General features: G+C 68.6%; 49 protein-coding genes and 3 tRNA genes (1 of these 52 only partly in view). 22 read left to right on the forward strand and 30 right to left on the reverse strand.

Going from position 1 to position 56,596, the window contains the following annotated elements; genetic code table 11:
* Window positions 1-94: 94 nt before the first annotated feature.
* The gene (locus tag ACFYPG_RS25465; protein ID WP_387354108.1) at window positions 95-1,378 is read right to left on the reverse strand and encodes a glycosyltransferase 87 family protein; all 1,284 of its coding nucleotides are present in this window, start codon (window positions 1,376-1,378) and stop codon (window positions 95-97) included.
* A 72-nt stretch (window positions 1,379-1,450) separates the two neighbouring features.
* Between ACFYPG_RS25465 and orn the strand changes: the two genes are divergently transcribed.
* Both orn and ACFYPG_RS25475 read left to right on the forward strand, forming a co-directional pair.
* Window positions 1,451-2,041, forward strand: a complete 591-nt coding sequence (gene orn / locus ACFYPG_RS25470; protein WP_355005407.1) for an oligoribonuclease — start codon at window positions 1,451-1,453, stop codon at window positions 2,039-2,041.
* Between the two features lie 104 nt (window positions 2,042-2,145).
* A tRNA-His gene (locus tag ACFYPG_RS25475) sits at window positions 2,146-2,218 on the forward strand.
* 113 nt (window positions 2,219-2,331) lie between these two features.
* Here ACFYPG_RS25475 and ACFYPG_RS25480 read toward each other — a convergent pair.
* Together ACFYPG_RS25480 and ACFYPG_RS25485 are read right to left on the reverse strand one after the other, a co-directional pair.
* Window positions 2,332-3,624 carry an Ig-like domain-containing protein gene (locus ACFYPG_RS25480; protein WP_355005406.1) on the reverse strand — a complete coding sequence of 431 codons (1,293 nt, stop codon included), beginning with the start codon at window positions 3,622-3,624 and terminating at the stop codon, window positions 2,332-2,334.
* A 249-nt stretch (window positions 3,625-3,873) separates the two neighbouring features.
* The gene (locus tag ACFYPG_RS25485; RefSeq protein WP_355005405.1) at window positions 3,874-5,136 is read right to left on the reverse strand and encodes an Ig-like domain-containing protein; all 1,263 of its coding nucleotides are present in this window, start codon (window positions 5,134-5,136) and stop codon (window positions 3,874-3,876) included.
* Between the two features lie 187 nt (window positions 5,137-5,323).
* Here ACFYPG_RS25485 and ACFYPG_RS25490 point away from each other — a divergent pair.
* A tRNA-Lys gene (locus ACFYPG_RS25490) sits at window positions 5,324-5,399 on the forward strand.
* 85 nt (window positions 5,400-5,484) lie between these two features.
* Here ACFYPG_RS25490 and ACFYPG_RS25495 read toward each other — a convergent pair.
* Window positions 5,485-6,333, reverse strand: coding sequence for a LysR family transcriptional regulator (locus tag ACFYPG_RS25495; RefSeq protein WP_355005404.1), 849 nt, complete (start codon window positions 6,331-6,333; stop codon window positions 5,485-5,487).
* Between the two features lie 105 nt (window positions 6,334-6,438).
* Between ACFYPG_RS25495 and ACFYPG_RS25500 the strand changes: the two genes are divergently transcribed.
* Entirely contained in the window at window positions 6,439-7,170 is a 732-nt protein-coding gene (locus tag ACFYPG_RS25500; protein WP_355005403.1) for an SDR family oxidoreductase, read from the forward strand.
* 12 nt (window positions 7,171-7,182) lie between these two features.
* Here ACFYPG_RS25500 and ACFYPG_RS25505 read toward each other — a convergent pair whose 3' ends face one another.
* Window positions 7,183-7,653, reverse strand: coding sequence for a TspO/MBR family protein (locus ACFYPG_RS25505; protein ID WP_355005402.1), 471 nt, complete (start codon window positions 7,651-7,653; stop codon window positions 7,183-7,185).
* On the opposite strand from ACFYPG_RS25505, the gene ACFYPG_RS25510 reads away from it, so the two are divergent.
* Window positions 7,613-8,242, forward strand: coding sequence for a hypothetical protein (locus ACFYPG_RS25510; protein ID WP_387354109.1), 630 nt, complete (start codon window positions 7,613-7,615; stop codon window positions 8,240-8,242). The genes ACFYPG_RS25505 and ACFYPG_RS25510 overlap by 41 nt on opposite strands.
* On the opposite strand, the gene ACFYPG_RS25515 is transcribed toward ACFYPG_RS25510, so the two are convergent.
* Window positions 8,216-9,880, reverse strand: coding sequence for a Na+/H+ antiporter (locus tag ACFYPG_RS25515; RefSeq protein WP_387354243.1), 1,665 nt, complete (start codon window positions 9,878-9,880; stop codon window positions 8,216-8,218). The genes ACFYPG_RS25510 and ACFYPG_RS25515 overlap by 27 nt on opposite strands.
* Window positions 9,881-10,233: 353 nt before the next feature.
* On the opposite strand from ACFYPG_RS25515, the gene ACFYPG_RS25520 reads away from it, so the two are divergent.
* Window positions 10,234-10,306: transfer RNA gene (locus ACFYPG_RS25520), tRNA-Lys, on the forward strand.
* A 202-nt stretch (window positions 10,307-10,508) separates the two neighbouring features.
* Window positions 10,509-10,781: a DUF4326 domain-containing protein gene (locus tag ACFYPG_RS25525; protein WP_355005670.1), complete on the forward strand. Its 273-nt coding sequence runs from the start codon at window positions 10,509-10,511 to the stop codon at window positions 10,779-10,781.
* Here ACFYPG_RS25525 and ACFYPG_RS25530 read toward each other — a convergent pair.
* Complete coding sequence (locus ACFYPG_RS25530) at window positions 10,771-11,661, reverse strand: hypothetical protein (protein ID WP_387354244.1); 891 nt, start codon at window positions 11,659-11,661, stop codon at window positions 10,771-10,773. The two genes, ACFYPG_RS25525 and ACFYPG_RS25530, sit on opposite strands and share 11 nt — an antisense overlap.
* A 314-nt stretch (window positions 11,662-11,975) precedes the next feature.
* On the opposite strand from ACFYPG_RS25530, the gene ACFYPG_RS25535 reads away from it, so the two are divergent.
* Both ACFYPG_RS25535 and ACFYPG_RS25540 read left to right on the forward strand, forming a co-directional pair.
* A complete protein-coding gene (locus tag ACFYPG_RS25535) occupies window positions 11,976-12,638 on the forward strand; it encodes a pentapeptide repeat-containing protein (RefSeq protein WP_355005400.1) in 663 nt (220 codons plus the stop codon).
* A gap of 15 nt (window positions 12,639-12,653) precedes the next feature.
* Complete coding sequence (locus tag ACFYPG_RS25540; protein WP_355005399.1) at window positions 12,654-13,223, forward strand: kinase; 570 nt, start codon at window positions 12,654-12,656, stop codon at window positions 13,221-13,223.
* Between the two features lie 173 nt (window positions 13,224-13,396).
* Here the strand turns inward: ACFYPG_RS25540 and ACFYPG_RS25545 are convergent, their stop codons facing one another.
* The 10 genes from ACFYPG_RS25545 to ACFYPG_RS25590 all read right to left on the reverse strand — a co-directional run bounded on the left by ACFYPG_RS25545 (window position 13,397) and on the right by ACFYPG_RS25590 (window position 25,734).
* Window positions 13,397-14,155: a hypothetical protein gene (locus tag ACFYPG_RS25545; RefSeq protein ID WP_355005398.1), complete on the reverse strand. Its 759-nt coding sequence runs from the start codon at window positions 14,153-14,155 to the stop codon at window positions 13,397-13,399.
* Window positions 14,156-14,334: 179 nt separating this feature from the next.
* On the reverse strand, window positions 14,335-14,751 hold the full coding sequence (locus ACFYPG_RS25550) for a hypothetical protein (RefSeq protein ID WP_355005397.1): 417 nt from the start codon (window positions 14,749-14,751) through the stop codon (window positions 14,335-14,337).
* A gap of 183 nt (window positions 14,752-14,934) precedes the next feature.
* The gene (locus tag ACFYPG_RS25555) at window positions 14,935-15,279 is read right to left on the reverse strand and encodes a YnfA family protein (protein WP_355005396.1); all 345 of its coding nucleotides are present in this window, start codon (window positions 15,277-15,279) and stop codon (window positions 14,935-14,937) included.
* Entirely contained in the window at window positions 15,276-15,704 is a 429-nt protein-coding gene (locus tag ACFYPG_RS25560) for a MerR family transcriptional regulator (protein ID WP_355005395.1), read from the reverse strand. The genes ACFYPG_RS25555 and ACFYPG_RS25560 overlap by 4 nt, the downstream gene beginning before the upstream one ends.
* Entirely contained in the window at window positions 15,701-16,033 is a 333-nt protein-coding gene (locus ACFYPG_RS25565) for a hypothetical protein (RefSeq protein ID WP_387354110.1), read from the reverse strand. Before ACFYPG_RS25565 ends, ACFYPG_RS25560 begins: the two co-directional genes overlap by 4 nt.
* 97 nt (window positions 16,034-16,130) lie before the next feature.
* Window positions 16,131-19,250, reverse strand: coding sequence for a hypothetical protein (locus tag ACFYPG_RS25570; protein ID WP_387354111.1), 3,120 nt, complete (start codon window positions 19,248-19,250; stop codon window positions 16,131-16,133).
* 96 nt (window positions 19,251-19,346) lie between these two features.
* Window positions 19,347-20,150, reverse strand: coding sequence for a DISARM system phospholipase D-like protein DrmC (drmC, locus tag ACFYPG_RS25575; RefSeq protein WP_387354112.1), 804 nt, complete (start codon window positions 20,148-20,150; stop codon window positions 19,347-19,349).
* Window positions 20,147-21,985: a DrmB family protein gene (gene drmB, locus ACFYPG_RS25580; protein ID WP_387354113.1), complete on the reverse strand. Its 1,839-nt coding sequence runs from the start codon at window positions 21,983-21,985 to the stop codon at window positions 20,147-20,149. The genes drmC and drmB overlap by 4 nt, the downstream gene beginning before the upstream one ends.
* Entirely contained in the window at window positions 21,982-25,485 is a 3,504-nt protein-coding gene (gene drmA / locus ACFYPG_RS25585) for a DISARM system helicase DrmA (RefSeq protein WP_387354114.1), read from the reverse strand. Before drmA ends, drmB begins: the two co-directional genes overlap by 4 nt.
* A gap of 81 nt (window positions 25,486-25,566) precedes the next feature.
* The gene (locus tag ACFYPG_RS25590; protein ID WP_387354115.1) at window positions 25,567-25,734 is read right to left on the reverse strand and encodes a hypothetical protein; all 168 of its coding nucleotides are present in this window, start codon (window positions 25,732-25,734) and stop codon (window positions 25,567-25,569) included.
* A 27-nt stretch (window positions 25,735-25,761) separates the two neighbouring features.
* Between ACFYPG_RS25590 and ACFYPG_RS25595 the strand changes: the two genes are divergently transcribed.
* The 3 genes from ACFYPG_RS25595 to ACFYPG_RS25605 are packed head-to-tail and all read left to right on the forward strand — an operon-like array spanning window position 25,762 to window position 28,884.
* Window positions 25,762-26,802, forward strand: a complete 1,041-nt coding sequence (locus tag ACFYPG_RS25595; RefSeq protein ID WP_387354116.1) for a DUF262 domain-containing protein — start codon at window positions 25,762-25,764, stop codon at window positions 26,800-26,802.
* A 14-nt stretch (window positions 26,803-26,816) separates the two neighbouring features.
* Window positions 26,817-27,950 (forward strand): DUF3696 domain-containing protein, encoded by a 1,134-nt coding sequence (locus ACFYPG_RS25600; protein WP_387354117.1) that lies wholly within the window; start codon window positions 26,817-26,819, stop codon window positions 27,948-27,950.
* 13 nt (window positions 27,951-27,963) lie between these two features.
* Window positions 27,964-28,884: a hypothetical protein gene (locus ACFYPG_RS25605; RefSeq protein ID WP_387354118.1), complete on the forward strand. Its 921-nt coding sequence runs from the start codon at window positions 27,964-27,966 to the stop codon at window positions 28,882-28,884.
* On the opposite strand, the gene ACFYPG_RS25610 is transcribed toward ACFYPG_RS25605, so the two are convergent.
* Complete coding sequence (locus ACFYPG_RS25610; protein WP_387354119.1) at window positions 28,860-29,240, reverse strand: hypothetical protein; 381 nt, start codon at window positions 29,238-29,240, stop codon at window positions 28,860-28,862. The genes ACFYPG_RS25605 and ACFYPG_RS25610 overlap by 25 nt on opposite strands.
* Window positions 29,241-29,441: 201 nt before the next feature.
* Here ACFYPG_RS25610 and ACFYPG_RS25615 point away from each other — a divergent pair, with 201 nt between their 5' ends.
* Window positions 29,442-30,266 carry a DUF5753 domain-containing protein gene (locus tag ACFYPG_RS25615; RefSeq protein WP_387354120.1) on the forward strand — a complete coding sequence of 275 codons (825 nt, stop codon included), beginning with the start codon at window positions 29,442-29,444 and terminating at the stop codon, window positions 30,264-30,266.
* Window positions 30,263-30,466: a DUF397 domain-containing protein gene (locus ACFYPG_RS25620; protein ID WP_387354121.1), complete on the forward strand. Its 204-nt coding sequence runs from the start codon at window positions 30,263-30,265 to the stop codon at window positions 30,464-30,466. Before ACFYPG_RS25615 ends, ACFYPG_RS25620 begins: the two co-directional genes overlap by 4 nt.
* A 39-nt stretch (window positions 30,467-30,505) precedes the next feature.
* Here ACFYPG_RS25620 and ACFYPG_RS25625 read toward each other — a convergent pair whose 3' ends face one another.
* From ACFYPG_RS25625 to ACFYPG_RS25650, 6 genes are all read right to left on the reverse strand, one after another.
* Entirely contained in the window at window positions 30,506-31,510 is a 1,005-nt protein-coding gene (locus ACFYPG_RS25625) for an ImmA/IrrE family metallo-endopeptidase (RefSeq protein WP_387354122.1), read from the reverse strand.
* Window positions 31,511-31,524: 14 nt separating this feature from the next.
* Window positions 31,525-31,890, reverse strand: coding sequence for a hypothetical protein (locus ACFYPG_RS25630; protein ID WP_387354123.1), 366 nt, complete (start codon window positions 31,888-31,890; stop codon window positions 31,525-31,527).
* Window positions 31,883-32,113: a colicin E3/pyocin S6 family cytotoxin gene (locus ACFYPG_RS25635; RefSeq protein ID WP_387354124.1), complete on the reverse strand. Its 231-nt coding sequence runs from the start codon at window positions 32,111-32,113 to the stop codon at window positions 31,883-31,885. Before ACFYPG_RS25635 ends, ACFYPG_RS25630 begins: the two co-directional genes overlap by 8 nt.
* 142 nt (window positions 32,114-32,255) lie before the next feature.
* The gene (locus tag ACFYPG_RS25640; RefSeq protein WP_387354125.1) at window positions 32,256-36,401 is read right to left on the reverse strand and encodes an Eco57I restriction-modification methylase domain-containing protein; all 4,146 of its coding nucleotides are present in this window, start codon (window positions 36,399-36,401) and stop codon (window positions 32,256-32,258) included.
* Window positions 36,401-39,589 (reverse strand): DISARM system SNF2-like helicase DrmD, encoded by a 3,189-nt coding sequence (gene drmD / locus ACFYPG_RS25645; protein WP_387354126.1) that lies wholly within the window; start codon window positions 39,587-39,589, stop codon window positions 36,401-36,403. The genes ACFYPG_RS25640 and drmD overlap by 1 nt, the downstream gene beginning before the upstream one ends.
* Before the next feature lie 307 nt (window positions 39,590-39,896).
* Window positions 39,897-40,022, reverse strand: a complete 126-nt coding sequence (locus tag ACFYPG_RS25650) for a hypothetical protein (RefSeq protein ID WP_387354127.1) — start codon at window positions 40,020-40,022, stop codon at window positions 39,897-39,899.
* Between the two features lie 12 nt (window positions 40,023-40,034).
* Between ACFYPG_RS25650 and ACFYPG_RS25655 the strand changes: the two genes are divergently transcribed.
* Window positions 40,035-43,019: a glycoside hydrolase family 3 C-terminal domain-containing protein gene (locus ACFYPG_RS25655; RefSeq protein WP_387354128.1), complete on the forward strand. Its 2,985-nt coding sequence runs from the start codon at window positions 40,035-40,037 to the stop codon at window positions 43,017-43,019.
* 393 nt (window positions 43,020-43,412) lie between these two features.
* On the forward strand, window positions 43,413-46,082 hold the full coding sequence (locus ACFYPG_RS25660) for an RICIN domain-containing protein (protein ID WP_387354129.1): 2,670 nt from the start codon (window positions 43,413-43,415) through the stop codon (window positions 46,080-46,082).
* Between the two features lie 45 nt (window positions 46,083-46,127).
* Here ACFYPG_RS25660 and ACFYPG_RS25665 read toward each other — a convergent pair whose 3' ends face one another.
* On the reverse strand, window positions 46,128-47,339 hold the full coding sequence (locus ACFYPG_RS25665; RefSeq protein ID WP_387354130.1) for a DUF1996 domain-containing protein: 1,212 nt from the start codon (window positions 47,337-47,339) through the stop codon (window positions 46,128-46,130).
* 281 nt (window positions 47,340-47,620) lie between these two features.
* Between ACFYPG_RS25665 and ACFYPG_RS25670 the strand changes: the two genes are divergently transcribed.
* Window positions 47,621-47,917: a DUF6582 domain-containing protein gene (locus ACFYPG_RS25670; protein WP_355005386.1), complete on the forward strand. Its 297-nt coding sequence runs from the start codon at window positions 47,621-47,623 to the stop codon at window positions 47,915-47,917.
* Window positions 47,918-47,974: 57 nt separating this feature from the next.
* Window positions 47,975-49,189 (forward strand): aromatic acid exporter family protein, encoded by a 1,215-nt coding sequence (locus tag ACFYPG_RS25675; RefSeq protein WP_387354131.1) that lies wholly within the window; start codon window positions 47,975-47,977, stop codon window positions 49,187-49,189.
* 10 nt (window positions 49,190-49,199) lie between these two features.
* On the opposite strand, the gene ACFYPG_RS25680 is transcribed toward ACFYPG_RS25675, so the two are convergent.
* Window positions 49,200-49,625 carry a VOC family protein gene (locus ACFYPG_RS25680; RefSeq protein ID WP_387354132.1) on the reverse strand — a complete coding sequence of 142 codons (426 nt, stop codon included), beginning with the start codon at window positions 49,623-49,625 and terminating at the stop codon, window positions 49,200-49,202.
* A 165-nt stretch (window positions 49,626-49,790) separates the two neighbouring features.
* Between ACFYPG_RS25680 and ACFYPG_RS25685 the strand changes: the two genes are divergently transcribed.
* Complete coding sequence (locus tag ACFYPG_RS25685) at window positions 49,791-51,623, forward strand: glycoside hydrolase family 15 protein (RefSeq protein ID WP_355005668.1); 1,833 nt, start codon at window positions 49,791-49,793, stop codon at window positions 51,621-51,623.
* Window positions 51,624-51,632: 9 nt separating this feature from the next.
* On the opposite strand, the gene ACFYPG_RS25690 is transcribed toward ACFYPG_RS25685, so the two are convergent.
* The gene (locus ACFYPG_RS25690) at window positions 51,633-52,448 is read right to left on the reverse strand and encodes a DUF72 domain-containing protein (protein ID WP_387354245.1); all 816 of its coding nucleotides are present in this window, start codon (window positions 52,446-52,448) and stop codon (window positions 51,633-51,635) included.
* A gap of 111 nt (window positions 52,449-52,559) precedes the next feature.
* Here ACFYPG_RS25690 and ACFYPG_RS25695 point away from each other — a divergent pair, with 111 nt between their 5' ends.
* Both ACFYPG_RS25695 and ACFYPG_RS25700 read left to right on the forward strand, forming a co-directional pair.
* A complete protein-coding gene (locus ACFYPG_RS25695; protein WP_387354133.1) occupies window positions 52,560-53,558 on the forward strand; it encodes a glycosyltransferase in 999 nt (332 codons plus the stop codon).
* 60 nt (window positions 53,559-53,618) lie between these two features.
* Window positions 53,619-54,347, forward strand: a complete 729-nt coding sequence (locus tag ACFYPG_RS25700; protein WP_387354134.1) for a Clp protease N-terminal domain-containing protein — start codon at window positions 53,619-53,621, stop codon at window positions 54,345-54,347.
* A gap of 10 nt (window positions 54,348-54,357) precedes the next feature.
* Here ACFYPG_RS25700 and ACFYPG_RS25705 read toward each other — a convergent pair whose 3' ends face one another.
* Together ACFYPG_RS25705 and ACFYPG_RS25710 are read right to left on the reverse strand one after the other, a co-directional pair.
* The gene (locus ACFYPG_RS25705; protein WP_387354135.1) at window positions 54,358-54,876 is read right to left on the reverse strand and encodes a hypothetical protein; all 519 of its coding nucleotides are present in this window, start codon (window positions 54,874-54,876) and stop codon (window positions 54,358-54,360) included.
* Between the two features lie 138 nt (window positions 54,877-55,014).
* The gene (locus ACFYPG_RS25710; RefSeq protein ID WP_355005380.1) at window positions 55,015-55,209 is read right to left on the reverse strand and encodes a DNA repair protein; all 195 of its coding nucleotides are present in this window, start codon (window positions 55,207-55,209) and stop codon (window positions 55,015-55,017) included.
* Window positions 55,210-55,379: 170 nt separating this feature from the next.
* Between ACFYPG_RS25710 and ACFYPG_RS25715 the strand changes: the two genes are divergently transcribed.
* Entirely contained in the window at window positions 55,380-56,042 is a 663-nt protein-coding gene (locus ACFYPG_RS25715) for a GNAT family N-acetyltransferase (RefSeq protein ID WP_387354136.1), read from the forward strand.
* A gap of 310 nt (window positions 56,043-56,352) precedes the next feature.
* Here the strand turns inward: ACFYPG_RS25715 and ACFYPG_RS25720 are convergent, their stop codons facing one another.
* Window positions 56,353-56,596, reverse strand: partial view of a TetR family transcriptional regulator gene (locus tag ACFYPG_RS25720; RefSeq protein WP_387354137.1) — the end only. The gene runs 455 nt beyond the window's last position; the window shows 244 of its 699 coding nt (coding positions 456-699); its start codon lies off the right edge, out of view; it ends in the stop codon at window positions 56,353-56,355.

The following is a 56,596-nucleotide window of genomic DNA, read 5'->3' on the forward strand; positions in this document are numbered from 1 at the left end:
ACGGCGAGTGGCCCGCCGCGCTGCCGACGCGGCGGGCCACCCTCACCGGGGGAGCGGTGCTACCCGAGCGACGCTTGAGGTAGATGAGGACAGATTAGCGGCGAACATGGCTACTCGGGAGGTCTGTCCATTTGGTGCGATTTTCCGCATCGAGCCCCGAGCGCACCGGCAACGCCGCCAGCAGCAGCAGGCTGAGCAGCACGTAGGTGTTCTGCACGACGAAGTCCACCGGATCGTGGGTGCGGACCGGTCCCGCGCCCCAGGCCTGGAACGTCACCACGCCGTAGATCGTCACGGCGGTGATGCCCAGCGCGAGCCCGGCCAGCCACCGACGCCGGCGTGACTCGTCCGGGCGGTCCGCGCTCAACGCCGCGTCGGCGAGCAGCACCACCGCCGGCACGAACCAGTAGATGTGGTGGGTCCAGGTGATTGGGCTGGCCAGGGAACCGACCAACCCGGTCAACGTCAGGCCGGTCAACGCGTCACCGGCCCGCGCCGCGCGGGCGGCCCGCCACAGCCCGTAGCCGGCGACCGCGGCCACCAGCAGCAACCAGAGCAGCCGGTCCGGCTTATCCGGCTCGGTGAACCGGCTGAGCAGGCCGAAAAGCGACTGGTTGCCGACGATGTCGGTGCGTCCCACCCGCTCGGTGGTCCACAGCTCGTGCGTCCAGAACCGCCACGAGTCACGAGGCGCGATCGCCGCCGCGAGCACTGTCGCCGCCGCCGCGGTCGCGATCGCCACCGCCGCGGCCCGCCACCGCCGCGTGGCCAGCAGATAGACGATGAAGATGCCGGGAAAGAGCTTGAGGGCCGTCGCCAGCCCCACACCCACCCCGGCCCAGCGTCGCGCCTGCGGCACCGCGAACAGCAGATCGGCCAGGATCAGCACGACCAGCAGCATGTTGATCTGGCCGAAGGTGATCGTCTCGCGGATGCTCTCCACCGCCAGCACCAGCAGGACGGCGACGATCAGGGTGAACCTGCGGGGCAGGGCGTGTCGGGCGATCACCGGCGTCACCAGCCACCGGGTGGTCAGCACCACGGCCAGCACTGTGAGCGCCGTGAAGATCGCCACGGTGGCACCGAGCCGTAACAGACCGAACGGCCACAGCAGCAGCGCGCTGAAGGGTGGGTAGGTGAAGTACAACTCGCCCTGCACCCGGTCGGGCTGGACGTAGTCGTAGAGCGGGTGGCCGACGCGCCACCAGTCCATCGCGGACATGTAAATCTTGAGATCGAAGAAGTTGTGCACGAGGCCGGGCAGGTACAGCGCTGGCAGCACAGCGCCGAGGGCCACCACCGCGACCAGGCGACGGACCGTACGGCCGCCGGGATCGTCTTCGGTGACGGCGGGCGGTGCGACGGGTTCTGCTGGCACCCCGAAACCCTAGCGGTCCGGTCCGCCGAGAGCGCGCAGCCGCGAGGCGTGGGCTGCGCGTAGGCTGTCCCGGTGGCTGATCTCCTCGTCTGGATCGACTGTGAGATGACTGGGTTGGACCTCGGCAGGGACAAACTGATCGAGGTTGCGGCACTGGTCACCGATCCCGACCTCAACGTGCTGGGTGACGGTGTCGACGTGGTCATCCACGCCGACGAGGCGGCGCTGGAGGGGATGCCGGAGGTCGTGCAGACGATGCACGCCAGGTCCGGCCTCACCGAGGAGGTCCGTCGTTCGGCGGTCACCCTCGCCGAGGCCGAGGACCTGGTGCTGGAGTACGTCCGCACCTTCGTCAAGGATCCGCGTACGGCTCCGCTCTGCGGCAACTCGATCGCCACCGACCGGGGTTTCATCGCCCGGGACATGCCCCGCCTGGACGCCCACCTGCACTACCGGATGATCGACGTGTCGTCGATCAAGGAACTCTGCCGCCGCTGGTACCCCCGCGTGTACTTCGGCCAGCCGCAGAAGGGTCTCGCGCACCGGGCGCTGGCCGACATCCGGGAGAGCATCCGGGAGTTGGAGTACTACCGGCGTACCGTCTTCGTTCCGCTGCCCGGCCCGGACGTCGAGACCGCCAAGGCCATCGCCGCCGAACTCTGACCGCGGCCGCGCTGACCGGCAACCCGCTGGACGTGCCTGGCTGTGGTGTGGCTATTATTGGTCCGCACCCCGCCCGGAGCGTTCGACCGGGCGACGGCGGCATGGTGGCTGTAGCTCAGTTGGCAGAGCACCGGGTTGTGGTCCCGGTTGTCGGGGGTTCAATTCCCCTCAGTCACCCAGTTGGTTTCACTGCTCAGGCCCCCTCCTCGGAGGGGGCCTGAGTCGTTGTGGGGGCCAGACAGGGGACGACGCGAAAGCCCCCTCCGAGGAGGGGGCTTCCGTGTGCTGGCTCAGGCGGTCGGTGTGGGGGACGGGGTGACCGCCCCGTCCGGGGCCGGGGTGGCGGCGTCCGGGTCGGCCGGAGGCTCGTACGGGAGGGCGCTGCCCTTGACGTACTCGTCCCAGCTCATGTTCCAGTCGGTCCAGCCGTTGCCGTTCTGCAGCTTGCGCTCGGTGCCCTTGACGGTGATCGGGTCGCCGATCTGGGTGTTCTTGAAGAGCCAGTCGCCGTTGGCCATCGACACGTTGACGCAGCCGTGCGACACGTTCGTGGTGCCCTGCTGGCCCTCGGACCAGGGTGCCGCGTGGATGAACTCCCCGCCCCAGGTGAGGCGCTGCGCAAAGTCAATCTTGGTGCGGTAGCCCTCCTCCGGGCCCAGCTCCTCGAACGTGTCGAAGACCGTCTTGCGCAGCTTCTCGATGACGACCATGGTGCCGCTGGACGACGGGGTGCTCTTCTTGCCCAGGCTGACCGGGATGGTCTTGATCACAGAGCCGTTGCGGGTCACCGTCATCCGCTTGGTCTTGTTGTCGACGGTCATGACCACCGCAGCGCCGATCTTGACGTCCACCGAGAGGTCTGCGCGGCCGTACCAACCCGCACCCATCGGCAGGCCGCCGGCCTGCACGCGGTAGGAGACCTTGCTGTTGGGCTTCCAGAACTCCTTCGGCCGGTACCGGATCTCGGTGGGGCTGACCCAGTGCCAGATCCCCTCCTGCGCCGGCGTCGAGGTGACTGTCATCCGGCGCTGCACGTCGTCGCGGTAGTCCTCCGGGATGTCCCGGCTGAACTTCACGATCAGCGGCATGCCCACCCCGACCACCTGGTTGTCACCGAGGAAGCTGCTCACCCGCACCTGGTTGCCGGGCTTGGCCATGGTGGTGAAGGTGCTCGTCGCGGTGGCCGGAAGCCCGTCGTCGCCCTTGGCGGTGACGGTGGCCGTGTAGCTCGTGCCGTAGGCCAGCGCGCCAGCCGGAAGCCACGACTTGCCGTCCTTGGCGAGGGCGCCCTCGACCGCTTTGCCGGCGGGGTCCTTCAGCTCGACCGCGGTTTCCACGGCGTCTTTCGTGGTGAAGGTGATGCCGGTGGACGCCGCCACGTCCTTGGCGTCTGCCGCCGGCTCACTGATCGTCGCCGCGGCCTTCGGTGCCGGGTTCTCGCCGCCCCCGTGCCACGAGGACGACTTGCCGCCGTCGCCGTCGGTGCAGGCCGAGGTGAAGGCCAGCGCCACGGCGAGGAGCCCTGCCGCGAACACGCGGCGTCGCCCACCGGGCCTGATCAGCTGGTCCTGGCTAGCTCGCATGAAGTCCCTCACAGTTGTGGTCGCTGCCCCATCGTCTCTTACTGACGCGCCAGAGCCGGCCCCGGTTGCCGAGGGTGAACCGAAACACGCCGTCAATAGTGCCCGAATACTGCTACTATCCGGCGTTTCATGAGCCTGGCTCGTCTCCGTGCCGGGAGTGCGGGGGTCGCCGCGTCGTCATCGACCGGCGGGAGTGCAAGAGTACGCCGGCCCGGCCAACGGCCGAGCCGGCGCAACGAGGCCGACGGCTCAGACCGCCGGGCCGGCCCCGCCACTGGGCACCGGCAACGCGCTGCCCTTGATGAACTCCGACCAGCTCAGGCTCCACGCCGTCCAACCGTTACCGGCGGTGATCCTGCGCTCGGTGCCCTTGATCGTGATCGGGTCACCGATCCGGGTCTTGTCGAACAACCACCTGGCGTTCGCCATCGACACGTTCACGCAGCCGTGCGAGACGTTCTGCCGCCCCTGCACGTGCTCCGACCAGGGCGCGGCGTGGATGTACTCGCCGCCCCAGGTGAGCCGCTGGGCGAACTGGATGTCGGTCACGTAGCGGTTGGCCGGATCCGGGTCGTCGCGGGTGTCGAAGACAGTGGCTTCCTTCTTCTCCATCACCACCATCGTGCCGCTCGACGACGGGGTGCTCTTCTTGCCCAGGCTCACCGGAATGGTGCGTACCGGCGTGCCGTTCTCGAACACCGTCATCTTCTTGTTGGCGTTGTCGACCTTCATCTCGAACGAGCGGCCGATCTTGGCGGTGGCCTTGCGGTCGATGTCGCCGTACTTGCCGTTGCTCAAGGGCATCCCCGCCAGGGCGATCCGCACGGTGATGGTGGTGCCCGGCTTCCAGTACTCCGGAGCCCGGTAGTAGGCCTGCGTGCCGTTGCTGACCCAGTGCCACGCGCCCGGCTGCGGCGGGTCGGTCTTGACGAACATCCGCTTCTGCACCGCCGCCCGGTCCTTCTTCGGGATACCCGGGTGGAACTCGGTGACCACCGGCATGGCCACCCCGTAACTCTTGTCATCGAAGAGGTACAGGCCCGACCCGATCGTCGACTTCGGCTTGGCCATCGTGGTGAAGCTGCTGGTGCCCTGGCTGCTCGTACCGTCCGACGCGCTGGCCGTCACCGTGGCGGTGTAGCGGGTGCCCCACTTCAGCGGAGCGGACGGCACCCAGGACGAACCATCGCTACGCAGCTTGCCCTCGATCGAGCCGCCGCCGTCCGCCGTCAGCGTGACAGCTGACACCTTCCCGCCGTCCGGGAGTTTCGCGCTGATCTCCGTACTCACCGGCCTGTTCTTCGTGCCGTTCGCCGGGCTCAGCGTGAGCGCCGGCCCACTCGGTGTGCTCGGTGTCGAAGGTGCGGCTGAGCCGGGGGTGGCGCTCACGTCCGGGGACGCACCGCCAACGAATTCCGGCTTCTTTCCGTCGCCGCCGCATCCGGTCAGTGCCAGCGCCGCCGCCAGAGTCAGGGCGCCCACCACCGCCCCGGCTCGCGTGAACCGTGCCATGCCCACCTCTGTTCTCGCGTACCTGGCGGACATCGTGCCGCATCGACGCCGCAACCCACGTCCCGATCTTGACGGTGGTGCCCGGTTCGGGGCTTTTGCCGGCAAAGCTCGACCGAAGGGGGGACCCGGGGAACCGAATTGGAGGCCGCTCGGGAGGGGTGCTAATGTTCTCTCCGTTGCCGAACGAGCGCCGCTAGCTCAACTGGCAGAGCAGCGGACTCTTAATCCGCGGGTTCGGGGTTCGAGTCCCTGGCGGCGCACCAACGATGAAGGCCTTGACCTGGCAGATCCTTGCCAGTTCAGGGCCTTTTTCGCGTACGCCGGTGCGACGAGGTGCGGTGCCAGCGGCTAGAGGCGGACTGCGGCTCGTACCAGATCAGCGACGGCTCGGGAACGGCTGTGCGGGGGCCAGGCGATGACAGTGGTGACTTCCGGCGCGTCCACGATCGGCACGGCGACGAGATCATCGTTCAACTGGGATCGGGCGGAGTCAGGCACGACCAGCAAGGTCCGGCCAAGGGCGATCAGCTGGAAAAGTTGTGAGTGGCTCTGCGCCTCAGGACCTGGGCCGTCGGGATAGGTGCCGTCATTCCCGGGCCAGCGCGGTAGAGGCAGGTCGGGCAGCTTGGTCACCTCGCTCAGCTGCAAACTCCTGCGAGTGGTGAGGGGATGGCCGGCCGGGAGGATGGCGACCTGGCCCTCGGTGTGCAGTTCCTCTGTGTCGAACCCTGTCAGGTCGTCGAACGGGTGGTGAAGGATCGCGACATCGGCACGGCCGGTCCGCAACAGCCGTTCCTGTTCGCCGGGGCCACACAGCATCACGTCGACGTCGACCGATCCCGGTTCGGTGGCGTAGGCGTGCAGCAGCTTCGCGAGCAACTCGCTGGTCGCTCCCGCCTTGGTCGCCAGGACGACGCTGGCGCGACCAGTGACGGCGAGGGCTGCGCGGCGGGTGCGATGTTCGGCAGCTTCCACAGCGTCCAGCGCTGCTCGTCCTTCGTGCAGCAGGACCGCACCGGCCTCGGTCAGCGTCACCGACCGGCTGTCACGCTTCAGCAAGGTGACGCCCAGGCGGCGTTCGAGCTGACTGATCGCCCGCGACAGTGGCGGCTGGGCTATGCCCAGGCGTTGCGCCGCTCGGCCGAAGTGCAGCTCCTCGGCCACGGCGACGAAGTACCGCAGCTCCCGTGTCTCCACGTGTCGAGCCTAGCCGGGAACGGAGGCGCGACGATACCTTCAGGGTATCGCCCATGACTCAGGTGGTCTTGGACGGCTTGCCGGCCATGACCCACAGTCGAAGACATGAGTGACACGAAGATCGCCCTGGTAACCGGGGCCAACAAGGGCATCGGGTACGAGATCGCGGCAGGCCTGGGTGCGCTGGGCTGGAGTGTGGGTGTCGGGGCCCGCGAGCAGACCCGGCGGGACGCGGCGGTGGCACGGCTGCGGGACGCCGGCGTCGACGCCTTCGGTGTCCCGTTGGATGTCACCGACGACAGCAGTGTCGCCGCCGCGGCCGATCTGATCGCCGAACGCGCCGGACGCCTCGATGCCCTGGTCAACAACGCCGGAATCACCGGCGGCGGGCCGCAGCAGCCGAGCAGCGTCGATCCGGCCGTCATCCGCACGGTGGTGGAGACCAACGTCATCGGCGTCATCCGGGTGACCAACGCCATGCTGCCGTTGCTCGGCAGGTCGGCCTCGCCGCGCATCGTGAACATGTCCAGCAGCGTCGGTTCTCTGGCCCGCCAGTCCGGCCCCGGTGGTGAGACCTCCACAGGTCCGGTCGCTGTGGCCTACGCGCCCTCCAAGTCATTCCTGAACGCGGTGACCCTTCAGTACGTCCGGGAACTGGCAGACACGAACATCCTCATCAACTGCGCCTGCCCGGGCTTCGTCGCCACCGACCTCAACGGCTTCCGTGGCGTGCGTACTCCCCAGGAGGGCGCAGCGACCGCCATCCGCCTGGCCACACTGCCCGACGGGGGCCCCACCGGCGGATTTTTCGAGGACGCCGGTGTGGTGCCCTGGTGACGGCTCGCAGGCTCACCTGTTGCTGTTGAGGCGGACGATGGTGCCGTTGAGGGCGGTCGCGAAGAGCGTCCACGCGACGTACGGGGCCAGTGCGACGGCCGCGACGCTGTCGGCCTGTGAGGCTCGGCGGAGCAGCACGAGGTTGGAAGCGTTGAGCGCGGCGATCTCGGCTAGCGCGATGGCGGGTCTGTGGGCCTTGAAGAACAGCGCGCTCCAACCGAAGTTGAGGGCCAGGTTGAGCCCGTAGGCACGGGTGAACGCGGCGCGGTCGGTTTCGCTGGTGCGGTCCAGCACGCGGGCGCCGGCCACCGCGATCAGGGCGTACAGCGGCGTCCATACCAGCGGGAACGCCACGGGCGGGGGTTGCCAGGTCGGCTTGCGTAGCCGTTGGTACCAGCGTGAGGAAGCGTCGGTGACCGTCGCCCCGGCGGCGGCTGTCACGGTGACCGCTGCCGCGGTCCTGGCCAGGGTTGGTAGTCGCATGCTGTTCAGCTACCCGGCCTACGACGGATCAATCGCGCCCCGTTCAGCGGCTGAACGGCGGTGGAACGAGAGCGAAACGCTGTCGGAGTGCTCAGTTAACCTCTGCGCCCTGCCGATGATCACCATCGCCGATGAAGTGACCGGAGCGCCGAATGGTCCTGAGTGGACCATGGACGTCTTCGAGGAGGAGGTACGCCTCGACGAGTTGATTCGGCGGCGGGTCTTTCTGGAGGTCGCCGAGTCCGGCGCGCAGGTCGATCCGGAGGAGCGGACCCGGACGACGCTCGAGGCGTTCAGCCGCAGCGGCTTCGTGGTGCTGGTCGACGACCGGCAGGTGACGGCCCTGGACGACAAGGTCCACCTGCACGCGGGGTCCCGGATCACGTTCCTCAAGCTCGTGCCGCTGATGGACACGTTCGACCCGGAGCAGGCGCTGCGCGACGTGGTCACCGCCTTCAGAAGGCGGTCCGAGCGCTGGGAAAACGCTCTCAACGACACTGATCAGTGGGACTTCGTCGATCAGGTGGCCGTAGTGTGCGGCTGGGCGCCGTCACCCTGCAGGTCAGCTGGAAGCCCGCCTCGGGAGTAGCAGCTCCTCGTGATCGAGTTCACGTTCCAGAACGCGGAGTTCCTCGTCCGGCAGTCGGCCGGAGTCGCGCCAGCGCACGAGTTCCTCGCGCTGCGCGGCGATGGCTGTCCGGCGGACCCGAAGCGCCCTCTCGTACTCCGGTGAGGTGGGCAGTTCCGATGAGTCGCTCTGCTCCAGAAGGTCCAGCCGCCCGCGGTAGCGCGCCAGTCGAGCCAGCAGCTGCGTACGCGTGGTGTTGACGGCCACCGTGCTGTCCGGCTCCGCCGCCGCAACCTCGTCGAGGCGGGCCAGGGCGGCCTCGACCGCCGCCGAGCGGGCCTCGTTGCGTACGCGGGCCTGGTCGGTTTCGTTGGCGCGCAGGCCCAGCATCCGCACGAGCGGCGCGAACGTCAGGCCCTGCCCGACGAGTGTCACCAGGACGACCACGAAGGTGCAGAACAGCAGGAGGTCACGGTCGGGAAAGGGTGCGCCGCTGTTGGTGGTCAGCGGCAGGGTGAAGATCGCGGCCAGGCTGATCACGCCACGGGTGCCGGACCAGCTCAGTGCCACCACTTCACGGGAGGTGAGCCGGCGGGCGTTGCGGTCAGCGCGCTCGATCTGCCGGGCGCTCCCGGGTTCGTCGGGGTCGTCCTGCTCGGAAATGCCGCCCAGCCGGGTGTGCAACGACCGGGGGAGGGACTGGGTCAGCACCAGCCACGCGGGGCGCAGCAGGAGCACCACGCCGACCGATATGGCGACAGCGATGACGATTGTCGACGTGTCGTACTGACGCAGGCCCTTGACGACTTCGGGAAGCTGCTGGCCGATGAGCAGGAAGACGAAGCCTTCGAGGAGGAAGTCGACCAGCCGCCACACCGCGCTGGTCTGCAGCCGGGCGGCCCCCGAGGTGAGCTGCGGCGTCTTGTGACCAACGATCAGCCCGGCGATCACCACGGCGAGCACCCCGGAGACGTGCAGTTCCTCGCCCAACAGGTAGGCCACGAACGGTGTCGCGAGCGAGATGGCGTTCGACAACAGTGGGTCCGCGGTGAACGGTCGGGCCAGACGTACCAGCCAGGCCACTGCCGCTCCCACGGCGACCCCGCCGACCGCCGCCAGCACGAACTGGGCAACGGCGGACGGGAAGGAAAATTCACCACCCACCGCGGCGGCCACCGCGACGCTGAGCATCGTCAGCGCGGTGGCGTCGTTGAGCAGCCCCTCGCCCTGGATGATCGTGACCAGCTTCGGTGGCAGGTTCACCCGGCGGCCCACTGCCAGGGCGGCCACCGGGTCGGGCGGCGCGATGGCGGCGCCGACCGCGATCCCGGCAGCGAGCGTCGCCCCGGCGACGAACAGGTGGAACCCGATGCCGACCAGTACCCCGGTGAGGAGCACCAGCAGCACGGACAAGCTGACCACGATGCGGAGGTTCCGGCGGATGTCCAACAGCGAGGAGTCCAGTGCGGCGCTGTAGAGCAACGGCGGCAGCACGACCATGAGCACAAGGTCGGGGTCAAGGCCGACGTTGGGGCCGGGGAGCAGCGCGTACACGATGCCGATGAGCGGCAGAAGCGCCGCAGCCGGCAGCCCGGTGCGGGCCGCCACCCACCGCACGACGACGATGACCGCGACAGCGGCGAGCACGAACAACAACATCGAATGGGTGCTCACCTGGTTGATATTCCCCTGGATCGGCGCGAGGTTGCTCGGAGCCACCGCGGGTTCGCGGCCGAGCCGGCCGATGGCACCGTCGGCGCAGCATGCAGCAGTGACGAGCGTACCCGCCTGATCACCGGACCTGACCGACCGCTGAACACGGCCACCGCGCCCGACACCGGCGACGACCACCGGTACGTCAAGGTCACGGCCGGGACCGGTCCCCGGCAGAGCGTGCGAAGGCCGGCCGTCCGGAGTCGCAACCGGGCAGGTCACGCTGACACTGCGGTGAGGCGAACCCCCTCCTGTTTGGGTGACGTCCGCGTGCTAGCGTCTCGTCCCGTTGTCGGTGAGCGCCGCTAGCTCAACTGGCAGAGCAGTGGACTCTTAATCCGCGGGTTCGGGGTTCGAGTCCCTGGCGGCGCACTAACGATCAAGGTCCTGACCTGGTGGTTCACACCGGGTCAGGGCCTTCTTCGCGTAGGGCGGCGGTGGGTGGTCGCGCTGCGGGTGCTCGGGAGCCCGGTGGGCCGGGCGTATTCGACCGCGGAGGCGTCCGCCGCGCTTCTGCGAGCATCCAGTCGGTGGCGATTACGCTGGCGGCGTGGGGGGACAGCTCCGGGTTCGCATGCAGGGGGATCTCTATCACCCGGTAGTGCCGCCGGGAGCCGTGTATGTGGGTCGGCAGGGGTTCGGGTTACGGCGTTCTCCCTGGGCCAACCCGTTCAGCCTGCGAAAGCATGATCGGGCGGAGGCGTTACGCCTTTATCGGCAGTGGCTGCTGGGGCAGCCGGCCCTTGTTGACCGGGCCCGGCGGGAGTTAACGGGGAAGCAGTTGGCGTGCTGGTGCCGCGTCGAGGATGCGTGCCATGCCGACGTGCTGACCGACGTCATCGGTTGACGTGGAATCGGTATCGCGAGGTGGGCCGTCTCGGTGCGTAGACACCGCCAATGCTGAAGGACTGCGGTCTTGCCGCTTGGTTGCCTACATAGAAGGCGACGTCGCGGTCGGCGGCGCAGAGCTGGGTGAGGAATCTGTTTTTCAGATGTTCCGCAGCCTCCGCGTCGGTGAGCTGGCCCAGGCGGCGTTGTAGGGCGACGAACTCCCAGTCCCAGAGTGTCTGTTGGTGACCGCGGCACTGACGGTCTGCGCAGCGATAGCGGTAGGCACCGCTGAAGCGTGGTGCGTGAAGCGGGCTGCGCTTGGTTGGTTCCAGTAGGTCGAGCTGGTTGAGGTAGCCAGCGATCTTCTTGCGGTCCTCCGCCGACCAGCCGGGATGTCGCTTGACCTGAAGAGACGAGATGTCGGCCACGCGAATCAGCGCGATCGATCGTGCGCTCCGGTCGTCGCGGGCCTGTTTGTTGAGTCGGCACATGGAGTCTTCGACGAGGGGATCGAGGAGGTTTCGACGCGACTGTCGGCTGGCGATGTGCCGCTCGGTGGTGATGGTGTCCATGATCGGCTTCCAGCTCTCGCGCCGCGGGTCCTGACTGGCTGGCAGTGCGTCGACGTGGATGATGTCGTACTTGTGGAACTTGCCTTCGTCGTCGAGGTCTCGATAGTGAACCGGGTAGAGGCGAATCCAACCCGTCCAGGGCGGGTCCATGCCCAGTGCCCCGACGCAGACCGTCTCGCCGTACCGCGCGGAGGGGTTGGGTGCCGCCTTCACTGTGATCAGGAGGCGGAGTGTCGTTGGTCGTGCCAGGACGGGCTTCGGTCTCGGATCTTCGTCGGTGCTCGATCCCCACAACGGAAGTTGTTCCAACGGAACCACCCATATCGCTAAACGCAGCCGCCCAGGCACCTCCAGTTACATAGACGGTCTCACATTTGAATGGATCCGGCACTAGCCGTGAGGGGTGAGGGTTGGCCTCTCGGCCAAACGAGGCGTGGTGCTGGAGTCAGCGGCGTCGCGCTGCCCAGATGGCCCTACGCTGGCGGCATGAGGGAACCAGCGCGCACCGGAATTGGTAGGTGATGTTGACGGCGCGGGTTCGCGATCCCGCAGGAGATCCCGGACGAGGTGCGGACGGCGTTCGAGCGCCTGGTCGCGGCCGGCTCTACGAGCCGGCTAGTTTGAGCGGTTGAGGACACATGCGCACCTCCACGATCGGCGACGTGAAGGTCCTGCTGCCGGACCTCGAACACGACGACCTCGACAGCACGACGGAGCTTGTCGACCGCCTCACCGAGGCCCTCGTCGAGGGCGCAGGGTGGCGCGGCTCGCACCTTGAGGACGTCAGCATCCGCAGCAGCCTGATCACCGGTGTGGACTTGAGCGAGAGCACCTGGGAGGCGGGCAGCCTCTTCGGTTGCGAGATCGTCCGCACCGACTTCTCCGGCGCGGCCCTGACCGGTACCGCCATCGAACGCTGCGCCATTACCGGCTCCCGATTTACCGGCACCAGGCTCAGCGACGTACGCCTCAAGGACGTCCTGTTCGACGGCTGCCGCTTCGACTACGCCACCTTCCAACGCGTCGCCGCCGCCGGTTCGGTCGCGTTCACCGACTGCACTTTCACCAACGGGGCGTGGTCTTCCTGCCGACTACGGAGCATCGCGCTGCGGTCGTGTGACCTTGCTGGACTGGAGTTGGACTCCTGCCACCTCGACGGCACCGATCTGCGCGGCAGCCGGCTCCAGGGCCTCAAGACGCCGCTGGACAACCTGCGCGGCGTCACCCTCGGCGAGGACCAACTTCCTGACCTCACCCAGCTGGCCGTCGCCGCCCTCAAACTCACTGTGCGCAACGACTGACGCCGAGGAGGCATCGTGCTCGCTGAACCCACCGGCAGCCCGGACACGGTCCTCGTCTGCGTCCGAGGCAACTCCGGCTCGGGCAAGAGCAGCATCGCCCGGGAGCTACGACGCCGGCACGGCCGGGGCTGCGCCCTGGTCGAGCAGGACTACCTGCGCCGCATCGTGCTGCGCGAGCGCGACAAGCCCGGCGGCGCGGCACCGGCGTTGATCGGGCAGACGGTTCGGTTCGCCCTCGACCACGGCTATCACGTGGTCGTGGAGGGCATCTTGCACACCAGTCGCCATCGAAGCATGTTGACCTCTCTGCGGGACGACCACCGCGGCCGGTCGCTGTTCTGCTATCTAGACGTGTCCCTGCCCGAGACCTTGCGCCGGCACCTCACCCGCCCGCAGGCCAGCGAGTTCACCTCCGAGCACATGAGCGGCTGGTACGCCGCCCACGACGTCCTGGGCTGGCCCGACGAGCTCGTTCTGCCCGAGACCACCGGGCTGGACGAGGCCGTTGATGCCATCGCTGCTGCGGCTGGGCTACCCCAGACCGGACGCGACGACGACCTGCTACCGAGCGTTCCATCCCCGTAGAGCAGCTCAGCTGGCTACCGATGTCGCCGATCCGGCGCACCGTTCGTCAACCTCAGCATCGAGTGGCCAGAGAGCCCAGCGACCGCGACGGCATGGAGCTCGCCGAACCGCCTCCGGCGAGATGAGGTTCGCGGTGTAGCGACGTAAGCGATGCCGACGCCCAGAGGCGTGGTCTACCCGCGACTCGCGTGCTGATTGCGTCCGGTATGCACGGCGGCTGCGGCGATCATGACAGCACCGGCTGCGGCGACGATGCGGACACGGCGAGGTCGGTTGGCGGACAGGGCCGTCGTCAGCAGCCCCCACCCGGAGGCCAGTGCGAGCGGCAGCCGCCCCCGCCGGCTTCGCGCGACCGCGCCGGCTGCGACGGCGGAGGTGGCGAGTAGTCCGGCGGCGGACGCGGTAACTGTGCGCGGTGCGTCCGGAGAAGCGCCGGAGGCGACCTTGGCTGCGGCAATGTTGACGGCGCTGGCCACTGTCGTCCACCCCAGGAGGAGGCCCGTGCTCAGCGGTGTGAGCGCGGTCCACGTGGTCGTGTCGGGTGCGCGTTGCAGGCGCAGGTGAGCGGTGGCGGCGAAGCCGGCGGCGGCCGGCAGGAGGAACGGCGTGAGCGCGAAACGGTCGCTCTGCGCGGCAACCGACCAGGCGGTGTTCATCGCGTAGGCGCCAACCAGCGGCCACCCGACCGCACGACTCATGGGCTCACCTCGACCCTGCGGCAGGCACTGACCGATGGTCGAGGCGATGCATCCGGCGAAGATCGGCGCCCAGACCGCGAAGGCGTAGTCCGGAGGCGTGATCACCGTGTCGTAGCGGTCTGTCTGCTCTCCGTCGCCGATCAGCGCCCCGAGAACGGGTGCGGCGACGAACGCCGCGCACGTGCCCGTGAGGGCGATCGATCGCAGGCCGTCGTCCATGATCTCTCCGATCATCGTCAGAGCGGATCGGTGAACCTGACGCCGACCGTACCTCAGAACCGAGCGATGGTGCGTTGATGCTCGGCGATTCATCACAGGCCGCGGTGCTCGCGCCGGCGTCCCGCCCGCCGGAACGTCGGCGGCGACCGGCCTGACGGCTGGCCGGTCGGCGAACGCCGACCGGCCGACCTCAGTCACGCCACAATGTCCCAGGTCGTTCGGCACTTCTCGTCGGCGCCGTTCGCGCCATTGCGTTCGCATGCTTCGACATAGACTCTCGTGCCCGCCAGCAGTCTGACGTAGTAGGGCTCGGAGCAGGTGCCGCTGCCGTTCGCCGCGTGGAGCGTGACCTTGGCGTACACGGGCTCCCACCAGATGCGGCCGATGGTACGGCGGCCGTCCGCTTTGCCCTCGTCGCAGGCTCGGAACGCCGCATCGATTCCGGAGTTGGTGTAGATGGCGAAGCCGTTGCCGGCGGAGTACGGGTCGGCCGAATACACGAGGATGGGGTACCCCGCAGAGGCGGTGTTCGTGGTGGCCACGAGCCCGGTGGCCGTGAGCACCAACGCCATCAGCGTGGCACCGAACCAGCGTGAACTCTTGCGGATCATCGGCAACCTCCTACCGTCGAGAAACGACCGGTGTGGTCGTCACGATCGATGGTGGGCGCGATCCCTCTGTGAATGACAGACGCGCGGACAGTTCCGAACAGGTCCGAACACTGCGAACGCCTCCGGTGCGCCGCTTCTCAGGTCGAGTTGTTCTGCAACCTCAGGCCACTGGCGTCCTGGCGATCAGGAGCCGCCTGCCGAACGCGGCGCGTACATGATCAGGGCGACGCCGATCAGGCAGATGCCGGCGCCGATGATGTCCCACCGGTCGGGCCGGAACTTGTCGACGATCACGCCCCAGGCGAGGGATCCGGCGACGAACACGCCGCCGTAGGCGGCGAGGATGCGTCCGAAGTTCGGGTCGGGTTGGAAGGTGGCGACGAATCCGTACGCGCCGAGGGCGATGACTCCGGCGGCAATCCACCACAGGCCGCGGTGCTCGCGCCAGCCCTGCCAGACCAGCCACGCCCCGCCGATCTCGAACAGGGCGGCGACGACGAACAACAGGATCGAGCGGACGACGGTCATCCGTGGACCGTACCGAGGGTGGTGAAGGGGATGGGGCAGTACGGCTGCTCGGCGCACTCGACGAGGTCGTCGCAGCCGGCCTTCACCGCAGCGCGCAGTGTGCCGGCGATGACCTGCAAATCGGCGATCTTCGCCTCGACCTCGGCGAGCTTTGCCTGGGAACGGGCCCGTAGGCCGGCGTCGGGGTGGCGACCGTGACGGTGCTGGCCCGCGTCGAGAAGCTCGGCGACCTCGTCGAGGGTGAACCCGAGCCGCTGCGCCGCTTTGATCACCTTCAGCAGGGTGACCGTTTCGGTCGGGTAGAGGCGGTGCCCGCCGAGGCTTCGGTCTGGTTCGGCGAGCAGCCCGCGGCGTTCGTAATAGCGCAGCGTCTGCGGGTTCACCCCGGCCGCGGCGGCGACCTGGCCGCTGCGCAGTCCGCTCACGCCGTCATCCCGGCGGCGGCGCGCTGCGCGAGCGCGTCGAGGACATCGACGTGCGCGGCCGGCACCCGTACGTCGAGGCGCAGCGTGTGCGTGTCGGCGGCGAGGGTGAACGAGAAGAACGAGCAGCAGGAGCTTTCCCGGCCGACGAGGTCCCGGGCGGCCGCCTCGGCGGCCGGGTCGAGACGCCACAGCAGTTCGGTGGGGGAGAGCCGCTGCTGCGCCAGCAGGGAGGTGGCGAACAGGTTGTCGAATTCGGCCAGCCGCAGCGGCCGTTTTCTGCTCGGCAGGGTGCACGACTCGGGCACCCACGCCGGGGAGTCAGTGGTCATACCAACGACGGTAAGCGTGTACCTGGGTACCGGATGCAAGTCGGACGGTCACGACAGACGGGGTTGCCGGCGCCCGTAGACGCCGGCAACCCCGGGCTCAGTTGGCGTGGGTCAGGCGGGTGGTGATGCGCAGGCCCAGCAGGGTGTCGTTCATCCACGGCACCCGCTCGCGGTGCAGGCCGGCGGCCATCTGGTCCGCCCACACCTCGTACCGCTGCAGGAGCGTGTTGGCGCGGGACCGCGCGCTGGTGATCAGGCAGTCGCCCAGTGGGTCACCGGGCAGGTTCGACGAGTCGACAGCGGGCTCGCACGGCGCCTTGAGGCTGACCTGGTTGAGCAGTGGGCGGCTGGGTTCGAGCGAGCACGGTGTGGGCGCGCAGGGGACGTAGTTCTCGCTCGCCCTGGCATAGGCATTGCCGATCTTGGCGTCCGTCGGCATGTTCACCGGGATCTGGTACTGCCCGAACAGGTTCGCGGACAGCACGTCGTCCGAGTCGAGGGCGTTGGGCAGACCCAACCGGGTGTACGCCTGAAGCAGCCGCGCCGCAGTGTTCACCTTCTTCAGGGCGGTGGGCACCGGCCCGCCGATCTGGGTGCTCTGGTCCCGTACCCGGTCGTACATGGACTTCTGCCGGGCCTGGAGGAAACCGCGCAGGGTCGACTTCAGCGTGGTGTCCAGTGCCGTGTTGTTCACGATCGTGGCGCCGCTCGCGAAGGCGTACCGGCCGGACGGCCACTTCTGGGTCAGGCCCTGCTCGGGTGTGGTCTCGCTGTCGCAGCTGAAGAACTCGCAGTAGACCTGGTAGACCTGCTCGCCCGGCCAGGTGTAGTCGGCGGTGCGCGAGTTCTGCCAGGCCGCTGACGAGTTCAGCCGGAACCGGCTGTGGATCTGCAACCGCAGCCTGCCGTAGGCGCGGACCACGCCACCGTTGTCGGTGATGCGAGTGTGGACCCAGCTTGGCGAGTAGCAGTAGCCGACCTCGGGCAACTCCCGTACCCCCGCCGGGGGCTCGTCGTGGCGCGGCGTGTACGCGTAGTGGAGTGCCCGCACCATGCTCGACATCAGCTCGTAGGTGACGTTGCTGGGTCGGTCGATCTGCCGGCTGCCCTCACACGCGGGCACCGTCGCCTCGTCGGCCTTCGCCGGCGCAGGGGCGAGCGGCTTGTCGGTGTCCCAGAACAGGTCGTAGTTCTTGGGCGTCTTCACCTGTACGCCGTTGGCGTCCGGCTCGTAGCGGACCTGGACCTCGTTGCTCCGGAAGGCCCTCAGCGCTGTCGACAGCTCGTCGGTGGCGGCGACGTACTCGTTCACCAGCCCGGTGATCAGGGCGTTGGCGTTGCCGTTGGCCGGTCGACCGAAGCTGGCCGCGAGGTCGGCGATGCGGGTGCCCTCGGCCTCGATCTGTGCGGCGCGGCCGGCGCTGACCTGGGCGGCGTACGTCGGGTTCTGCAGCATCAACATGGCGTACGCCTGCGCGCCGAGGTTCCACACCGTCGGGTTGCCGACCGGTGTCGACGGCTCGGCCATCGACGGGTCACGCCCGTTGGCGACCCGGGCCAGGTAGTTGATCGACCGGGCTTCGCCGAAGCTGTTCAGGACGGTGGTCGGGTCGACCGCCGGGTTGTCGGCGTCGGTCTTCGGTACGACGAAGGCGGCGCCGCCGGCCAGCTGCGTCGCGGTCAGGTGGAACTCGTTCTCCGGGTCGATGAACTCGCCGTACGTCGGGATCGGTTGACCGAAGTTCTCCCGGTAACCGATGTACTTGTTGATGTCGGCGCGGGCGTCGTGCAGGGTGGCGTCGCCGATCGCGGCCAGCACGGTGGCGGCGATGTCCTCCAGGCGCAGGCCGAGCTGGGCGACCTGCTGCTGCACCAGGGTGATCTGCGCGGTGTTGCCGGCGATCGCCGCGTTCAGTTTGTCGAACTGGGCCATCATGTTCGCGTACACCGTGTTGATCTGGGCCTCGATCCGCGCGAAGCTGGCGCGCATCTCGTCGCCGAGGGCCCGTACCTCGTTGCGCAACGATGCGACCTGGGCAAGGATCTGCGCGTCCAGCGATGGTCCGCTGCTGCCGAAGAGCCCGACGACGGACATCACCGCACCGAAGATATTGCCGGTCATCGCCAACGTCGCGGTGCTGAAGATCGAGCCGGCGAGGCCGCGACCGGTGATCGCCGCCGCGTACGTGGATATCGCGCTGATCGTGGTGAGGACGGCCTCGCCGATCACCTTGGATTTCTTGCCGGCGGCGGGGTCGGCAAACCCGATGATCGTCGACACCATGCCCACCCCGGCCTTGATGTCGGAGATGGTCTGCTGCCGAGCCTTGTTCCGGTCCTCGGCGGCCTTCTTGGCCGCCGCGGTGCACGCGGCGCTCGGCGGCCCCTCGGGCGGACACTTGCTGTTGTTCTCGCCGATCTCGAGGCGGATCTCCAGGCTCAGGCCGAGCAGCTGCGCGTGCAGGTTGGCCAGCTGCTGCTTGGCGGCCGCGACGTACGCCACCGAGTCGTTCCGCAGTGCCAGGATCGCGTCGAGGTCCACGTGCGTGAGCCCGGGATCCTGCTGGAGTTCCTCGTAGGTGCTGGTGATGTCCACCCCGATCGGCGCACCGAGGGCGGCGTTCCAGGCGGTGGCGACCGGCGGGCTGGCTGCCCCCGCCTGTCGGGTCGCGGACCACACCGCGGCGAGAGCGTCGTCACGGCCGCGCAGCCACTGGGCGGTCCGCAGCGCGCCGGAGGCGAGTTCCTCGCGGGTGTCCCACGGCTCGACCGTCTTGCCGATCACGGCCCCGACCAGGCCGGTGATCTCCGGCGAGGTCGGGGTGTCGCCGCCGGGCGCGCCGAGCAGGATGTCGACGGACTTGAGCAGCAGGTCCTGCTCCGGCAGCAGGAGGTCGAACGCGGTCAGCGAGCCGTCGAGCAGCTGCTGGCGTGCGGTGAGCTGGGTCTGTGCCTGTTCGGCGGTGGCGTTCGGGTGCAGCCGGTGCCACCCGACGAACTCGGCCGACAGCACGGCGGTCTTGATCCGAGCGGCGCCCTGGAGGTGGATCTCGGCGACCTGGCCGAAGGCCCGGTCGGTGAGCGCTGCCTGAGGGATGGGGACGGGGACAGGATCGGCCGACGCGGGCTCACCGAAGAGCACGCCTGCCGCGGTGACCGTGATCATCGCCAGCACGGCAGTCCCGCGCCTGGTGCGCGTGGAACGTGTGAGTGTCATGCCGCGAACGTATTGAGCGGCCGGAAAGGGCGCTGAAACCGCGCTGATCCGAGTTCGCGAGGCCCAGGTAGCGGATATGGGCTCATGGCCTGCTGCTCAGGTGAGTTGCTGTAACACGCCGGTACGGGGATCGGTGAGGGCTTGGAAGTGCGCGACGAGTTTTCGCGTCACCTCCGGATCGTGGAGCACGACGCCGACCTCGATGTTGTGGGACAGGGCCCGGTCGGTGAGGTTGGCGCTGCTGATCAGCGCGACCCTGCTGTCGGCGGCGATGACCTTCGCATGCAGGGCGGCGTGCACGTTCCCACTTGCGGCTCGTCGTGCGGCCGACCAGTGCCAGAACGTTGCCTGGTGACGAAGGGCAGCGAAGGTGAGTGCAGCCCCGGCGAATCCCCGGAGGGCACCGCCGTCCTCGGCTGAGCTTTCCAGGATCAGATCGATGTGTACGCCTCGGAGCGCCGCAGACCGCAGTTCGGCCACCACCTCGGCGACCCCGTACGCGGCGAAGCTCGCCACGAGCAGTCTGCTCCGGGCAGCCCGAATGACCTCGATAACCACGGAACTGGTGAGCCGTACCGGCACCGCGGCACTGATCGGCCCGCTGACCGCCAGTTCGGTACGCCTCTCATCTGCGCGTCGCTGTAGGAGGGCGGCGCTGCGCAGGGCGAGAGCGACAGCTGACCCGGTAAGACCGGGTGCCTCGTTTCGCCAGCTCTGCATGAGCCGTTGCGCGTGGGTGCCGATTGAGAACCCGGGCCGGGCGCCGATCAGGTCGGCGGCTACCGCACCGTCGGCGGGTGTGTCCACGCTCATCAGCACATCGGCCCATGCGATGACGTGATCGGCGGGGAGGTTGGTGGCGATGTCGGCGATCACCGCCACGAACCGGTCGTAGCTCATCGGGCGAAGAATCCGGAGCCAGGATCATTGAGGGTGTCGACCAGCAGGGCTCGGTCGAGGTAGTGGTTGCCCCGCTCGCAGGAGGTCTCGGCGGCGAAGAGGCAGGCGTGGCAGGCGGCGGCCGACAGGCGGGCGTGCACGGTCGGGTCGTGTTCTGCGCAGAGTGGGTCCGAGCTGCACAGCCGGGCGGCTTCCAGGGCCCGCTCGACGAGCGATCCCAGTCGGTCCTTTCGTCCCAGGGAGACCAGGCCGCCGAGGGTGCCCTCGCTGTCGGGTGCCGAGGTGTAGAGAAGCACCCCGGCGGCGGGGGTCTCGTCCGTCCGGGCGTAGATGCGCTCGCCGATCCCGGCGGCGCTGTATCCGCATTCCAGGGCCAACTCACGGATGAGCACATGGGCGAGGGTGTGCAGCAGGACGTAGCGAAGACCTGGCCACGGTGCTGGGTCCAGCCCGCGCTGCGCCCGCCAGTGGTTGTGGGCGCGGACCAGTAGATGTTCGCGTTGCTTGACCTCGGGCTGGTGTTCCCACTCGGTGACGCGTTCTTCCTTGAGGCGCAGAAAGATTCCTTCGCCTCGCATCTCGGCGCAGGGCAGCCAGGTCGGCCTGCCGACGGTTAGTGGCACCCGGCGTCTGTCCGGCGTATCGAGCACGTCCCACTCGGGGGCGTCGATCCTGGTGAAGCCGTAGAGGGCGGAGACCTCCCGCAGCCGGGGGACGAGAACCACCTCCCGGAGCCAATCTCGGTGTTGGGGTGGCACCGGCTCGGGGCGGGTGGTGAAGTCGGGCAATTCGGTGCTGGTGCCGGCGGTGAAGGCCAACCACTCGGGTTTGCGCAGGTCGTCTCCGTCGTCGGGCTCATTGTCGGGGTCGGCCTTGCTGCGGCGCTGAATAGCCGCCCAGACCCGGTCGACACCGTAGGGCTTCAGCTCCGCCCAGCAACTTTGGGTCGGCATGATCAGCTTGGCGGTGCCGGCGTCCAGCCCGGCGAGCGGTTCAAGGTCCGACCAGCGGTCGGCGACCACCTGGTCGACAGGGTGCTCGGCGCGGGGGAGGCTGAACACCCGCAACTGCATGGCGAACCAACTGTTGGTGGCACCCAGGGCGAGCGTTCGGGTGACAGCGGCACAGGGCTCGTAGGTGCCGAGGTGGGGGTGTCGTCCACGGCAGGCGGGGAGGGTGCGCTCGGCGTGCAGACCGATCGCCACCGACATCGGCCGAGAGGCCCCGCACTCGCAGGAGATGAAGATGTTGGCCGCCTCGCCGGTGCTGCCGCGTTCGGCGAGCGTGAGCGAGTGGCCGGCGCCCGGGTCCGTGCCGCCGTGCGCGACGTACGACCAGGCAAAGTCGTCTAGGTGACCGTTGTCGCAGGCCAGCACGAAGCGCGCCGGCACGGCGGTGGGTCGGGAGGGCCCATTGCCCCGGCAGCCGTGCACGTAGCGGGCTCGGTCTGGCTGGTAGGGCGACGACAGCAGGTCGAACAGCCCGGAGTCCGCTGGCGCGAGCCGGTTGCACCGAGTGTCTGAGCAGCGGAGCCAGGTGGGGAAGAGCGCCACCGGCACGCCCACGCGGGTCCAGTCGGCAAACAGGTCGGACGTCTCGGGCAGGTGCGGAGGGAGACGCAGGCTCTCCACCTGACCGCCGAGCCTGTGACGGACCGCGGTCAACAGCCGGTCCTCGATTACCGGCGCCGAGTGGGTGAGGTCCCAGTGCGCCAACCCGAGGGTCAACACCGACAGGCTGGGCAGGTCGGCGACGGAGCCGACGCCATAGGTGTGCAGCAACTGGTTGGGGCGCAATGCGCCGACCCGCAGGCTGCGTTGCTGCGGCCCGCTCACGAGGAGGATCCTGCGCCGCCGTTGCCGCTCGGCGGAACGAACGGTGGCGGATCGTCCTCGACGACACCGCGCAGCAACTGGAGCTGGATGCCTGGCTCCACGTCCCGCAGCGAGGTGGGACAGGTGGTCTGCGCCCACCGGCCCTCCTCCGGACGGTGCAGCAGCCCGGCGACGTCGTCGCTGTGGTACGGCTTGTCGTAGGCCAGCCGCCGCGCGGGCCGGGCTCGCTCTTGCGCCCACAGGTCGAGCCGGGCCTCGAGCTCGTCCTCAACCCGTTGGCGAACGGTGTTGTCGGCGGCCACCTCGCTGCGGCGTTTGAGGTATCGCACCACATGGTCGGCGAGCTGGCCGTGCCGGTCGAACTCACGGGCCCGCAGGTTGCCGTTGTAGGTGCCCTCCAGATCGCGGACCAGGGCCACCAGCACCCCGGTCAGCCCACGGTCGATGGCCCGTTCGGCGAACGGGGTCACCGACAGGGCCTCGACCTGGCGGTAGGCGGTGGCGTGGAAGTGGTCGAAGCGTTCATAGTGCGACAGGTCGCGCGGCCGGGCCCAGTTGAAGACGGTGAACACCAGCCCTGGTGCCTTCCGCCCGACCCGGCTTGTCGCCTGGATGTATTCGGCTGTGGACTTCGGCTGGTTGGCCACCACCATCACGCCGAGCCGCTCGATGTCGACACCGACGGCGATCATGCTGGTGGCCAGGAGCACGTCGATCGGTCGGGGCGCCCCCTTGGCCCGGGCGCTGTCGAAGCGCACCGCGAGGCGGTCCAGCAGCGGCCGGATCTCGTCCGAGGGCATCCGGGAGGTCAGCTCCGCCAGATAAGGGTCGTACCGCCGGGCGAGCCCGCGCTCGTCAGCGCGGATGAGTCGGCTGGACACGTCGTCCTCGACCAGCCGGCGCATGCCGCCGAGGTCGCGCAGGCTGTTGAAGTAGCCGACAAGCGTCATGTAGGGATCAGTGACCCGGTTGCGGCCGTAGGTCTCGTGGAGCTTCTGCGCCGCGCCCAGCACGGAGACGTAGACCCGGATGAGGGTCGATCGGAGGCGGTTGCCGTGCGCGCAAATGCCGACGTACCGGCGGCCCGGATGCTCCTCGGTCTCGCGCTGCCGGGCGAAGAAGCTGTCGGAAGCATCCAGCCCGGACGGTGGAAAGACCCGAGTCCGCCGGTTGAACAGCGCCCCGATCTGCTGCTGGGCACGGCGGACAGTGGCGGTTGAGGCGATCACCTTCGGCCGGGACCAGTGCCCGCGAACCGGTTCCCAGCTGGCCAGCCGGTCCACCGCGGTCTCGTAGAGCCCGACCAGCGAGCCGAGCGGCCCGGAGATCAGGTGTAGCTCATCCTGAATGATGAGGTCAGGCGGACGAAGTCGGCCGCAGGAGACGATCTGATTGCCTGGCTTGTGCCGCTTGCGCTCCCAGTCGGTCGATTCGAGGTCCTCATTGAGATAACCGTGTTGGTCGCAGTGCTTGCGGACGCGTCCGAAGAGGGCGGTGGCCTCGCCCTTCCACGGCAACTGGGCGAACTTGTCGACGGTGGCGATCACCAGCGCGGGCGGATGGCGGTAGAGCTCCTCGTCCACCAGGATCACCGGCAAGCCCGTCTCGTCCCTCCGCGGCGAATGGCTGCCCACCTCGCTGAACGGGCATTCCACGTCGGGGCAGAGCACCAGGGTGCGCCAGTGGTCGCGCTCCACCACGATGTCCTTGCCGGGGTTGATCCGGGAGCCGCACCACGGGCAGCTGGTGAGCTGGTGCGGTGAGCCGATGCCCCGGTTCGAGCGGCCCCGCCGCCGCTCGTCCAACCAGACCTTGGCGTCCTGGGTGCGGTTCGGGGTGACCCGACCGCCGACCCAGAGACCGATCCGGATCGGCGTGCTGCCCCAGAGGTGCGGTTCCGCTCGGCGCAGGGTCTCGGCCGCACAGATCAGGGTCGCGGCCCGCTCGAACTGTTGGATGGTGAGCAGGCGCAGCGTGTATCGCATCAGCACGGCGAGCCCGGCCGCGGCGTTCAACCCGCCCAGGTCCGGCTGGCGGCGGCGGACCGCGATCGTGAAGGCGGTGAGGCCGAGGTACGCCTCGGTCTTGCCGCCACCGGTGGGGAACCAGAGCAGGTCGGCGACCGCCTGGTCGAACTCGTCACCCCGCTCCGGGTGCCGGGGGTCTGCCAGTGCCGGCACATTGATCAGAAAGAAGGCCAGCTGGAACGGACGCCACTGATGGTTCTGCGGTTGGTTGGCGTCGGCGACAGCCTGTTCCAACGGGACATTGGGGTGTTCGCGCCGTCGGGCGGCGACCACGCTGTGCACACGTTGCAGGTACATCGCCCGGTTGGCGAAGCCGAACGCCTGACGGGCCGTAGGGTCCGGGGAGGCGAGCAGGTTGATGCCGGCGGCGATCCGGTCGGCTGCCTCCCGGGCGTCGCGCAGCGCCTCGCGCACCTGGTCGCCGTAGCTGTCGAGTCGCCGTTCAAGGTCGCCGGCGGCTGCCTCGTTGCGGTCGATCCACGCCCGGTAGCCGGTGACGAGGGGTTGCAACGCGGCCGTGAGGGCTTCAACCGGACCGGCTGCCAGCTCGGCGAGCCGCCGCATGTCCAGCTCGACGTCGGCCAGTTCGGGCAGGTCGTCGTCCTGCTCGCTGTCGGGCACGTCGGTGAACGGCATCTCGTGTGTCGGGACGGTCGCTGTTCGTACCGTAATGGCCTGTAGGCGGTCGGTGGGGGACGGCACGGCATCGACGGCGGTGCCGTGCCCCACCGCGAACTCCGGGTGGAACCGGTAGGCCATCGCCAGCCGGCGGCGTTCCGACTGGTCGGCGTCGTCGCCCCCGGTGACCTGCTCAGACCGGGGCTGGAACACCGGCTCGCCGGCCGTGGGGCCGGTCGCGGTCAACTCGACCTGGAAGATCCATCGCTTCGGCTGACGCGTCGACTCGCTGCGCTCGCGGTTTTCCAGGAAGAGTGAGACCAGCCAGACCTCGCCCAGGCGGCGCACCCGACCGCGCACCACGACAGCCGGCTGTGCCCGGTCAACCGGCTGCGGCGTGATCAGCCCTTCCCGCAGGGGCACGGTGACCCTGCCGCCGCGCTGATGCCGCTGCCAGACCGGTCGGCCGGCGTGCTCCTCGCGGTCCGAGGTCGCGGTGTCGTAGCTGCCCCAGGCGGCGGTGACCCGAAGCTCGGGGACCGACAGCAGCACGCTTGTGGTGAACCCGAGCGCGGAGGGGGCCAGGCTCGGCACGCTGGGTGCGGTCGGCTCGGTGTCTCCCTCCACCAGCTCCGAGGCGGTGGCCTCGGCGAAGCTGTCCTCAGTGGCGGGATCGATCGACACGCCATTGGGGGCCAGCCGACCGAGGACGTAGCGGTCCAGCGGGCTTTCTCTGGTAGGAAACTCCTCTGCCGGCCCGCCAAGCGGCCCGAGCAGATCGGCCAGGACCAGCTTTTGCAGCTCGTCGCGAATAGTCCGCTCATCCGGTACGGCGAGTACGCCCTGCCCAGTCACGGAAGTGACCGTAGCGGTTCGGTGCGACAACGGAGGGTGGCGCGTTCGGGTGCCCTGATCCGTTAGGCTTGCGCGGATCGGTCATGCGGCGTTGCCACCCGGCACATTGCCCAGGCGAATCGAGGTGGCGAGATCTCCGAGCTGGAACCAGACGTCCTCGAAGAGTTGGACTCGCTCGGTCGGGCGACCGGCATCGAGGTCGATGACGCTCAGGACGCCAGAGCCGATCAGCCGATCGACCTGATCCACACTCCGTTCGATCCCGAGCGGATCGACGTGATCACCCGGAACACCACTGTCGACCTGCTGCTGTCCCGCATCCGCACCGGGCGCGTCGACCTGCAACCCGACTTCCAGCGTCAGGCCGGGATCTGGCGTGCGACGGGCAAGAGCCGGTTGATCGAGTCGCTGCTGCTGCGCATCCCGTTGCCCACCTTCTATGCGGCGGAGGGCGACGACGAGGCGTGGGCCATGGTCGACGGCATCCAACGGCTGACCACGATCGCGCAGTTCATCGAGCCGGCGGCGATTGATCAGGCGCCGCTGCGACTGGCGAACCTCGAATACCTGGGTAAGGAATACGACGGCAAGACGTTCGACGACCTACCCGGTCGCCTACAGACCCGGTTGCGGGAGACCGAGTTGATCGTCCACCTTATCCGGCGCGGCACACCGGAGGAGGTGAAGTTCAACATCTTCGCCCGGATTAACACCGGCGGGCTGCCGCTGTCCCGGCAGGAGTTGCGGCATGCCCTTATCCCGGGTAAGGGCCGCGAGATTCTGCGCGAGTGGGCCGAGTCGGACGTCTTCCGATCAGCGACCAGCTACAGCGTGCGCAGCGAGCGGATGGTCGACCGGGAGATGATTCTCCGGTTCATCGCCTTCCGGCTGACCAGCCCGCACGACTACGATCACGACGACTTCGACCGCTTTCTGCGGGAAGCGATGCGCAGCTTGAACACGCTGTCCGTTGCCGAGGTCGAGCGGCTGTGGGCAGAGTTTGTGGCGGCCATGAGGGCGGCCGAGGCCATCTTCCAGCAGCATGCCTTCCGCAAACGTGACCGTGCCGGAGGCAGCCGTCGCATGCCGATCAACAAGGCGCTCTTCGAGGCTATCTCGGTCAATTTGGCAGAGTTCGATGGCGCTGGCCGGGCGTTTCTCGGCGAGCGGCGACGCAAGGTGGAGAAGGAGTTTGTCGGGTTGATGAACGACGTCGACTTCCAGGGGGCGATCTCGCAGGGCACGGGCGACCCGGGCAAGGTGCGTCTGCGTTTCGGGCTCATCTCGGAGATCTTCGAGTCGGTGGCGGAGCGATGATCCAACGACTGCGGTTGGAGAACTTCAAGGCGTTCCGGGAAATGGATCTCCCGCTCGGGCCGCTCACCCTGCTCAGCGGCGTGAACGCGGCCGGCAAGAGCACCACGATGCAGGCGCTCGCGTTGCTGCGTCAGTCGTACGACGCGGGGGTGCTCGACCACAAGGGCGGGCTGCTGCTCAATGGGGAACTCGTCGAGCTGGGCGTCGGGCAGGACGTCCTGCATGAGAACTACGCCGACGGGACCCACGGCGGCCAGGTCTTCATCGGGGTCGCCGCCACGATCGACGGCTCGGAGAGCGCGTGGCGGGTCGAATATCGGACCGCCGAGGACCGCGAGGCAGACCTGCTCAAGGTGCCGCAGGGGTGGCGTGTCGCCGACCTGCCGCGACCGCCCACGCAGTCGGGTCTCTTCGGGCCCGGCTTCCAATATCTGCGGGCCGACCGAATCGTGCCGGCCGTGACCTATCCGAAATCGTATGAGATGGCGGTGCGTCGGGGGTTCCTCGGAGTCCGTGGCGAGCACACGGTGAACTACCTGCGTGCCCGCAACGAGGACCCGATCTCCCCGCCCGAGTTGCGCCATTCGGCCGCCAAGTCGGCGGGCCTGCTCGATCAGACCGAGGCGTGGCTGCGGGAGATCTGCCCCGGCGTCGACCTGAGGGCCGAAGATCTGCGGGGCACCGACATGGTGCGGTTGAGTTACGGATTCGGGGGCACGGCTGGCATCAAGTCGTCCAACATCCGCTACCGCCCCACCAATGTCGGCTTCGGCCTGACGTATGCCCTACCGATCATTGTGGCCTGCCTTTCCGCAGGCCCGGGCCGGCTGGTGTTGCTGGAAAACCCGGAGGCGCATCTCCACCCGAGGGGTCAGACGATGGTCGCCCGGCTGGCCTGCCGGGCCGTGGCAGCCGGCGCGCAGGTGGTCATCGAGAGCCACAGTGACCATGTGCTCAACGGCGTACGACTGGCCGTTAAGGACGGGGTGTTGACGCCCGATCACGTGGCGTTGCATTATTTCGACCGGAACGACGACGGTGAGATCGAGGTCAGCTCTCCCGAGATTGACCCCGATGGCATGTTGTCGCAATGGCCAAGGGGCTTCTTCGACGAGTGGGACAGGGCGCTCGATCGTCTGCTCGACTGACGAGGAGTGAATCTTGTCCTTGCTGTTGGTGCTGAACGAACTTTCCTATCGGGAAACCAAGGCGCGGCGCGAGGATATCTCGGATTCACTGCATGGTCTCGTGAAACTGCTGCGTAAGGTCCGTCAGCACCGCACTGACGTTGCCCTGGTCACCGAACGTCGGTTCTTCGATCTCGATTTGGGCGATGACTATTCCGTCCGAGAGTGGGCCGGCGACGGGCGTAATAGTGACGCGCTGCGCTACCTCCGTGGCATGCGCCAGCGCGCGCCGTTCCGGGACGTTGCCCCGGCTGACCTGCGCGACGGGGCAGAGTACTTCCACGGAGAGCAGCCGGCCGAGGGGCTGGGCACCGCCCACCAGGTGGGTGGGCTGGCGGTCAGCCTACCGCTGGCACAACTGTGGGACGAGACACTGCTGCGCCTGAGTCAGCACGGCCTCGCCGAGGACGACGCGGGCGCCATAGTGCTTACCCGCGCGGAGGTGGGCGTGCGGCACGCCTGCCGGCCCGGGCACGTCGACGAGCATCAGCAGTGGCTCTGCGACTCGGAGCTGACCCGAATCCACTCTGGAGCCAAGCTCTGGGAGGCGCGCGAGGACATCTTTCCGCACCTGCGCTTTCTGCCCAGCGTTGCCGACGACCTGCTCCGGCTCAGGTCGGCCTGGCTCCAGCCGGTGAAGGAGCGGCTCGCCGAGCTTGAGCTGACGGCCGCAGCCTGGGTGCCGGCGATCGAGGCCGGCCCGCGCTGGCGGAGCAAGGTGACGCCGGAGAGCGACACCCGTAAGGCGCTGTGCCGATTCGTCGATACCGACGGCACGACGAGGGTCTTCGACTGGCACGCGCGCTTCACGCCGGGTGCGGGGAGGTTGCACTTCCGCATGGACGGCGCCCACCAGCAGCTCGTGATCGCCTACATCGGAGCCAAGCTCGGCTGACCGCCATCCGTAGCCAACGTGCGACCGGGCTGAGGATCCGCGGGGACCAGGACGGCGCTGCCGGACCAGTCGATGTCCTCGTTCGTGATGGCCTTGTCGGGTTCGTCGTCCTCGTCGAGGGTGGAGTAGCACGCGTAGTAGCGGCCGAAGCCGTACCCACCGGCCGCGAGGGTGGCCAGCGCCCAGGGACGTAGCCGGTCGTGCAGCTTGTCGGGGGCCAGCCGGTCGACCGGCACCCGGATGACACCGAGCAGGTCGTACCACTGGTCGGGGTTGCCGGCGTCGACGATCCGGCAGAGCGAGAACGCGTGCCGCACCTGCGGCTCCTGGCAACGCCACCTGACCTGGTTGAACATGTTGCCTCCTCGGATCATCGACGATAGGGGATCCCTTGACGAGGATGCACCGCATAGACTTTGATATCAAGGGTAGCGGTCAAGGCACTGAGAGTTCCTTGAGTGGAAGGAGGGGCGATGCCCCTTACGCCGTCAGGCACGTCCGGGTCGCGTAGGTCTCCGGTACGCCAGGAGCTTTCGCCCGTCGTGCAAGCGTGGGAGATGGGTCTGCGGTTGCGCCAGCGCCGCGAAGAGATCGGTTTGACTGCGGCGGCGGCTGGTCGCGCCATCGGCATCATTCAGGCGTACGTCTCCGGAGTGGAGGCGGGCAGAGTGAAGCTTCCGGCCTCCCGGCTGGCGCAGGTCGTGAAGGTCTACGAGCTGGAGCCCGAGGAAGCGGCCGAGTTGGAGGAGTTGCGTGCCGGCGCGAGCCAGCGTGGCTGGTGGTACGAGTATTCCCAGCTCTTTCCGGCCGAGTTCCTCCGGTTCCTCGGTTACGAGGCCGGCGCCAACCGAATCCGCTACTACGACAACGAGCTGATACACGGTCTGATGCAGACCGAGGAGTATGCCCGAGCGGTCATCGCCGGAGGCACCACGACGATTCGGCTCACCGAGGTCGACAGAAGAGTGACCGCGCGGATGTCCAGGCAGGCGCGACTGTTTGCCGACAACCCGATGCGCTTGACTGCGCTGCTTGGTGAGGGAACGCTACGCCAGCAGGTTGGTGGAGCGGCTGTGATGCGCGGCCAACTTGATCATCTTGCCGGACTGGCGACCGAGCGGCCGGGGCAGATCGAGATCCGGGTGCTGCCGTTCTCCGCTGGCGCGCACCCTGCGCTCGGTGGCTCCTTCCAGATCCTGTCGTTCCCGTCGCCCAGGTTGCCCGACCTGGTCTGGCAGGAGGTGCTGACCTCGATCGACATCATCGACCAGTCCATCCGGGTAACCGACTACCAAGTGACGTTCGCCGAGGCATGGGAGCGCGCGTTAAGCTCCGACGAATCGCTCAGCCTGATTCGTCGGATCGCCAAGGAGATGACGTGACCCCGTCAGACCGCACTCCTGGGGAGAGCTGGTTCAAATCCTCCCGCAGCTCCAACAACGCCAACTGCGTCGAGGTGCGGTTCGTCGGTGGCGTGGTGGGCGTCCGGGACACCAAGGACCGCAGTGGCCCGGCGCTCGCCTTCGACGGCCGCTCCTGGGCCAGCTTCCTGACCGGCCTCAAGGGTGGCGCGACGAGCTGACGACCACCACCCTTGCATCCGATGGGCGGAGCGATCGCATCAGAGAAGCCCTCGCTTGACAGCCCACTCCTCCACCTTGCGCCGCAGATAGAGGCCGAAGTTGGGGTGGTTCACGACCTCTTGAAATTCCGGCTTGCCGTCGAACTTGTGACGAAGTAGCGCTAGCGCCTGTTCGGGACGCCTTGCGCGTTCGGCGGAGAGGCTGCCCCCGACCACTCCGTTAATGCTGAGAAGCAGCTTTTGTTGAAGATTCGGGTTGCTTTCGTGCGCGGCTATCGCCGATCGCAGCAGGTCGGTCGCCGAGTAAAAACCGGGCGCGCGCGTGAATGCTGCGAAATCTGTCAACCTGAACCACTCGACCCGCCGGCCGCCGACAGAAGCCACACCCGAGCCCGCCGATGATTCTCTCAGGGCCTGCAATTGAAGCTCACCAGATGCTGCGGGCGCAATGGTGCCCGGCGACGAGTAGACACGTCGTTCAGCCTGGACCTGGAAGGTGAACAGGAAGCCGGGCTGAAGGAGGCTGCGCAGCCGCATGAATGCGGCATCCGCAGAGACGCCTGTGCGGTCCAGGCCGGCAAGGATGAGCCCCATGTCGGTACTGTTGATCAGTGGCAGGATGTGGCGGTCGGGGATGAGAAGATAGCTGGCGAAGCGTGTCGCTTCGCGCTCCTGATCACCCACGTCGTGTGTGGGGCTGGAAACCTCTTCGGTCGGTCCGACTATAGCCTGACACCCCACTGTCCCGTAGTGCCAGCCCATCTTGATGTGGCCGTACTCGTGGGCGAGAGTGAGCATTTCCCGGCGTCGAGGTAGTCCGCTGCGCACGAAAACCTGCGGTCGCGGCAGGTGCAGATCGTGGACCAATGCGTCGCAGCCAGTGAATGGCCAGTCCTCGAAGTGGAGATCTGCGCAGCCTTGGATGAGCGCTTTTATGTTGACCGGAGGATCGAGGTTGTATCGTTCAACGATGGCCGAAGCGAGGGACTTTGCGGGTTCGTCAGGGCTTCGGGTAGACCAAAGTCCGAGGTCAGTCTCTTTCATTTGTCGATCTACAACTATCCGATTCGTCCTCGTGACTTTAGCCAGGCAAGCACCTGCTCCGCATCAGTCGTGTTGCTCGATCGTGCGGCTGCGCCCAGTGCTCGGTCAGCACGGAGGATCTCCGGAAGCGGTTTCCTCGCCCGATGGGCGGCCATGATGAAACGGAGAGATTCGGGACGCTCGCCCCAGGTTCGATATTCTTCCCACGTCATTCCCAGGAACTCGTGGAGCTCCATGGATGAAGCCGGGCTTCCGGCCGGTGAATCATGCCACCGATCGATATAGTCGTCGATTTGGTCGAGAGTTGCCGCGCCCCGCAGCACGTCGTCGACGAAGGTAGATCGATCGTCGGATCGCTTTCTCTGCAGAAGCTTAAACATCGATCTTCCTTCCTCTGACCGCCGGCTTGATGAACTCTCCAGTGTGTACGTCCGCGACGCCAATATGGCGGCCACGGGAATTGAAAACCTCTAGCTCGCAGTGCTGGCCATCATAGGTGAAAATGCGTCCGGCTCGATCTCGCCACCGACGAACTCCGTTGCGTGCTCCCAAGTGCTCTAGATCATCTACGATGCAGGGTCTGGGCAGGGGTGTGTACGTCAAGGTCAGTATGACTCCGATGCAACCGCGGTGGTAGTGCGCGCGCCAACCCGAACCTCAGACTGTAGCGATACGGGACCTTCGGTGCTTAATGGCGCGCGAACACCCTGAGAGGTGATATTTGTCAGACTTCCGACACCAATGCTTAGAACAGGGCACCGGGCAGGGGGAATAGCCCGCCGTCAAGAGCTGGCCCGATCGATGCCGGGTCGTCTGTCGGCGCGTCTGCTGATCGGGGTCGTGGAACGGCCTTCGTCGGCTTCCGGGGCTTGCGGCGGGCGGTTTGTTGGGGCTGTTCTTCCTCGTGGCGCTGGTGGTTGAGTTCGAGGAGCAGATCCAGCACGTCGACCTGGGCCTTCGGGTCGATGGTGTGCCGGGTGCCCTGTCGGGTCCGGTGGAACCCGTGCCCCAGCGTCAGGTCGAAGCGGTACGCCTCGGTCACCGCCTCGTCGATCTCGACGTGGATCTCCCGCAGGCGGCGGATGTCGGCGCTGGTGACCTGCTCGTCGTGCACCAGGTTGTAGAGCTTCGTCAGCCCCAGCTCCCGCCCCAACATCACCGACCGGCGGTACGAGTCCAACTCCGCCCCGACCTGCGTCATCCGCTCGGTCGCCTTCGGCTGAGGTAACGTCTCGTAGACATCCGACGGTGCGTAGTTCAGGTCCGCCTTCATGGTCGACGAGTTCTTCCAAGCCCACGCGACGTGCAGGGCGCTTGAAAGTAGAGACAGGTGGGCTGGCATGTCCGTGGCGACGACGCCCAGCTTATGCGCGAACACCTGCCCGGTCGGTACGAGCAACGGCAGGCCGGTCTTGCTCACCAGAGCAATGACCAACACCCGGTCGAGCCCTTCGATGGCCGAGTAGAGCTCAGGTCGCCTTCGCTCATACTGCCACCATCGTTCACGGGCGCTGGTGCTGTATTTGTTGCGCAGTCTCTCCGGCTTGACCTCTCGTTCGACTATGGCGAAGCAGTCGGGGTATTCCTGGGCGCGTTCGAGCGGCCAGTTGTGGAAGTTGATGACCCAGCGGCGGGCCGAGCAGTCGGGCCGCCCGTTCAGGTCCTCCCCGTTGAGGTAGGGAAACAGCACGTCCTCGTTGCGCGAGTCCTGGGCGATGAGCTCCTGCGCCTGCTCGGGTTCCAGCAGGAAGCCGGTGCCCAGGACGTAGGAGCCGATGTATGACTGGGCGGCGTTGGCGGCCAGGCGGTACGGGTTGCCGGTGACCCGGGACCGGGCGTCCAGGGACGGGGTGATGCCCGGCACCGAGTGTCCGTCCAGGATCGGCTGCTCGTCGGCGGCGGTGTGGCCTACCCACAACAGGGAGACCTCCAGCGAGGCGGTGCCCGGCCAGGGCTGGGACTTGTTCGCCCGGTAGACCGTCCAGCCCAGGTCTACGGCCTGATCGAGTCCGACCTCCCGGGTGTCGCCCTGGGCGATCGTGTTGGTGGCGATGATGCCGACCCGCCCCTTGCCGGTGACGCTCAGGTTGCGCAGCAGGAAGTAGGAGCACAGGTCGGCGCTGCCCCGCTTGCCCCGGCCGACCCGCTCGACCAGGTATTCGCGGACGTCCGACCCGATCGCCCCGGTCAGGCGCTGGCCACCGATGAACGGCGGATTGCCGATGACGGCGTCGAAGCCGGCGCGGTTGACCACCTCGGGGAACTCCAACGGCCAGTGCAGCGGCCGGATCGGTACCGACCGGGAACCGCGCAACCAGCCGGCGACGGTGATCTCGACCCGCTGCTCCAGCTCCGCGTCGTACGGTCCGTCGAGCAGCCCGTACACGTCGTCGCTGATGCCGAGTAGGCGGCCGTCGTACTTGCTCTCCGGGTCCTCGGTGTCGTCTTCCGGGTCCCACGGGCGGCGCTGGGGGCGGACGGCGGTGGAGAGCGCCGCGCCGACCACCGCGTCGGCGGCCAGCCGCAGGCCCTGGCCGAGCTGGTCGACCTCGGCGAGCGTGGCGGCCTTGTCGGCGGCGTCCCGGGTGTCCTCCACCACTGTCGCGCCGATCGACACGCGCAGCCTGGTCATCTCGTCGACCGTCCGGTGTAACCGGCCGACCAGGTCGCCGAAGAACCGGCTGTGCTGGAAACGCCCCGCCTTCGGGTCGAGGTGGAAGGCGGTGAGCTGATCGACGGAGGTGATGCCGACCAGCGAGTCGCCGCAGCGGAGCGCGTGGTCGAGAAAACCGAACGGCTTCCCCTTCGCCAGGGTCACCAGCCACAGCGACAGCTTCGCCAATTCCACCGCCATGTCGTCGCGGTCCACCCCGTAGAGGCAGCGGGCGGCGACCAGACGGCGAGCCGTGAGCAGCAGCTCCTCCCGGTCCGGGTTGCCGTTGGCCAGGTCGGCGAGCTCAGCGGGAAGCCCGTCCCGCTGCCAGGCCCGCACCACCACCTCGGCGAGGTAACGGCAGGCAGCCACCAGGAACGCCCCGGAGCCCATCGCAGGGTCGAGCACCTTCAGCCGTAACAACTCGTCGGCCGTCTTGGCCCGCCACACCCCCTCGTCGGTGACGCCCTGCGCGGGGCCGGGAGCGAAGCAGAGCGGGGCGAGGGTGTGCCGGACGACCTCCTCGGCCAGCTCGCGTGGGGTGTAGTGGGTGCCGGTGTTGCGCCGGTCGCCGAACTGGGTGAACAGCACCGAGCCGGCGGGAAAGACAGTGGGCAGGTCCCGCAGGTCGGTGCGGAGCAGGCCCCAGAAGGGGCGTACCCGATCGGTCAGGTCGGCGTCGTTGTCACAGGCCGCGTGCAGCGCGGCGAGCTGGTGCGGCGCGGGCGTCGCGACCCTGGCCTTCGCCACCTGTCGGGGGGTGAGGTCGCACCGGGCGATTAGCCAGACCCCCAGCTCCGTCTCACCCTGGGCGGCGGCGGCCTCCAACTCGGCCAGCGGCAGCTCCGGCTCGCGCTTGCCGAGCAGACCGACGTGCGGTTCCCGCACCCGGGCGCAGGAGAACTCCAGCAGACCCTCGTAGACGTGGCCGAGCTGCTCCACGCCGAGGCTGGAATAGCTGAGCTGCTCGGCGGCCCGGCCCCGGTGCCGCAGCACCAGCAGGGCGTCCAACATCTCGTGTACCACCCGGTCGGTGACCGCCGCGTCGACCAGCCAGGGGAACCGCTCGGGGTCGAACAGCGACCCGCCGTGGGCGGGGATCCGCAGGTCGGGGTGCTCGGAGCCGCCGTGCACCGCGGCGAAGAGGGCGAGCAGTCGGGGCCAAGCGGCGGTACGCCGATCGCCAACCTCGTCACCGTGCAGGTCACGGGCCGCGCCGAGCTGACCGTGCAGGGTGGCCGCTCCGTACGCCTGCGCGTAGAGCGGGTCGGCCACGGGCAACAGCCGCTGCTCCTCGGCGTAGAGCAGAAAGACCAGGCGCATCAGTACGGTCAGCGACCCCCGGTAGATCTCCCGGTCGCTGACCTTGCCGAGCAGCAGGCCATCGGCTTCCCGGTCCAGCCGGGCCAGCTCGCCGACGAAGAGCTCCACCGCCCGACGGACCTGGTCGCCCAGGGTGGTGGTGATCTTGGTGAGCGCCTCCGCACTACGGGCGAACAACCCGGCGAGGCCGGTCGACGGGCGGCCGTCGGCGTCGGTCGGCGCAATCAGCACCCGGGACGCGGCGAGTAGGGTCGCGAAGCCGCGCAGCAGCGCCGGCTCCTCCAGCCACAGATCGGCGTCGAAGACACCCACCCCGGTCGGCTCACCCCGGCGGGCGTGCACCAGTGCCCAGTGCTGGCCGTTTGTCACCAGCGCCAGCGGCACGCCGGTGTCCCGGCACACCTGGGCGGCCTGCTCGACGGCAGCCGGCCGGTCACCGCGGGCGAGGGTGAGCGGTGCCGCGAAAGGCAGCCGGTGGACGTGCAGCCGGGCCGCACTGCCGCCGCCGGGTCGCGGACCGGACAGCACCGCGTCCGGCCGGTAACCATCGACGCCGATGGCCCCGTGCGCACCGTCGGCACGGGCGCTGGCCGGATAGCCCAACAGCTCGCCGAGGACCAGCTCGACCCACGCCGGGCCGAGCAGGTCCGGGGCGGCCTGCACCTCGGCCCAGCCCCGGCGGATCCGGTCGCGGATGTCGTCCGGCACGGTGTCCAGGCCGTGTGGCAGCACCTCGACGAGCACCGGCACCGTCAGGAACGGCCCCTCCGGGCGCAGCAGGCCCAGCCACTCGGCGTGCTGTTCGGCGATGCTCAGCGCGGCCGGTCGGGCCCGCTGCGCGGGTGGTCCGGCCGGGCGGTGGCCGGTGCCCGCACGGCGGGACGTTCCTCGGGACTGGCGGGGGATGGCGGGCATCAGCGGGCACCTCGGGCCAGGGACGCGGGGACCAGGAAGGTGACAGCGGCCGGGAACCAGCGGGCCGTCGGGTCGGCGTAACGGCGGCGCAGGGCGTCGCTCTCCCGCTCGCGCTGCGCCGGGATGTCGCGCAGCCGGGCCTTGAGCGCGTCCCGGTCGGCGTGCAACTGGTCGCGCTCGACGGTGAACAGGGTGGTCTGCTCCCAGTGCGGCTCGTCGGCGAGCTTGCTCCGGATCGAGGTTTCCAGCTCGGTCAACACCGCGCCGACCGCGGTGACCTCCTCCTCGCAGCGGCGGGCGAGCAGCCCGTGCAGGCTGCGGGCGCGTTGGTCGGCGCGGGTGCCGAGGGCCCGTGCCAGCGGCCCGTTCAGCGTCGGCCACAGCTCGGTCAGGCTCTGCTGGACCTGCTCGGCGGGGACCTCGTCGGTCGCGGCGGCGAGTAGGGACTCCAGCACCTCCTGGCGGGCCCGGGTGAGCTTTCCACCCTCGAGCGGGCCACCGGCGGTCACGATCTCCTCGTGTAACCGCGTGCCCTCCGCGCCGGTGACGACCACGCGGCCGTGGGCGACCAGCGCCGGGGTACGCAACAGGTCACCCGGCACCACCCGGGCGGTGACCCGACTGAGTTTCGCCCCGCCGGACCCGACCCCGCCCCGGGCCTGGGCCCACAGTTCGGCCCGGAGCAGGCGTAGGCACATCTGCACCAACCGGTGGCCGAGGTGCATGAGCACCACGTCGGTGCGGCCCACCGTCACATCCGGGTCGAAGGTGATCGGGCGTTCCCGGCCGGTCACCGGATGCAGCAACCCGTCGTTGCGGGCGGCAGCCCACGCGCCCGGCAGTTCCGGCAGGCGGAACCAGGCGCCCGACGCGCCCGCCGGGGTCGGCGCGTCGATCAGGTCCCGGCGGTGGGCCAGCAGCAGCCCGGTACGGACCACCCGTTCCACGGTGACCGGGGTGAGGTTCAGCTCCGCCCGGCTCCCCTTCAACGTGTCGGTGAGTCGTTGCAGGTCCCGGGCCAGGTCGCGCTCCACCCGAAGCCGGGCCCGACTCGCCCGCCGGTCGATCTCGACGTCGGTGACCCGCCAGTCGGTCTGCTTACCGGTCATCTTCCGCTCGACCTGGGCGGCGATCACCTCACCGGCGCTGCCCAGGTCGGTGCGGATCGCCTCGACCTTCTCCACCGCCACCCGCAGGAACGCCAGCTCGTCCTCCAGCGAACCGGTGGTGTAGTCGACCTGTTGCCAACCGGCTGGCACGAAGTGCAGCACCTCCACCCGGGCGGCCCGCTGACCGTGCCTGTCGATCCGGCCGTTGCGCTGCTCGAGACGGTTGGGATTCCACGGGATCTCCCAGTGCAGCAGCCGGTGACAGTGCCGTTGCAGGTTGATGCCCTCGCTGGCGGCGTCGGTGGCGAGCAGGACCCGGACGTCGTCGAGGTCGGGATGCTCCGTGAAGACGTTCTTGACGTGTTCCCGCTCGTCGGGATCCTGCCCGCCGTAGAGCAGGGCGATCCGCTCCGGCGGGTAGCCCGCGCTGAGCAGCCGGTCGTGCAGCCAGCGCTGGGTGTCGCGGTACTCGGTGAAGATGATCACACGTGCGGCGGACCACTCACCGTCGGGTCGCACAATCGGATCCAGCCAGCGGTGCAGCGCGGCGAGCTTGGCATCCGGCCGGTCCTGGGCGGAACGGGCCCAGGTGCGCAGGTCGCCGAGGAGCGCCCGCTCCTCGGTCGACAGCGGGGCCGCGTAGTGGCGGACGGTGCTCAGGGCGTCAGCCTCGGCGCTGGCATAGGCGGTGTCGTCCTCGGCCGTCTCGGCCAACCGGTCGATCACCGGTTGCAGGACCTTCTCACCGGCCACCGGATCCGCCCCACGCGCCGGCCCGCCGGGGTCGGGCTGGTCCCGGGCGGTCATCGTCGCCAGGTGGGTCTCCACCGTCTCGGCGAACGCCTTCGGCGACGAGAAGAGCCGACGCTTGAGCAGGGTGGTGACGAAATCAGCGGCGATCTCTCCGGCCCGGCCCTCCGAACTCGCCCGACGGCTCGCCGCATACCGGCTCAGCAGGTCGTGAGCGTGCTGTTCGGCAGCCGGGTAGTCGACCTCCAGGTAGTTGAGGTGCCGCGCCGGGAACCGGGGAGTGCCGTCCCACCGCGGCGGCAGCTCGCTCTTGAGCCGCCGCACCATCACCCGGGCCAACTGCTCTTCGGTCGGCTTGACGCCCCGGGCGAACCGCTGATCGTCGAGGAGCTCCAGCAGCGCGGTGAACGACTCGGTGAAACCGTTGTGTGGGGTGGCGGAGAGGAACAGCCGGTGCTCGCAGTGCGGGGCGAGAGCCCGGATCGCCCTCGTACGCTGCGAATCCACCGCGTACCGGCCCCGGCCGGACGGCGCACAGGTGTGCACCTCGTCCACCACCAGCAAGTCGAAGCTGCGCGGATAGCGCGGCGTCGCCGGCAGCACCTCGCGGAGCAGCCGCATCGGCCGGTCCCGCTTGAGCCAGTCCACGCTGACGATCAACCTGGGATAGTGCGTCCACGGGTTGGTATAGAGACCCCGGGCGCGGCGCAGCTCCCGCAGCAGGGGCGCGTCGACGATCCGGAAGTCGAGGCCGAACTTGTCGCGCATCTCGTCGCGCCACTGTCGGGTCAGACCGGCCGGGCAGACGATCATCATGGTGCGGGCCCGGTGCCGCAGCATCAGCTCCTGCATCACCAGCCCGGCTTCAATGGTCTTGCCGAGGCCGACGTCATCGGCGATCAGCAGGTTCGTCCGCGGCATCGACAGCGCACGGACCACCGGGTCGAGCTGGTAGTCCTCGATCTCGATGCCGGAGCGGAACGGGGCTTGAAGGGCGGTACGGTCGGCGGAGGCGATGGCACCCCAGCGCACCGCATCCAGGAAGGCCGCCAGCTGCCCGGGATCGTCGAACCCGTGCCTGGGGTCCGGCAGCGTGGCGCTGTCGTGCACCAGTCGCCCCGGCTCCAGCTCCCAGATGACCCGCAGCTCCTCGTCGCGGGCGTCGTCCTCGATGCTGACCAGGGTGGCCAGGTGCGGGGCGACACCGGTGAAGACGTGCGGATCACCACTGGTCACCTCGCTGCGGACGACGTCGGCGACGACCCAGCGTCGGTTGCGCACCGTGACGAGCTGGCCCGGCGCCGGAGGACTGTCGGTCTCCATGGTCATTCGGGTCGAACCATCGGTGCGCTCCTTAGCCCTCTGAAGGCGTCATCCCTGACTCATCGAGCGATCCGTGTGGCGGTGGACGCTCGGGCGGCAGGGATGAAGGTAGTACAAAGATCTACATTGGATCGTCCCACGATCCACATAGGAAACCTCGGAATCCAGTCTCGATCGGCTAACCGACAGACCGCCGAGCTGGCGGACGACCTCCGCGAGGCCGAGCGCGACCCTTTTTGGGCATGCCGGAACCCTTCATGCCCGGTATTGCCGAGTCATTGGCGTGCATCTATAGTTGCGCGGATCACAACAATCATGGCCGTGGTGACGCGGCCGGGTCGTCGAAGCGCTTCGACGATTCGTCGTTCAGGCCCGTCAGCCGGGTGTCGAGCCTGGTCACGCCGGCCTCGGCGTCCGCTGGGCGCCTGTCGTACGACATGAGGAGAACCGCATGCGGAACTGGCGCCTTCGGCGCGGAATCACCGCGCTCGCGCTCGCCCTGCTAGCCCTACCGGCCGTTCCCGGCACCGCGCTCGCCGAACCCACCTACCCGTTCCGAGATCCCAGCCTGCCCGTGAACGTCAGGGTCGACGACCTGCTCGGCCGGCTCACGCAGGACGAGAAGATCTCCTGGCTGCACCAGTACCAGCCCGCCATTCCCCGGCTGGGCATCGGCCTGTTCAAGACCGGCACCGAGGCGCTGCACGGGGTGGCCTGGTCCACCGACATCGACAACAACGGCGCGGTGGTCAAGGCTCGCGGCACCGCCTTCCCACAGCCGGTGGGCATGGCGAGCACCTGGAACACCGACCTGATCCGGCAGGTCGGTTCGGCCGTCGGGGACGAGGCGCGCGGCTACCACGCGCAGAATCCCCGGGTCTGGGGGCTCAACCTCTGGGCACCGGTGGTCAACCTGCTGCGCGACCCCCGGTGGGGCCGCAACGAGGAGGGCTACTCCGAGGACCCGCTGCTCACCGCGAAGATCTCCACCGCGTACGGATCGGGAATGACCGGCGGTGACCCGAACCACCTGAAGAGCGCGCCGACCCTCAAGCACTACCTGGCCTACAACAACGAGGTCCGACGCGACGTGACCTCCTCGAACGTGCCACCTCGGGTGCTCAACGAGTACGACCGCGCGGCCTTCAAGCCGGCCATCACGGCCGGTGCGGCGACCGGGGTGATGGCGTCGTACAACCTGGTCAACGGTCGTCCGGCGACAGTGGACCCGGACCCGATGACGGTGTTCCGGGACTGGACCGACAGGCCGCTGATGAACGTCACCGACGCCTGGGCGCCGAACAACCTCGTCAACACCCAGAAGTACTACGCCACCCAGGCCGAGGGCAACGCGGCGATCATCAAGGCCGGCCTGAGCAGCTTCATCACCGACGACACGAACGCGCAGCCGACCATCACCGCGATCAAGCAGGCCCTCGCCGCCGGTCTGCTGACCGAGGCCGACATCGACGCCCGGATCCGCGAGATCCTCGACATCCGATTCCGGCTGGGTGAGTTCGACCCGGGTGGCGGCCGGCACGGCGGCATCACCCCGGACGTCATCAACAGCCCCGAACACCAGCGGTTGGCCCGGCAGGCCGCCGGCGAGGCGATGGTGCTGCTGAAGAACGAGCGGCAGGCGCTACCGCTGGACCCGGCCCGGACCCGCAAGGTGGCGGTGCTCGGCCCGTTGGCCGACACCCTCTACTCGGACTGGTACGGCGGCGACCTGCCCTACCAGGTGACCGCGCTCGACGGCATCCGCGAACGGCTGGGCAGCTCGGCCAGTGTGCGCGGGCTCGACGGGGCGGACCGGATCGCGCTCAAGGACGTGTCGACCGGCCGGTACGTCTCTGCCACCGGCACCACCGACGCCGACCCGGTCCTCGGGACCGGTGCCGTCCCGGCGCTCGTCGCCCAGTTCGACGTGGTCGACTGGGGGCAGGACGTGGTGACGTTGCGCAACGCCGCCAGCGGCCGCTACCTCGGCTACAACTGGGGGCCGTTCATCACCCGCGACGAGCAGCCGAACGGCTGGTACGTGCAGCAGCAGTTCAAGCTGGAGCCGCAGGCCGACGGAACTGTGGTGCTGCGCTACGTCGGCTACGAGACCACCGAGAGCTGGTTCGGCGCCGACACGTACGTGACGGTCGGCGACGACGGCGCCCTCAAGCTCGGCGCATCGACCCCGGACGCCGCGACCCACTTCAGTCGCAACCTGATCAGCAGCGGCATCGACCGGGCCGTGGCGGCAGCCAAGGCGGCCGACACCGCGGTGCTGGTGGTCGGCAGCAACCCGTTCATCAACGGTCGCGAGGCGCACGACCGGACCTCGACGGCGTTGAGCGCCGGCCAGGAGGCACTGGTCAAGGCGGTGGTCAGGGCCAACCCGCGGACCGTGCTCGTGCTCCAGACCAGCTACCCGGTCACCATCCGATGGGAGCAGGAGCACGTACCGGCCATCGTCTGGACCACCCACGCGGGCGCGGAGACCGGTCACGCCATCGCCGACGTCCTCTTCGGCGACCGTAACCCGTCCGGCCGGCTCACCCAGACCTGGTACCGCTCGGACTCGCAACTACCGCCGGACCTTCTGGAGTACGACATCATCTCGTCCGGGCAGACCTACCTCTACAACCGCGCGAGGCCGCTCTACCCGTTCGGCCACGGGCTGTCGTACACCCGCTTCCGGTACGGCCAGCTGCGTGCCGGCGCCCAGTCGGTGGCGGCCGACGGCACCATCACGGCCAGTGTCGACGTGACGAACGTCGGCAGCCGGACCGGGACCGAGGTCGTTCAGCTCTACACCCACCAGCGCACCTCGCGGGACACCACCCCGATCCGCCAGCTCAAGGCGTTCCAGCAGGTGAAACTCGCGCCTGGGCAGACCCGTACGGTGACCCTGCGCCTGCCCGCCGCGGATCTGGCGCACTGGGACGTCACCCGCAGCAGGTGGGTGGTCGAGTCGTCAGTCCACGACCTGATGATCGGGGCGTCCGTCGAGGACATCCGCGCCCGCGCCGCGGTCCGGGTCCGCGGTGAGACCATCCCGGCCCGCGACCTGTCCCGGCCCACCCGGGCGGAGAACTTCGACAGGTACGCGGGTGTCCGGCTCGTCGACGAGACGAAACCCCGCGGTACGGCGGTCGGTGCCACCGCCGCCGGTCAGTGGATCTCCTTCGACGGTTCCGCGCTGCGTGCCGGCGAGCGCACCTTCACCGCGAAGGTCGCCAAGGCCGGTGCGGGTGCCGGCACGATCCAGATCCGGATGGGGTCGCCCACCGGCCGGCTGCTCGGCACGGCAACAGTGCCCAGCACCGCTGACGACTACCGGTACGTCAGCGCCAGCACCGAGTTGGCCCGGGTCGTCGGTACCCACGACGTGTACCTGGTGTTCGACTCCCCGCTGCGGCTGGCGGAGTTCTCCATCAGCTGACCGGAGGTCGGGGCCGGGTCGATCGTCGACCCGGCCCCGACCTGGCTCGGGCCGCGTGCCGGCTCGGTGCTCGGCGGTGACGTCGTCGCAGCACTGTGGATTCGTCGGACGACATGATCAGGGGTGTCCGGGCGACATGGTTGATCTGCCCGGTCCGTGGGCATTTCTGTATAGACGCTCCCCGATTGACTGTTGCATTGGTCAGACGTGTGACCTACGCTCCCAGTAAGCATTTCGGGGCGGTTAACAAAGAGTGCGGTCGGGGCGACGGAAATCCCCGCCGGCCCTTCGTGGCGTCGCTGTTCCCTACTCGTCGCTCGATACGCACTTTGGGCACCACATCGACGACCAGTGAGAGGAACAGACGTGAAGTCAGCCTTATCCACCGCTCGAATGTCAGTGTTGGTGGCGGCGGCGCTTGTCGCCGCCACACTGCCGGCAGTGCTGACAAACCAACTCCCGGCCTCGGCCGCGGTCCAGGCGACCTACTATGTCGCCCCGGACGGTAACGACGCCAATCCGGGAACGTTGCAGTCGCCGTTCAAGACGATCCAACGTGCACGGGACGTCGTTCGAACGATAAGCGGGAACCTGACCGGCGACGTCAACGTCCTCCTCCGGGGCGGCACCTATCCGGTGACCAGCACCATCGAATTCGGGTCGAGCGACTCCGGCACCAACGGATACCGGATCAGCTACGGGGCCTACGCCAACGAGAAGCCGGTCCTTGACGGTGGCGTCCAGGTGACCGGGTGGACCCAGCACAGCGGCAACATCTGGAAGGCGCCGCTGGACCGCGCCAACAAGCTGCGGGCGCTCTACGTCAACGACAAGCGCGCTGTCATGGCGACGAAGACGATCAGCTCGGGCGGGTGCTTCGGGACGTACAACATCACGGCCAACCAGGCCGCGTGGGCCTGGGAGTCGGGGTCGCAGTGTGACGGCGCCAGGTACAACCAGAGCGACTTCCCCGCCATCGCGCGCAACCAGGACGACATCGAGATCGAGACGGGCACGACCTGGACCACTGCCATCGTCGGCGTCCGACAGGTGACCACCGACGGCGGGAGCCGGGTCGCTCTCTTCCAGCAGCCGGGTGCGGCCATCGCGCAGGGCGCGTTCAACGGCAACGCCCAGGTCGGCGGCACTCACAAACTCATGAACGCGTACGAGTTCCTGGACGCGCCGGGTGAGTTCTACTTCGACAAGGGCACCAAGACGGTCTACTACTACAAGGCCAGTGCCGAGAACATGTCGACAGCCACGGTCTACGCGCCGAACAACGTCACCACAGTGCTGCGCGTGGCCGGCACCTCGACGTCAAGCCATGCCCGCAACATCACGTTCTCCGGTCTGACGGTGCGGCACTCGGACTGGAACCTGTTCAACGTCGCCGGCTCGTCCTTCAAGCAGGCGCAGCAGGGCAACCTCGGCGCCCAGGTGTACGCGAAGGGCAACTTCCACGTCTACCACTACCGCAACGTGGATGTCACCCCCGGCATCATCCAGATCCAGAACGCCGACGGCCTCCTGCTGCAACGCAACCGGATCGAGCACACCGGCGCGGACGGCATCAGCATGGTCAACGACGTGCAGGGCACCCAGTTGATCGGGAACGCCACCAACGACATCGCGGGGTCGGCCATCAATGTCGGTCATCCCCAGCACGTCTACATCGGCGACGGCACGTCGACCAACCGGGAGAAGTACTCCGCGTCGGTCGAGGGGCTGCCGAAGAACATCGACATCAAGAACAACTACCTGTACGACAGCGCCGTCCTGTTCAACGGGCACAGCCCCATCTCGGCGTACTTCGCCGACACCCTCACCATCCAGCGCAACCGGATCGAGAAGGCCCCGTGGTCGGGCATCACGCTCGGCTGGGGCTGGTGGAACTTCGACGGGTCGTCGGGTTCGATCCAGCCCAACCGACCCACCACGACGGCGAGAAACAACACCATCAGCTACAACCACATCATCGACACGGTGCAGCGCCTGAGTGACACCGCGCCGATCTACACGCTCGGCAGCCAGCCCGGGACGACGATCACCAACAACTATCTCCAGGGCGTGCCCTCGGGCCACAAGTACGGACTGCACCCGGACGAGGGATCGGCCTTCATCACCTTCCGGGACAACGTGCTGAGCATCGACAAGAACGTCACCTGGATGATCAATTCAGACGACTTCGGGCGCAAGCACGACCTGAGCATCACCCAGATCTACGGCCCGATCAACAAGGTCTCCAACAAGAACCTGCCGAACAGTACGGTCGCCGACATCCTCGTCTCCTCCGACTACGTCTGGCCGGCGGCGGCGTACAGCATCGCGGCGAACTCCGGCCTTGAGGACGCCTACCGGGACATCATCCCGGCGAGCAACTTCTCCGCGCCGAACTACGTGCTGCCGGCCAGCACGTTCGTCGCCAGTGCCACGGCGTCGATCCCGATCCGGAGCACCGGCGACGCCACCAAGTCGGTCTGGCTGGCACCGTCCGGCACCACCACCTTCACCGCCGGGGCGACGATGACCAGGGCGGCCGGCAACGCGACGTCCATCGCCGTACCGACCACTCAGGGCGAGTACCGCCTGTACGTCGTCGACGCACAGGGCAACCGGTCGGCCGAGTCGACATTCATCGTCCGGCAGCAGCAGGGCGGCGGCAGCGGTACGGGGCAGGGGCAGCTCGTGGGTGGCCAGTCCGGCCGCTGTGTCGAGGTGCCGAACTCGTCGACCACGAACGGCACCCAGGTGCAGCTCTACGACTGCGGGAGCGGCACGAACCAGCGGTGGACCGCCACCAGCAGCAGGCAACTGACCGTCTACGGCAACAAGTGCCTGGACGCGTCCGGGAACGGCACGGCCAACGGCACCCAGGTCATCATCTGGGACTGCCACGGCGGCACGAACCAGCAGTGGAACGTCAACAGCAACGGCACCATCACGAACGCCCAGTCGGGGCTCTGCCTCGACGCGAACGGCGCCGCCACCGCCAACGGCACAAAGATGATCCTCTGGTCCTGCAACGGTGGTGCGAACCAGCAGTGGACGCTGCGTAGCTGACCTACCCAGAACCCCGGGGCCAGGCCGACACGGGCCTGGCCCCGGCTATTTCTGGTAACCGTAGTTGTCGCAGGTCCGGCGTCCCTGGACACAGTTCCTGGTGCGCTTGTTCATGGTGTCGACGTCCCACATCACGAACGCGTCGCCGTGCATCGACGAGGCGCTCTTACCCTCCTTGTCGGAGGAGAGGTAGTAGCCCGCCGGGGTGCCCTTCGCCGGGTACTGGATGTCGAAGGTGATCGCCGGGATCCGGACCGGGTGGCTGGTCGGGCAGCCGTTGCCGCCGCCGTACGCCACATGGTCCTTGTGGTTGGGGCTGTCCAGGTGCTTGCCGTCCCAGCAGTCGGGGAACTGCATCATGAAGTGCAGCGTCGCGTCGCCCCCGCAGATGGGCCAGTTGCCGTTGGTGCTGCGGGCGATGCCGTCGAGGTCGCCCGGGCCGTAGAAGGCGCAGTAGAACTGGCCGGTCGCGCCCCGCGGGGTCGGCTTCTTCTTCTTGGCGTCGCCGGAGATCATGCGCAGGCCGTTGGGCATCGGCATCTGGCCTGTCGAGTTCTTGGCCAGCGAGCGGTAGTAGACCCGGAACCCGGTGGTCTCGACCGGCTTTCCCGTCGCGTTGTCGTAGAGCGTGGGCACCCAGTAGGCGGAGTGGTCCTGGACGGGCTTGCAGGAGGTGGCCGTGAACTTCGTCAGGTCGCCGGCGACGGTGCTCGCATCGACGGCCTTGTTGCCGACGAACGAGTGCATGTGTGACGCGCCTGGTAGGCCGGGGGCGACGATCGGGTCGTCCGGAAGCCGGTGGCTGTACTGGCAGTCGGCCCGGAACTCCGGGAGGTTGCCCACCCCGGACGGAACGGGGTCGATCTTCAACGCCCGGTACGCGTCGGCCTGCGCCTTCCAGGTCGCCCGGTCGACCGGAATCCAGCCGGTTGCCGGGGCCTTCGGCGCGGCAGTGGTCGACGGTGTCGCGCCGGTCGGCGGTGTCGTGGCGGCCAACGGCGTCGCGGCGGTCGATGCCGCCAACCCGGGCGACGCCGGCTGCCCGGCCGGTGGCGACGGGTATTCGAGGGCGTTGGCCGCGTTCGACGGCTCGGGCGTCACGTCGCCACTGGCCAGGTACACGCCTCCGGCGGCGATGACGAGCGCGACTGCGGCTCCCGCGGCCGCGCCCAGTCTGGTGCGGGTGAACCAGCTCGGCGGGCGGTGACGGGGCGGCGGTTGGCTCGCGTCCGGTTCGGGCAACGAGGCGTACGACACGGGTCACTCCCAACGAGCTGACGACGGCGCTGACCCGGACGGCCACGGCCGCCGTATGGTAGGCGCTTCCCGATCACGACCGACAGCTTCCTAAACCTTCCTTAAAGAAGGTTGTGGATATCCATGCCGGCCATGCTCGCGCTCCACAAAGGACCGCTGGGCAAGGGCTTCGGCCGCACCCACGTCGGTCGCATGGTACGGATCTTGTGGTGGTGAGCGGTCAGCAGCGGAAATGTCCGCGCGCGAGGTGCTACCGGCCAGTTGGCGGGTACCGGTGGGGGATGACGTCGACCTGGAAACCCCACGAGAAACACGGTGGCCTGTCGGACAAGGACAAGCGCGAGTTGCCGGAGAGCGTTTTCGCGTTCCCCGACAAACGCAAGGAGCCGATGACCGACGCGGGCCACGTCCGTAACGCCATCGCCCGGTTCGACCAGGTCCAGGGCGTTACCGACAAGGAGCGTGACCTGGCATTTCAGAACATCCTCGCCGCCGCCGCCCACTACGATGTCGAGGTCGCGGAGACGAACTGGCGTCAACTCGGCAAACTTCCGCACACACCGAATCCGGCCCACTGACCGGTTCTGGCCGCGCACCCGCCGGATAGGGACGCCCGCCCTGGGTAAGCGGCGCGGATGCCCGCGAAGCAGCAGCCAGCAACCGGCGGCGACCCGTCCCCGCGTGAGGGGTCCCGGGCCGGCCGCAGGTGGGACGGCCTGCGCGAGCGGGTGCGCCATGGGCTGCGCACCCGCGCCTGGCGACTCCGCCTCTACGGGTTGCTGTCCGTGCAGGCCGGCCTCGCGGCGGCGCTGGCCTGGTTCGTGGTGTTCCAGTTCCTGGGCAATCCCACCCCGGTCCTCGCGCCCACCACGGCGGTCGGCATCGTGGCCGCCTCGATGGGCTCACGCCTGCGGCGCACCATCGAACTGCTGGTCGGGGTGGTCCTGGGGCTCGCCGTCGGTGACACGCTCATGCCGTTCTTCGGCATCGGGGCCTGGCAGACCGGTGTGGTCGTCGTGCTGGCGATCATCATCGCGGTACTGCTCAAGGGCGGCGGTTCGCTGCTCACCCAGGCCGGCGGCACCGCTGTGCTCATCGCCACCCTGGAACCGCCGGTACGGGACCTGTCCGTGCCCCGTTTCGTCGACGCCGCTGTCGGCGGGTTGATCGGCCTGGCGGTCGGTCTGCTGCTGGTGCCCGTCCACCCGCAGCGGACCGTCAAACGGTTGGCCGAACCTGTTCTCGACCCGGCCGTCACCGCCCTGCACGACCTGGCCGCAGCGCTCCGCCAACGCGATCTCGGCGCGGCCCAGCGGGGTCTGGGCGCGCTGCGGACGCTCAGCCCTCGACTGACCGCGCTGGACGAAGGGCTCGACGCTGCGCAGGAGGTGGTCCGACTGGCACCACTGCGCTGGCGTGAACGACCATCCCTGGCCTTCTACACCGAAGCCGTCCGCCACATGGAGCGCAGCCTGCACAGCTGCCGGTCCATCGCGAGGCGGCTCACGAAAGCACTTAGGGACGACGAGCCGATATCCGAGGAGTATCCCGCGGCGATCGACCTGCTGGCGACGAGCGTGCAGACCCTCAGATGCGCGATCCGCGCACGGGAGGAACCACGGGAGGCCCGCCAACAGATCCTGGCGGCCGTCGAGCTGGTCGGGAAGGCGCAGGGGGCAGCCGCACCGGATCCGACCCGCCCGCACACCCACCGGTTGGGCTACTCCGGCATGATCGCCGCCGGTGAGTTCCGTACGGCGGCACAGGACCTGCTCATCGCCAGCGGGTTGGATGCCGACCGGGCGGCGGAGCTGGTGCGGCGGACGGCGGACCCGGACGAGTGGGGCTGAGCCCGGCGCGTCAGGTCGTCGTGAGCGAGGCGAGGACGTCGAGGTAGTGCGGGTTCTTCATGACCCCCAGCACGTTGCCGAACGGGTCGACCACCGCCGCCGTGACGAACCCCTCGTCCCCGTGCGGGGTGATCGGCTGGTATTCCGTGGCACCCATCGCCAACAGCCGCTCGACTGTCGCCTCGAGGTCGTCGACGCACCAGTGCATGACCGCGCCGCCGGGCCCGGTCGCCGCGCCGGCCGGCGCGTACCTACTGTCGATGATGCCCAGCTCGGCCTGGTAGTCCCCGATGCGGAACTCGGTGTAGGCCGGGCGTCCGTCGGGGCCGGGGCGCATGAAGTACGCCTCGATCCCGAGGAAGTCCGCGTACCAGGCCGTGGCCGCTGCCACGTCGTCCGCCCAGATGTTCAGTGTGGCGAATCCTCGCAGGCTCATCGGGTGTCCTCTCGTCGATGTCGTTGGTGGTGACGGTATCGACCGCTGCGGAGGCTTCGCTTCCGCAATGAGCTGTGGGTCTCGACCGTGTCGGGCGGCGGGCCGCATCTTTCGGCGGTCCCCGGGTAGTCGCTGCCATTGCCAGCACGGATGGCGGGGGACAACGTGCAGAGCTACCCGGCGGTCGAGAACCACGGTCTGATCGGTGACCTACAGACCGCTGCGTTGATCAGCACGGACGGCACCGTCGACTGGTTCTGCGCGCCGCGCTTCGACTCGCCGAGCGTCTTCGGCGCGCTGCTCGACCGCCGCAACGGTGGCCACTTCCAGCTTTCGCCCGACGGCGTCGACTACTCCAGCAAACAGCTCTACCTGCCCGGTACGCCGATCCTGATCACCCGCTTTCACAGCGCTGACGGTGTCGGGGAGCTCTTGGACTTCATGCCCGTCACCGGTGCGGAGGCCACCGACCGGCATCGGTTGATCCGCCTGGTCCGCATGGTCCGGGGAAGCATGTCGTTCAGTTTCGACTGCCAACCCCGGTTCAACTATGGACGCGACCCGTTCGAGCTGGACGTCCACCCCGAGGGGGACGTCTTCCGAAGTCGCACTCTGAGCCTGACCCTCGCCCCGTTCACAGGCAGAAGAGGGTTGATCGACGCGGGAGCCATCCACCGCGACGCGAAGGGTGTGTCGGCCCGGTTCACGCTGCACGCTGGCGACGTCGGTGGGGTGGTTCTGGAGACCGCCGCCGGCCCGCACCCGCCGCGAGCGCTGAGCACCGACGAGGCGTGCGAACTGCTGGCCGAAACCCGCGACTTCTGGCGGCGGTGGGTGGACCGTTCCCGCTATCGGGGCCGTTGGAGGGAGGCGGTCGAGCGGTCGGCGATGACTCTCAAACTGATGACGTACGCGCCGACCGGCGCCCTGGTCGCCGCCCCCACCGCAGGGCTGCCGGAGCAGATCGGCGGGCAGCGGAACTGGGACTACCGCTACACCTGGATCAGAGACGCGTCCTTCTCCGTCCATGCGCTCCTGAGCATCGGTTTCACCGACGAGGCCGAGAAGTACCTGCTCTGGCTGGACGCGCGCATCCGGGAAGCCCGAGACCCGGATCTGCCCCTACAGATCATGTACCGCATCGACGGCTCACCGGATCTGCCCGAGGAGGTGCTGGGCCACTGGGAGGGTTACCGTGGTTCGTCACCGGTGCGGATCGGAAACGGCGCGGCGAGTCAGCTGCAACTCGACATCCACGGCGAGGCGCTCAACTCCCTGGAGCTCGCCGACCGCAACGGGCTGGTCGCACCGTACGAGGGTTGGCGAAAGACGGCGGAGTTGATGGACTGGCTCTGCGAGCACTGGGACCAGCCCGAGGACGGCATCTGGGAGACGCGTTCCGGGCGTCAGGACTTCACCTATGGGCGCGTGATGGCCTGGGTGGCGCTGGACCGCGCCGTCCGCCTCGCGCAACGTCGTGGCCGCCCAGGCGACATCACCCGTTGGACGACCGAACGCAACACCATCTATGAGCAGATCATGACGCGCGGCTTTCATCCCGACCGGCAGGCGTTCGTGCAGCACTACCGCACGGACATCATGGACGCCTCACTGCTCGCCATGCCCGGGGTCGGTTTCATCTCACCACTGGACCCGATGTGGGAATCGACGCTGCGCGCGATAGACGCTGACCTGGTCTCCGACAGCCTGGTCTACCGCTACGACCCGAACGCCTCGCCGGACGGCCTCGCCGGCACCGAAGGCACCTTCAGCATGTGCACCTTCTGGTACGTCCAAGCCCTCGCCCAGGCCGGCCGCCTCGACGACGCCCGGTTGACCTTCGAGAAGATGCTGACCTACAGCAACCCGCTCGGCCTGTACTCCGAGGAGATCGCGCCGACCGGCGAGCAGATCGGCAACTTCCCGCAGGCGTTCAGCCACCTCTCGCTGATCAGCACCGCGAACCACCTCAACCTCCTGCTGGACGATCAGCGCTGACCGCCCGGGTCAGAACAGCGTCAACGGCTCGACCGGGATCGGCTCGGGCAACGCGTCGAGCCCGGGTACGCGTGCCCGTACCTCGTCGTGGAACCGGCGGGCGAGCGTCGGCGCTTCGGCGTTGTCCGGGGTGTGGATGAACATCGTCGGCGAGCGCCCCTCGCGTAGCCAGGTCACTGTCACGTCGATCCAGCGCTGCCACCCCTCGACCGTGCGCGTCGGGTCGTCGCGGCCGAGGTAGCGGACGATCGGCCGGTCGGTCAGCGCGAGGGACCGGAGCGGCACGCGGGGCTTCCTGGTCCAGGCGTCCCGCTCCGCGTCACTCGTGGGCGGGCTCGCGAAGAAGGCAGTCGTGTCGAAGGGGATCCACTCGGCGTGGGCGGCGGCGAGGGTCGCTCCGAGCAGTCGGGCCGCTCGCTCCTCGGTGAAGAACGCCTGATGGCGCACCTCCACCGCGTACCTGTGGGACTGCGGAAGCTGTTGCAGGAAACGGCCCAGGGCCGGGACGTCGGCGGGCGCGAACGAGCCGGGCAGTTGGATCCAGAGAGCGTGGGCGCGCGGGCCGAGCGGTTCGATGGCGTCCAGAAAGGCGCGCAGTGGTTCGTCGACGTTGGTGAGCCGGCGTTCGTGCGTGATGACCTTGGGAAGCTTGAGGACGAACCGGAAGTCGGGGCCCGTCTGGGCGGCCCACGAGGCCACGGTTTCCCGGGCCGGGGTCGCGTAGAACGTGGTGTTGCCCTCCACTGCGTCACACCAACTGGCGTAGTGCGCCAGGCGCTCGGTGGGCGGCAGCCGGTGACCCGGCCACGACCGGTGACTCCACATCGCGCACCCCACGTGCAGACGCATGACCGCCCTCCCGACTTGACCGGAGCCCACCGTATCCGGGCCGGCGGACCCGGCGAGGCCACGGTCCGGCAGGTAGGGTCCGTCGCCATGCGTGTGCTGTTCGCCAGTCTTGCGTCCGTCGGTCATACCTACCCGCTGATCCCGCTGGCGATCGCCGCCCGGGACGCCGGGCACGAGGTCCACTTCGCCGCCGGTACGGAGGTGCACGCGCCACTCGCCGCGCACGGCCTGCGGCCGTTCCGCCCCGGCGACGCCTTCTACGAGGTGTACGCCGAGGACCTCGCACCGGAGCTGGCGCGGCTGCGGCCCGACCTGGTGGTGCACGAGTGGGGGTTGCCGGGGGCGGCCGTGGCGGCTCACCGGGCCGGGATCCCGGGCCTGTGGCACGGGTTCGGCCGGCTGTTTCCCGAGGGCATCGGCCTGGAACTCCCGACCAGGAACGCCGAGGTCGTCGGTCGGCCGCACCTGGACATCTGGCCACCCTCGCTGCAGGACAGGGACTTCCTCGCCACCGAACGCCGGATCGAGCTGCGACCTGTCGCCTTCTCGACGCCGGCCCCACTGCCCGCTCGCGTGGGCCGGCCGCTGATCTACCTGACCCTCGGCACCGCGTTCGGTACGCCGGAGCTGCTCCGCACTGCCATCGCCGGTCTGGCGACGCTTGGCGCGCAGGTGGTGGTCGCGGCGGGCCGGGTGCCAGTGGAACAGCTCGGAGAGATCCCCGACCAGGTCAGCGTGCATCCGTGGGTGTCGCAGGCGGAGTTGCTGCCGCTCGCCGACGTGGTGGTGCACCACGGAGGCAGCGGCACCACCCTCGGCGCACTCGCGGCGGGCGTACCCCAGTTGTTGCTGCCGCAGGGCGCGGACCAGTTCGCCAACGCGGAGGCCCTCACCGCGGCCGGGGTCGGTCTTCGGCTCCTCCCCGGGGAGGTGGACGCGAGCGCCATCGCCGAGCAGACACACCTCCTGCTGCCGCGGCGTGGTCAGGTCGAACAGCGCGACGCCGCACGACTGATCTCCGAGGAGATCGCCAGCATGCCGTCGCCGGAGGCCGTTGCGCAGCTCCTGCCGGAGTACGCCGCTTGATGGGACCACCATCGTCAACTCAGGGTTGACGAGACAGATGCGTCAACCTATGGTTGACGCATGACAGATCCTCTTCAGATCGGCAGCACCGTCAAGCTCGACGACCTGATCCAGGCGATCAAGACAGCGCACACCGACGCGCTCGACCAACTCACCGACGCGGTCATCGCCGCCGACCACCTCGGCGAGGTCGCTGATCATCTGATCGGGCACTTCGTCGACCAGGCCCGGCGCTCGGGCGCGTCCTGGACCGACATCGGCCGCAGCATGGGTGTCACCAAGCAGGCCGCCCAGAAGCGCTTCGTGCCGAAGGCGACCGACGCGGCCGCGCTCGACCCCAACGCCGGCTTCGGCCGGTTCACCCCGCGCGCCCGCAACGTGGTGATGGCCTCGCAGGAGGAGGCCCGCGCCAGCGGCAACGCCGAGATCGGCCCCGAGCACCTGGTGCTGGGCCTGCTGGCCGAGCCGGAAGGGCTGGCCGCCAGGGTGATGGCCGGTCGCGGCGCCACCCCCGAGGCGGTACGGGAGGCGTTCGCTGCCGTCCTGCCACCGCGCGCCGAGCAGGTGCCGGACCTCATTCCGTACGACGCGCGCGGCAAGAAGGCGCTGGAGCTGACCTTCCGGGAGGCGCTGCGCCTCGGGCACAACTACATCGGCACCGAGCACATCCTGCTCGCCCTGCTGGAGCAGGAGGACGGCGCCGGCGTGCTCACCAACCTGGGCCTGGAGAAGGCGACGGTCGAGGGCGACCTGGCCAGCGCCCTCGCCGCCGCCGTCGGAAAGAAGTGAGAACCCGGGGTCAGGACGCCTCAGGGAAGCCGTAACGCAGGGCGTGCTCCGGATCGGCCCTGTCGATCTGGCGTACGCCCGCGTCGGCGAGTCGCTTGTTGACCTCGTCGAGTTGCTCGCGTACCAGCCGGGCCTCCTCCTCGGTGACCCGGCCCCGGTGTGGCTTGCCGGCGTGCTCCAGCGTGCCGTAGTCGATCTTCTCGGTGGTCTTGCGGGCCTTGGGTGGGCGGACCCGCTCGGCCGTCTTCAACAGTTGCGCCATCGGCACGTCGGTGGCCATCGCGTCGAACTCGCTGGCGGTCAACACCACCCGGCGGGGCTCACCGTGGCCGTGCCGATCGTGGATCTCCACCACCGCCACGTCCAGCGCGGCGTCGTCGATGTTCTCCACCTCGGCCGGGGTGGCGTCCAACTGCACGGGCCCGGCGACCAGGTCCGGGTGCTCCAGTACGACGACGCGGACCACCTCGTCGTCCTGCTGCAGAACCGTGCCGGTGAAGTCGGAGACGTGGATCGTCTTCTTGCCCATGCGCGGAGCTTCTCCTGTCGTAGGCCGGGATGGCGGACCACAAGAAATTACCCGACAGGTGTGCGAAAGCCCTCGCTGGACCTCCTCCGGTGTGTCGGCCCCCGAGCGAACGTCAGAGGCCACCCGCTCGGTGGTGCGTCAATGGTTGTTCAGGCGGTGCCGACTGGAGCTGCCGACGGAGAGCTTGTTCAGGCCGGCCCACGACAGGGCGCCGCCACCGACCGTCCGAGGGTTCCGGTAGCGCGGCTGGGGCGGATTGCCCCCGACGGCCTCCGTCGCCCGCCAGAGTCGCTCGGGGTCCTGCTGGTAGTGGTCGCTCGGCTGAATCGGCATGCGTTCACCGTCCCAAACAAAGGTGTCCAGATATGGAAATACATATGACGGTCGATCCCGGTGCTCGGTTCCCGGACCCTTTTCCGCTCGGCCCTGACGTATCCTGCGCCCGGCCCTGCCGTCCGGCGTACGGTGATCGACGACGGGTCGGGTGACGCGGGGAGGTGCGCATGCTCGACCGGCGACTTCACCTGCACCTGGCCACCTGGCTCGGCCAGTGGCCGGCCGGGCCGGGGTTGCACGTGGTCGCCTCGCAGCGGCGTGCCGAACCGGCCTGGGACGGCCGGCTACGCCCCGCGCTCGCCGTGGACACCGGGCAGAGCGCCGTGCTCTCCGTGGCGCCGGACCGGGTGGCGGCGATCCGCGCGTTGGTTCGCCGTACGCCGGCTCGGTTGCTCGCCGCGCTGCCGGAGGCCGTCGGCCGGCCCGAATTCTGCGTACACGACGGTCCCTTCCGGTGGAGCCGGACACCCGCTCCGCTGCCCGACGTGGGGGAGTGGACCGAGCCGACCGCCACCGGGCTGCCGCCGTGGCTGCGACTCTTCGACCGGCCGGTGCTGGTGGTCCGTGACCCGGACGGCGCCTATCTGGCCGGTGCCGCGATCAAACGGCACGACGCGTACGGGCACGAGTTGGCAGTCGGCACAGTGCCGGCCGCCCAGGGGCGCGGCCTCGCCCGTCGGCTGGTGGCCCAGGCTGCGCGGCGGGTGCTCGACGAGGGAGCGATCCCCACCTACCTGCACGAGCGGGACAATCACGCCTCGGCCCGGGTAGCCGAAGCGGCCGGCTTCCCGGACCGGGGCTGGCGCGCGTACGGGGTCTATCCGCGCTGACCGGCCCGAAGCCGCAGCTGCCCGCGATCTTGCATTTTCTGTCGCGACACAGCCGGGCATTCCACGCATCTCGACCACCGAACCTGCAAGATCGGCGGGGCGGGGGTGATGGGCGCGGACCGTGGATCCCGGGCCGGATCCACGGTCCGCAACCTCCCCCCAGGCCCCGGTTCCGGGTGTAGCGGCGGGCCGCTACGTGTCGATCACGCTACGTATCGAACAGGCTCAGGGCAAGGTTGAAGCTGTCGGTTCGGAGTGTCTAAAAGCGGACTTGACCTGCGGCTTCGCCGGCCGAAGGAGGTCGACCGGGTCAGTGACGGAGCGTGCGAATCAGGTCGAGCACCTGTCGGGTCACCGGCCGAAGGACCCGAAGTCGGGACAGCGCCACAAGCCGATCGATGAGCGGCACGGCCCCGTCGATCAGTTGGCGGGTCTTGGTCTGGTCCGGCGATCGGTCGTGCACCCAGTAGAGGATCACGCCCATGTACGCGAGCCAGAGCAGCTCGGGCAGCTGTGGACGCAGCTCAGCGTCGACCTTGGCCGTCGAGCCGGTC

The organism is Micromonospora sp. NPDC005553, assembly GCF_042871765.1.
Lineage (GTDB): Bacteria > Actinomycetota > Actinomycetes > Mycobacteriales > Micromonosporaceae > Micromonospora.

What these genes read in the sequence shown, in the direction of transcription:
- ACFYPG_RS25535 (WP_355005400.1), top strand. Translation starts at nt 11,976, where the DNA reads ATGCGCACCTCCACGATCGGCGACGTGAAGGTCCTGCTGCCGGACCTC.
- ACFYPG_RS25550 (WP_355005397.1), bottom strand. Translation starts at nt 14,751, where the DNA reads ATGATCCGCAAGAGTTCACGCTGGTTCGGTGCCACGCTGATGGCGTTG.
- ACFYPG_RS25700 (WP_387354134.1), top strand. Translation starts at nt 53,619, where the DNA reads ATGACAGATCCTCTTCAGATCGGCAGCACCGTCAAGCTCGACGACCTG.
- ACFYPG_RS25545 (WP_355005398.1), bottom strand. Translation starts at nt 14,155, where the DNA reads ATGATCGGAGAGATCATGGACGACGGCCTGCGATCGATCGCCCTCACG.
- ACFYPG_RS25675 (WP_387354131.1), top strand. Translation starts at nt 47,975, where the DNA reads ATGCCCGCGAAGCAGCAGCCAGCAACCGGCGGCGACCCGTCCCCGCGT.
- ACFYPG_RS25715 (WP_387354136.1), top strand. Translation starts at nt 55,380, where the DNA reads ATGCTCGACCGGCGACTTCACCTGCACCTGGCCACCTGGCTCGGCCAG.
- ACFYPG_RS25615 (WP_387354120.1), top strand. Translation starts at nt 29,442, where the DNA reads ATGGGTCTGCGGTTGCGCCAGCGCCGCGAAGAGATCGGTTTGACTGCG.
- ACFYPG_RS25610 (WP_387354119.1), bottom strand. Translation starts at nt 29,240, where the DNA reads ATGTTCAACCAGGTCAGGTGGCGTTGCCAGGAGCCGCAGGTGCGGCAC.
- ACFYPG_RS25525 (WP_355005670.1), top strand. Translation starts at nt 10,509, where the DNA reads ATGCAGGGGGATCTCTATCACCCGGTAGTGCCGCCGGGAGCCGTGTAT.
- ACFYPG_RS25695 (WP_387354133.1), top strand. Translation starts at nt 52,560, where the DNA reads ATGCGTGTGCTGTTCGCCAGTCTTGCGTCCGTCGGTCATACCTACCCG.
- ACFYPG_RS25690 (WP_387354245.1), bottom strand. Translation starts at nt 52,448, where the DNA reads ATGTGGAGTCACCGGTCGTGGCCGGGTCACCGGCTGCCGCCCACCGAG.
- ACFYPG_RS25670 (WP_355005386.1), top strand. Translation starts at nt 47,621, where the DNA reads ATGACGTCGACCTGGAAACCCCACGAGAAACACGGTGGCCTGTCGGAC.
- ACFYPG_RS25505 (WP_355005402.1), bottom strand. Translation starts at nt 7,653, where the DNA reads ATGCGACTACCAACCCTGGCCAGGACCGCGGCAGCGGTCACCGTGACA.
- ACFYPG_RS25480 (WP_355005406.1), bottom strand. Translation starts at nt 3,624, where the DNA reads ATGCGAGCTAGCCAGGACCAGCTGATCAGGCCCGGTGGGCGACGCCGC.
- ACFYPG_RS25625 (WP_387354122.1), bottom strand. Translation starts at nt 31,510, where the DNA reads ATGAAAGAGACTGACCTCGGACTTTGGTCTACCCGAAGCCCTGACGAA.
- ACFYPG_RS25660 (WP_387354129.1), top strand. Translation starts at nt 43,413, where the DNA reads ATGTCAGTGTTGGTGGCGGCGGCGCTTGTCGCCGCCACACTGCCGGCA.
- ACFYPG_RS25655 (WP_387354128.1), top strand. Translation starts at nt 40,035, where the DNA reads ATGCGGAACTGGCGCCTTCGGCGCGGAATCACCGCGCTCGCGCTCGCC.
- ACFYPG_RS25565 (WP_387354110.1), bottom strand. Translation starts at nt 16,033, where the DNA reads ATGACCACTGACTCCCCGGCGTGGGTGCCCGAGTCGTGCACCCTGCCG.
- ACFYPG_RS25515 (WP_387354243.1), bottom strand. Translation starts at nt 9,880, where the DNA reads ATGTTGTTGTTCGTGCTCGCCGCTGTCGCGGTCATCGTCGTCGTGCGG.
- drmD (WP_387354126.1), bottom strand. Translation starts at nt 39,589, where the DNA reads ATGACCATGGAGACCGACAGTCCTCCGGCGCCGGGCCAGCTCGTCACG.
- drmC (WP_387354112.1), bottom strand. Translation starts at nt 20,150, where the DNA reads ATGAGCTACGACCGGTTCGTGGCGGTGATCGCCGACATCGCCACCAAC.
- ACFYPG_RS25555 (WP_355005396.1), bottom strand. Translation starts at nt 15,279, where the DNA reads ATGACCGTCGTCCGCTCGATCCTGTTGTTCGTCGTCGCCGCCCTGTTC.
- ACFYPG_RS25705 (WP_387354135.1), bottom strand. Translation starts at nt 54,876, where the DNA reads ATGGGCAAGAAGACGATCCACGTCTCCGACTTCACCGGCACGGTTCTG.
- ACFYPG_RS25485 (WP_355005405.1), bottom strand. Translation starts at nt 5,136, where the DNA reads ATGGCACGGTTCACGCGAGCCGGGGCGGTGGTGGGCGCCCTGACTCTG.
- ACFYPG_RS25570 (WP_387354111.1), bottom strand. Translation starts at nt 19,250, where the DNA reads ATGACACTCACACGTTCCACGCGCACCAGGCGCGGGACTGCCGTGCTG.
- ACFYPG_RS25640 (WP_387354125.1), bottom strand. Translation starts at nt 36,401, where the DNA reads ATGCCCGCCATCCCCCGCCAGTCCCGAGGAACGTCCCGCCGTGCGGGC.
- ACFYPG_RS25630 (WP_387354123.1), bottom strand. Translation starts at nt 31,890, where the DNA reads ATGTTTAAGCTTCTGCAGAGAAAGCGATCCGACGATCGATCTACCTTC.
- ACFYPG_RS25710 (WP_355005380.1), bottom strand. Translation starts at nt 55,209, where the DNA reads ATGCCGATTCAGCCGAGCGACCACTACCAGCAGGACCCCGAGCGACTC.
- ACFYPG_RS25680 (WP_387354132.1), bottom strand. Translation starts at nt 49,625, where the DNA reads ATGAGCCTGCGAGGATTCGCCACACTGAACATCTGGGCGGACGACGTG.
- ACFYPG_RS25500 (WP_355005403.1), top strand. Translation starts at nt 6,439, where the DNA reads ATGAGTGACACGAAGATCGCCCTGGTAACCGGGGCCAACAAGGGCATC.
- ACFYPG_RS25650 (WP_387354127.1), bottom strand. Translation starts at nt 40,022, where the DNA reads ATGTCGTACGACAGGCGCCCAGCGGACGCCGAGGCCGGCGTGACCAGG.